Below are 56,933 nucleotides of genomic sequence, written 5' to 3'. Positions count from 1 at the left end.
CCCGGCACCGCGGGCTTCCCGGGCGAGTTCCTGGTCATCGTGGGCGCCTGGGCGGTGAACCCCTGGGTGGCACTCGGGGCCGCCACGGGCATGGTGCTGGGAGCCTGCTACATGCTGCGCCTCTATCGCGGCGTCGCTTTCGGGCGCATCACGCGCGAGGACCTGAAACGCCTGCTCGACCTCAGCCCGCGCGAATACGCGACCTTCGCGCCGCTGATCGCGCTGACGCTGTGGATGGGCGTCTATCCGCAATCCTTCCTCTCCTTCTTCTCCGCCACGGTGGCGCAGATGGTGGCCCAGCATCAGGCCGCCATTTCCGCCGCGTCGCGCTTCGCGGGGCTGTAAGCCATGAACTGGACCCTCGCCCTGCCGGAGATCGTGCTGGCGCTCTCAGGCCTCGCCATCCTGGTGGCAGGCGTGCTGCCGCGGCGCGACATGACCTTCCCCTGCACCATGATGGTGCTGGGCGCCTTCCTGCTCGCCGGCGCCTTCGTGCTGGCGCAGCCCGACGGCATGGCCTTCGCCGGGCAATACATCTCCGACGCCTTCGCCCGCTTCATGAAGGTGCTGGTGCTGGCGGGCGCCGCCCTGGCGCTGCTGCTGGCGCTGGACTGGAATCGTGCCGAAGGCCTGTCGCGCTTCGAATACCCTGTGCTCGTGCTCTTCGCGACGCTGGGCATGATGGTCATGATCTCGGCCAATGACCTGATGAGCCTTTATCTGGGGCTCGAGCTGCTGTCTCTGCCGCTCTACGTCATGGCCGCCTTCCACCGCGACAATGCGCGCAGCTCCGAGGCCGGCCTCAAGTATTTCGTCCTGGGCGCGCTGTCCTCGGGCCTCATGCTCTACGGCATGTCGCTGGTCTATGGCTTCGCGGGCACCACCAATTTCGCGCAGCTGGGCCAGACCTTGGGCGGTGGCGCGCCGATCTCGGCGGGCGTGGTGGTGGGCATCGTTTTCATCATCACGGGCCTCTGCTTCAAGGTCGCGGCCGTGCCTTTCCATATGTGGACGCCCGACGTCTACGAAGGCGCGCCCACCAGCGTCGTCGCCTATTTCGCGACGGCCACCAAGGTTGGCGCCATCGCGGCCATTGTGCGGGTGCTGTCCGGGCCCTTCGGCGGCGCGGTTGACCAGTGGCAGCAGGTGATCGTGCTGGCCTCCATCGCCTCCATGATCCTGGGCGCCTTCGCGGCCATCGGCCAGACCAACATCAAGCGGCTGATGGCCTATTCCTGGATCAGCCACACGGGCTTCGTGCTGATGGGCCTTGCCGTTGGCACCGAGGCCGGCCTGCGCGGCGTGCTGATCTACACGCCCATCTACCTGATGATGAGCCTGGGCGCTTTCAGCGTGCTGGTGGCCATGCGGCGCAATGGCCGCGCGGTCGAGAACATCCAGGACCTGGCGGGCCTTGGCCGCACCGACCCCGCCATGGCGCTCGGCATGGGCATCTTCATGTTCGCCATGGCGGGTATCCCGCCGCTCTCCGGCTTCTTCGCCAAGCTCTACGTGCTGCTGCCGGCGGTGGAGGCGGGCTTCTGGCTGATGGCGGTGGTGGCCGTGCTGTCCTCCGTGGTCTCGGCCTACTACTACCTCCGTGTGGTGAAGGTGATGTACTTCGACCAGCCCGCGGGCGCTCTCGATGCGCGCACCGCCGGCGTCTCCTTCGTGCTGGCCGGCACGGGCCTCTTCACCATGTTCTTCTTCCTGATGCCCGCGCCGCTGCTCGCCGCCGCGCGCCAGGCGGTGGCGGCGCTGATCGGGTGAGCGGGCTGGCCTGGCGGCTCTCCATCGAGGAGAGCCTGCCCAGCACCCAGACCCTGGTCGCCGAACGCGCCGAGGCGGGGGAACCCGCGGGCCTTGCCATCATGGCCCGCCTTCAGACGGCCGGGCGCGGCCGCGCCGGCCGTGGCTGGAGCAACCGCCCCGGCAACCTCGCCATCTCCATCCTGGTGCGGCCCGAGGCCGAGGCGCGCGCAGTCGGGCAATTCGCCCTGCTTGCCGCCGTCGCGCTGCACCAGGTGGCCGTGTCCCATGCCGCCGTGCGGCTGCGCTGGCCCAATGACCTCATGCTGGGCGAGGCGAAGGTGGCCGGCATCCTCACCGAGGCCTCGCTCCGGCCGGGCGGGGCGATCGCGCATGTCATCTTCGGCATTGGCGTGAACCTGGCCCACGCCCCGGCCGTCGAGGGCCGCGCCACCGCCTGCCTCGGCCCCATCCCGCCCGAGCGCTTCGCCTGGGCGCTGCTGGAGGCGTTGGGCCAGTGGCTGGACCGCCAGGCGCGGGAGGGCTTCGTGCCCATCCGCGCCGCCTGGATGGCCGCCGGCCCCGCGCCGGGCACGCCCCTTTCGGTGCGGCAGGGCGACAGTTTCATCCGGGGGCGCTACGAAGGTCTCACCGAGGCGGGCGCGCTGCGCCTGCTCACGGAAGAAGGCCCGCGCAGTTTCCATGCGGGCGAGTTGGGAGAGGTCTGAATGCTTCTGGCCGTGGATGCCGGCAACACCAACGTGGTCTTCGCCGTGCATGACGGGGCGGAATGGCGCGGGCGCTGGCGCATCGCCACCGACCCGCAGCGCACCAGCGACGAATACGCCGTGTGGCTGCTGACGCTGATGCAGCATGCGGGCCTGCGCCCCTCGGACATCACGCGCTGCGTCATCGGCACGGTGGTGCCGGCCGCGCTCTACAACCTCCGCCGCCTCAGCCGCGACTGGTTCGGGGCGGAGCCGCTGGTGGCGCGCTCCACCCTCGACTGGGGCTTCCACATTGATGTGGAGCGGCCGCAGGAGGTGGGCGCGGACCGTCTGCTCAACGCGCTGGCCGCACATCATCATTATGCCGGCCCGCTCATCGTCATTGATTTCGGTACGGCCACCACCTTCGACGTGGTGGCGGGCGATGGCGCCTATCTGGGCGGCGTCATCGCGCCTGGCATCAACCTTTCCATCGAGGCGCTGCACCGCGCGGCCGCCCGCCTGCCGCGCATCGGCATCGGCCGCCCGCAATCGGCCATCGGGCGCGACACGGTGGCCGCCATGCAGTCGGGCATCTTCTGGGGGTATGTGGGGCTGATCGAGGGGATCGTGACCCGCATTCGCGCCGAGGCCGAACTGCCGGGCATGAAGGTGATCGGCACCGGCGGCTTGGCACCCCTGCTGGCCGAGGGCACCACCATGATCACCCGCGTGGACCAGGACATCACCCTTGAGGGGCTTCGCCTGTTGGCAGGCCGCAATCCCGCCCCCATCTCACAAAAAGACATGATGTGACGAATTCCCAAGATATGAACGACCTTGCCTTCATCCCCCTCGGCGGCACCGGGGAAATCGGGATGAACCTCAACGTGTATCGCTGCGATGGTCAGTTGCTGGCCGTGGATTGCGGCATTGGTTTCGGCGGCCCGGACAACCCGGCCGTGGACATCATGGTGCCCGACCCGGCTTGGCTGGCCGAGCGGCGGGATGTGCTGCAAGCCCTGGTCATCACCCACGCGCATGAGGACCATGTGGGGGCGGTGGCGCATCTCTGGCCCTCGCTGCGCTGCCCGGTGGTGGCGGGGCCCTTCGTCTCGGCGGTGCTGCGGCGCAAGCTGGCCGAGGCCGGCCTGTCGCAGGAGGTGCAGATCATCACCATCCCCGCACCCGGCCGGCGCAGCTTCGGGGCCTTCGACCTCGAATTCCTGCGCGTCGCGCATTCGGTGCCGGAAGCCAGCGCCGTCGCCATCCGCACGCGCCATGGCATGGTGGTCCACACCGGCGACTGGAAGCTCGACCCCTATCCGCTGATCGGCCCGCCCACCGACGAGGCCGGCTTCGCCCGTCTGGGCGAGGAGGGCGTGCTGGCCATGGTGTGCGACAGCACCAACGCCATGGTGGAAGGCCATTCGGGCAGTGAGGCCGATGTGCGGCGCAACTTCGCCGCTCTCATCCGGGGGCTGAAGGGGCGCGTGGCGGTCAGTTGCTTCTCGACCAACCTGGCCCGAATCGAATCCATCGCCCTTGCCGGCATCGCGGCGGGGCGCGATGTGGCGCTGTTCGGGCGGTCCTTGCGCAACGCCGTCCAGGCGGCGCGGGAGTGTGGCTACCTGAGCGCCGTGCCCGACTTCCTCTCCGAGGAGGAGGCGGATTCGCTGCCTGACGACAACCTGCTCATCATCTGCACCGGCAGCCAGGGCGAGGAGCGCAGCGCGCTCGCCAAGATCGCGGCCGACACCCACCCCAACATCTCGCTGGGCAAGGGCGACACGGTCATCTTCTCCTCGCGCATGATCCCGGGGAATGAGCGCGCCATCCTGCGCGTCCAGGATGAACTGTCGCGCCGGGGCTGCCGGGTGATGACGGCCGATGACCATGCGGTGCATGTCTCCGGCCACCCCGCGCGGGACGAGCTGAAGCGCCTCTACGCCCTGGTGAAGCCGCGTTTCGCCATCCCGGTCCATGGCGAATGGCGGCACCTGTCGGAGCACGCCGCCCTGGCGCGCGATTGCGGCGCCGAGCCCATCCTGATCGAGGACGGCGATTTGGTGCGCCTCAGCGGCAACAAGCCCGAGGTCGCGGGCAGCGTGCCCGTGGGGCGGCTCGCGGTGGATGGCAACCGGCTGCTGCCCTTGCAGGGCGGGCTGATCGGCGCGCGCAAGCGCATGCTGTTCAATGGCATCGTGATGGCGAGCCTGGCGGTGGACGGGGAGGGGCGCGTCATGGGCCGCCCCCGTGTCTCCGCCCCTGGCCTCTTCGACGCCGAGGGGCCGGAGCCGCAGCAGCTGGCCGATGAGCTGGCCCGCGGCATCAACGACCTGCCCAAGGGGCTGCGGCGCGAGGATGATTCGCTGGCCGAGGCGGCCCGCGGCGTGCTGCGCCGCGCGCTGGGCCGGCGGCTGCGCAAGCGGCCCAATGTCGAAGTCCATCTGCTGCGGGTCTAGGCCATGACGTTTTCGATGGGTTGGTTCATCAGCTTCGTCATCTTCGCCCTGGTGTGGTGGACGGTGCTGTTCTGCGTGCTGCCGGTGGGGGTGAAGCCCGATGTGCAGGGCGACATCGAAGCTGGCGGATGGCGGGGCGCGCCCACCACGCCGATGATCTGGCGGAAGCTTCTCTGGACCACCCTCATCTCGGTGGTGCTGTGGCTCGCGATCGTCTGGCTGGTGGACAGCAACATCATCAGCTTCCGCGACGAGTGGCTGGCGATCCCTGATCGCTGAAATCCGCACAAGAAAAAGGCGGCTGCCGGATTTTTACCAGCTCGCCGCCTGCGTTTTGGGCAATCGCGTTGGGTTGCCCGTTTTTTCGCCGTCTGCTGGCCCGTTTTGCCGTTGAGCGACACCGGGCCTTTGCGGCATTTTCCACGTCAGAGAGAGGGCTTTCCTCTTTCTGCCGTGTGACTGGCGTTTCCTCCCTTAACTTGGGCCGCTCCCTGACGGGGGTGGCCCTTTCTTTTTTTTAACTGGTTGCGCCTCCGAACATCAAGACATTTTTGGGATTAATTTGATGTTGCGGCGCAGCATTCTTGCGCGTGGCGAGTCGGTGCCGCAACGATGCCGCCCTCTGGCCGTGGCGATTTGAGGCCGGCCCGATCTGCGCTACAGCAGGCGCGACCCGCCCGATGTGGCCTTTTCCCGGGAAACCAGACCTTGCGCCTCACCCGTGCCTTCCTGCCCACGCTCAAGGAAACGCCTGCCGAGGCGCAGATCGTCTCGCACCGCCTCATGCTGCGGGCGGGGCTGATCCGGCAGACCTCCGCCGGCATCTACACCTGGCTGCCCGCTGGCTTGCGCGTGCTGAACCGCGTGGCCGACATCGTGCGCGAGGAACAGGACCGCGCCGGCGCGCAGGAGGTGCTGATGCCCACCATCCAGCCCGCCGAACTCTGGCAGCGCTCCGGCCGCTACGAGGATTACGGCAAGGAGATGCTGCGCATCCGCGACCGGCACGACCGCGAGATGCTCTATGGCCCCACCAATGAGGAAATGATCACGGATGTGTTCCGCGGCTACGCGACGTCCTACCGCGACCTGCCGCGCAACCTCTACCACATCCAGTGGAAGTTCCGGGACGAGGTGCGCCCCCGCTTCGGCGTGATGCGCGGCCGCGAATTCCTGATGAAGGACGCCTATTCCTTCGACATGACGAAGGAAGGCGCGCAGCACAGCTATCGCCAGATGCTCTACGCCTATCTGCGCACCTTCCAGCGGATGGGCCTGCGCGCCCTGCCGATGCGGGCCGACACCGGCCCCATCGGCGGCAATCTCAGCCATGAATTCATCATCCTGGCCGAGACGGGCGAAAGCACCGTCTTCTACGACTCGGCGCTGGAGGAGATCGACTGGGCGGCCAAGGCCTTCGACTTCGACAGCCAGGCCGACATGGAAGCCTGCTTCAACCTCGCCACCTCCGCCTATGCCGCGACCGAGGAAATGCAGGACGAGGCCGAGTGGGCCAAGGTGCCCGCCGACCGCCAGCGCACCGGGCGCGGCATCGAGGTCGGCCACATTTTCTATTTCGGCACCAAGTATTCCCAGCCCATGGGCCTCTCCGTCGCCGGGCCGAATGGCGAGGCGGTGGTGCCCGAGATGGGCAGCTACGGCATCGGCGTCTCGCGCCTGGTCGCCGCGCTGATCGAGGCCAACCATGACGAGGCCGGCATCAAGTGGCCCGATGCGGTGGCCCCCTGGAAGCTCGCCATCCTGAACCTCAAGCCCGGCGACGCCGCCTGTGACGCGCTGTGCGAGAAGCTGCACGCCGCTTTCCCCAACGAGGCCGTCTATGACGACCGGCCGGAGCGCGCGGGCGTGAAGTTCAACGACGCCGACCTGATGGGCTTCCCCTGGCAGGCCATCATCGGGCCGCGCGGCGCCGCGGCCGGCCGCGTCGAACTCAAGCGCCGCATGACCGGTGAACGCGTCGAATGCAGCTTCGACGAGGCGCTGGCCAAGTTGGGTTCCTGATGTTCAACGCCTTCGAACGCAAGGTCGCCGCCCGCTACCTGCTCTCGCGGAAGAGTGATCGGTTCACCTCGGTGATCGCGACCTTCTCCTTCCTCGGCATCATGCTGGGGGTGGCGACGCTCATCATCGTCATGTCTGTCATGGGCGGATTCCGGCAGGAATTGCTGGGGCGCATCCTGGGCCTCAACGGCCATATGGGCGTCTATGCGGCCGAGCGCGGCAACCTGACCGAGTTCGACGCCGTGGCCGAGGCCATCCGCCGCGTGCCCGGCGTCACGGTGGCGACGCCCGTGGTCGAGGGCCAGCTTCTGGTCACCAGCGAGGCGGGGGGCGCCACGGGTGGCCTCGCGCGCGGCATCCGCCCGGAAGATCTGCGCGCGCGCCGCATCATCGCCGACAACATCCGCGCAGGCAGCCTCGCGCAGTTCGAGGGCGATGACGCCGTGGCCATCGGCACGCGGCTGGCACTCAGGCTTGGTGTGAATGTGGGCGACCGCGTGACATTGGTCAGCCCGCAAGGGCGCACCACCGTCATCGGCACCGTGCCGCGGCTGCGCGCCTATCGCGTGGTGGCACTCTTCGAAGTCGGCATGAACGAATACGACAGCAGCTACGTCTTCATGCCCATGCAGGCCGCCCAGCTCTACTTCCAGACGGGGGATGCCGCGACTCAGGTGGAGGTCTTCGTGGAGGACCCCACCCGTGTGCGGACGGTAAACCTCGCCATCCGCGCGGCGCTGGCCCGACCCGTTCGCATCCTGGACTGGCAGGACGCAAATTCCAGCTTCTTCGCGGCGGTGCAGGTGGAACGGAACGTGATGTTCCTGATCCTGACCCTCATCATCATCGTGGCGGCGTTCAACATCATCTCCTCCCTCATCATGCTGGTGAAGGACAAGGGGCGCGACATCGCGGTGCTCCGCACCATGGGCGCGACGCAGGGCGCCATCCTGCGCATCTTCCTCTTGTGCGGGGCGCTGATCGGGGTGGTGGGCACCACGCTCGGCTTCATCCTGGGCGTGGTGTTCTGCCTCAACATCGAAAGCATCCGGCAATTCATCCAGGCGCTGTCGGGCGCCGAGCTGTTCAGCGCCGAGATCTACTTCCTGACGCAGCTTCCCGCCGTGCTGAACTGGCGCGAGGTGGCGCAGGTCGTGGCGCTGGCCCTGTCGCTCTCGCTGCTCGCCACCCTCTATCCCTCCTGGCGCGCCGCGCGCACCGATCCGGTGGAGATGCTGCGCAATGAGTGACCCCCTTCGCCTGGCCTCCGTCGCCCGGCGCTACCGCACCGAGGCGGGCTCGCTGGAGGTGCTGCGCGAGGCGGACCTCACCATCGCGCGTGGCGAGGTGGTGGCGCTGGTGGCGCCCTCCGGCACCGGCAAGTCCACCCTGCTGCACCTGGCGGGGCTGCTGGAACGCCCCGATGCCGGCGAGGTCTATATCGCGGGTCAGGCCGCCGGCACGTTGGATGACGGCGCCCGCACGGCCATCCGTCGCAACACCATCGGCTTCGTGTATCAGTTCCACCACCTGCTGGCCGAGTTCACGGCGGTGGAGAACGTCATGCTGCCGCAGATGACGGCCGGCGTGGCCGCCGGTCAGGCGCGGACGCGGGCCGCGGAGCTGCTGAACACCTTCGGCCTCGCCTCGCGCCTCGACCACCGGCCGGGCAAGCTTTCGGGCGGCGAGCAGCAGCGGGTGGCCATCGCGCGCGCGCTCGCCAACAGCCCGGCCCTGCTGCTGGCGGATGAGCCCACGGGCAATCTCGACGCGACGACGGCGGGCCTCGTCTTCGAGCAATTGCTGGCCGAGGCACGGGGCAGGGGGCTTGCCGCCCTGATCGCCACCCACAACCCGGAGCTGGCGGCGCGGATGGACCGGGTGGTGACCCTTCGGGACGGGCGCATCATCCCCGGCTGAGGGGCGGTGGACAGCGGCGCCGCGCCGCCCCACCTTTGCGTCACAGCCAGGAAGGAAACACGACATGGCCGAATACCCCAATGTCCAGCTTCACATCGCCGGCCAGTGGCGCGGCGGCGAGGGCGGCAAGACCATCGACGTCCTGAACCCCGCGAGCGAGGAGGTGGTGGGCACCGTCGCCCATGCCAGCCAGCGCGACCTGGACGCGGCCCTGGAGGCCGCCGAGCGCGGTTTCGCCACCTGGCGCAAGGTCAGCCCCTATGAGCGCGCCAAGACCATGCGCAAGGCGGCCGACCTGCTCCGCAGCCGCGCCGACGCCATCGCCCGCCTGATGACGCTGGAGCAGGGCAAGCCCGTGGCCGAGGCCAAGATGGAGGTCATGGCCGCCGGCGACATCATCGAATGGTTCGCCGAGGAATCGCGCCGCACCTATGGCCAGGTGATCCCGGCGCGCGGCCAGGGCATCTACCAGCTCGCGATCAAGGAGCCCGTGGGCCCCGTCGCCGCCTTCACCCCCTGGAACTTCCCGATCAACCAGGTGGTCCGCAAGCTGTCCGCGGCGCTGGCGGCCGGCTGCTCCATCATCGTGAAGGCCCCGGAAGAGACGCCGGCCAGCCCCGCCGAGCTGATCAAGTGCTTCCTCGAAGCCGGCGTGCCGGGCGATGTGATTGGCCTCGTCTATGGCGTGCCCAGCGAGATCAGCAGCTACCTCATCGCGCACCCCACCATCCGCAAGGTGACGTTCACGGGCAGCACGCCGGTCGGCAAGATGCTCTCGGCGATGGCCGGCCAGCACATGAAGCGCGTGACGATGGAACTTGGCGGCCATGCGCCGGCCATGGTCTTCGACGACGCGGATGTGGAACACGCGGCCAAGACGCTCGCCATGGCCAAGTTCCGCAATGCGGGCCAGGTCTGCGTCAGCCCCACGCGCTTCCTGGTGCAGGAGAAGGTCTACGACCAGTTCGTGGCCAGCTTCATCAGCCACGCCAAGTCCGTGAAGGTCGGCGACGGCATGGCCGAGGGCACCACCATGGGCCCCATGGCCAATGAGCGCCGCGTGCCGCAGATGGAAACGCTGATCGCCGACGCGAAGGGCAAGGGTGCCGAGATCGCCACCGGCGGCAACCGCATCGGCAACAAGGGCTATTTCTTCGAGCCGACGGTCGTCACCGGCGTGACCACCGACATGCGCGCCATGAACGAGGAGCCCTTCGGCCCCGTTGCCCTCATGCGCCCCTTCAAGGACCTGGAGGAGGTGGTGGGCGAAGCCAACCGCCTGCCCTTCGGCCTGGCCAGCTACGCCTTCACCACCAGCGGCAAGACGGCGCAGGCCCTGGCGGCCGGGGTCGAGGTGGGCATGATGACCATCAACCACCTGGGCCTGGCGCTTCCGGAAGTGCCCTTCGGCGGCGTGCGCGACAGCGGCTACGGCACCGAGGGCGGTTCGGAGGCCATCGACGCCTATCTGAACACGAAGTTCGTCAGCCAGTTCGGGCTTTGACGCTTCGCTTCCCCACGAAATCGCTTCGCGGTTTCGTGGGGGCCCCGTCCTGGCGTTGATCCTGGGCGGGGGCACCGCGTTGCCGCGGCAAAGCCGCGGCGCCGCCCGAGGGGGCATCACGCCCTCCGGCGCGCTACACTGGGCGCAGTCTCGGAGTCGCGCATGGGCTTTGTCCACCTCCACACCCACTCCGCCTATTCGCTGAGCGAGGGCGCCATCAAGGCCGAGAAGCTGCCGGCGCTCGCGCTGGCCGCCAACATGCCGGCCGTGGCCCTGACCGACACGGCCAACCTCTTCGGCGCGCTGGAATTCGCGCAAGCCGCGGCCGGCAAGGGCATCCAGCCCATCATGGGCTGCCAGCTCTTTCTTTCGCGCGGGGAATCGCACAGCGACCCCAACCGCAACGGCGCGGATGTGGTGACGGCGCTGGCCATGGATGCGGAGGGCTGGGGCAATCTCCAGCGCCTGTCCTCGCTGGGCTGGATGGGCACCGATGTCTCGGGCAAGCCCGCCGTCACGCTCGACCAGTTGCTCACCCATGGCGCGGGCATCTTCCTGCTGACGGGGGGCGACCATGGCCCGCTGTCGCGCCTGCTGGCCGAAGGGCGGCGCCCCGTTGCCGAGCAGCTGCTCCACGCGCTGCGCGAGGGCTTCGACGGGCGCCTCGCGGTGGAGCTGATGCGCCACCACACCGACCGCCAGGCCGCACTCGAACCCGGGCTGCTGCGCCTGGCCGATGAGGCGGCGCTGCCCATCGTCGCCACCAACGACGTCTATTTCGCCGAGGCCAAGATGCACGAGGCGCATGACGCGCTGCTCTGCATCGCGGAGGGCCGCCTGATCACCGAGGCGCAGCGCCGGCGCGTCACCCCGCACCACTGGTTCAAGCCCGCGGACCAGATGCGCGCCCTGTTCCAGGACCTGCCCGAGGCCTGCGACAACACGCTGGCCATCGCGCGCATGTGCGCCGTGATGGCGGAGGTGAAGAAGCCCGAACTGCCCATCTGCCCCAAGGTCCAGCCCGGCCGCACCGAGGCCGAGACGGTGGCCGACATGGCCCGCACGGGCCTCGCGCGCCGCTTCCCCGAGGGTGTGCCGCCCGTCCACGCCGAACGGCTGGAATACGAGCTCACCGTCATCGAGCAGATGGGCTTCTCGGGCTACTTCCTGATCGTGGCCGACTTCATCCAGTGGGCGAAGGCGCAGGGCATTCCGGTGGGGCCGGGGCGCGGTTCGGGCGCGGGCTCGGTGGCCGCCTGGGCGCTGTCCATCACCGACCTCGACCCGCTGCGCTTTGGCCTGCTGTTCGAGCGCTTCCTGAACCCCGAGCGCGTCTCGATGCCGGATTTCGACATCGACTTCTGCCAGGACCGCCGCGACGAGGTCATTGACTATGTCCGCCGCGAATATGGCGAGGAGCGCGTCGCGCAGATCATCACCTTCGGCAAGCTCCAGGCCAAGGCGGCGGTGCGCGATGTGGGCCGCGTGCTGGGCATGCCCTATGGCCAGGTGGACCGCATCGCGAGCCTGATTCCGAACAATCCCGCCAACCCGGTCAGCCTGAAGGACGCCATCGCGGGCGAACCGCGCCTCAAGGACATGCAGGCGAGCGACGAGGCCGTGGCGCGGCTGCTCGACATCGCGCTGCAGGTGGAGGGGCTCTATCGCAACGCTTCCACCCACGCGGCGGGCGTGGTCATCGGGCGGCGGCCGCTGATCGAGATCACCTCCATCTACCGCGACCCGCGTTCGCCGCACCTCATCACCCAGTATTCGATGAAGCATGTCGAGAACGCCTCGCTGGTGAAGTTCGACTTCCTCGGCCTCAAGACGCTGACGGTGCTGCAACGCGCCGTGGCGCTGCTGAAGGCCCAGGGCGTGGAGGTGGACATCGACGCCCTGCCGCTCGATGACGCGGCCACCTACGCCATGCTGGCCCGCGGCGATGCCGCCGGCGTGTTCCAGTTCGAAGGCCAGGGGATGCGCGACTGCCTGCGCGCCATGCGCCCCGACCGCTTCGAGGATCTGATCGCCGCCGTCTCGCTCTACCGGCCGGGCCCGATGGAGAACATCCCGGCCTATTGCGCCCGCAAGCATGGCGAGAAGTGGGAGGCGCCGCACCCCTCCATCCAGGACATCCTGGGCGAGACCTACGGCATCATGGTCTACCAGGAACAGGTGATGCAGATCGCCCAGGTCATGGCGGGCTACAGCCTTGGCGGCGCGGATCTGCTGCGCCGTGCCATGGGCAAGAAGAACAAGGAGGAGATGGCGAAGCAGCGCGACATCTTCTGCGAGGGTGCCGCGAAGAACGGCGTCTCCGCCGCCAAGGCGGGCGAGGTCTTCGACCTCATGGAGAAATTCGCCAATTACGGCTTCAACAAATCGCACGCGGCGGCCTATGCGCTGGTGGCCTATCAGACCGCCTGGCTGAAGGCGAACCACCCCGTCGCCTTCCTCGCCGCCTCCATGACGCTGGACATGGACAAGACCGACAAGCTGGCCTCCCACATGCAGGAGGCGGCGCGGCTCGGCATCAAGGTGCTGCCGCCGGACATCAACCGCTCCGCCGCCGAATTCACCATCGAGGCGCATGACGGCAAGCCCGCCATCCGCTTCGCCCTGGCCGCCATCAAGCGGGTGGGGCTCGCCGCCATGCGGGACCTCGTCGCGGCGCGGGCGCAGGGCGGGGATTTCACCAGCCTGGCCGACTTCGCCGCCCGCGTGGACCCGCGGCTGCTGAACAAGATGCAGCTGGAAAACCTAGCCAAGGCCGGCGCCTTCGACAGCCTGGAGGGGAACCGCGCGCGCCTCGTGGCCGGCGCCGAGACGGTGCTGCGCCGCGCCCAGGCGAGCGCCGAGGACCGCGCCAGCAACCAGATCGGCCTCTTCGCGGAGGTGGAGCAGGGCCCGCCCATGCTGCGCCTGCCGGACATGCCGGACTGGCCCACCCTGGACAAGCTGGGCTTCGAGGCGGAGGCGGTGGGCTTCCACCTCTCCGCCCACCCGCTCGACACCTACAAGATGGCGCTGCGCCGGCTGGGCTGCACGCCCTCGGCCCTCATCGCGGAGAAGGCGCGGGCGGGGTCCACGCGGCTCAAGCTCGCCGGCACCGTCACCGCGCGCAAGGAGCGCAACACCAAGACCGGCAGCCGCATGGCCTGGGTCAGCCTCTCCGACCAGACGGGCGGCTATGAGGTGACCTTCTTCAGCGAGGTGCTGAACCGCGCGCGCGAGTTGCTGGAGGATGGGAAGGCCGTGCTCGTCACGGCCGAGGTGCGGCTGGAGGGGGAGGCGCTGCGCCTCACCGCCCAGGATATCGAGGCGCTGGACAAGGCGGCGGCTGGGGTGGGGCAGGGCATGCGCATCATCCTCGAAGCCGCCAGCGCCCTGCCCGATATCCGCGCCCTGCTGGAGCGCGACGGGCGTGGGCGCGGGCGCGTGAGCCTCGTGCCGCAACTGGGGCCGGGCCAGGATGTCGAGATCACGCTGCCCGGCGGCTGGAACGTCTCGCCGCGGATGATGCAGGCGCTGAAGGTGTTGCCCGGCGTGGCGAATGTGGAGGAGGTGTAGCTACTCCTTCGCCCGCGCATCCTTCGCCAGTAGCTTGGCCTGGGACTGCATGCGGTCCAGCAGCCCCAGCCCCAGCGCGCCGGCCACGAAGGTGACATGGATGCCGATGGCCCAGCCCAGCTCCCGGTCCGAGAGCGAGCTGATGTCCATGAATTTCTGCAGCAAATGGATGGAGCTGATGGCGACGATGGCGATGCCCACCTTCAGCTTGAGGTTGCCCGGGTCGAGGTTCGACACCCATTCGATCTTGGAGGCGCCCTTCGCATCCGTCAGCCGCGAGACCAGGCTGTCATAGGAGGAGATGGCGACCATCGCGACCAGTGAGGCGACCAGCGCGCTGTCCACCAGGTAGAGCAGCCCCAGCAGCATCTGCGAATCGGAAGTGGAGGTCAGCGTGTCCGCCGCGAACTTCCAAACCTTCACCAGGAAGCGCACGGCATAGGCCGCCAGCGCCACCGCGAGGCCGAGATAGAAGACCACCAGGATGTACCGGCTGGCCAGCACCGCCCGGTCGGATAGGTTCTGCATGGGACGCATCGCCGCGTTCAGGGATGAAGGAACCATAGAATGATTCAACGTCTGGCCGAAGAGGGGCGCCTGTCGGGTGCCGTGGTCCATGGCGGGCTGGTCTATCTCGCGGGGCAGGTGGCCGATGACGCCACCCTCGATGCCGAAGGCCAGACCGCCGACATCCTGAGGCAAATCGATGCGCTGCTGGCCGAGGCCGGCACCAGCAAGAAGAACCTGCTGAGCGTGCAGATCATCCTGGCCGACATCCGCGACGCGCCGGCGATGAACCGCGCCTGGGACGCCTGGCTGGACCCCGCCGCCAAGCCCGCCCGCATGACGATCCAGGCCCCGCTGGTGGACCCGGCGTGGCGGGTAGAGATCACGGGCATCGCGGCCATCGCGGCCTGAACACAGCCTTCGCCGGCAACGGAAAGGGCGTGGCGGCGTTTCGTGGAGCGTAGATTCCGCCACCCCTTCACCCGCATTTCGCCGCATTGCCGGTCATGATGTGACAGCATAAGCAAAGTGAAGAACGCAAGTGACACCCGGCACCCCTGATTTCTGGCACCGCAAGCGCGTCCTCGTGACCGGCGGCGCAGGCTTCCTCGGCTCTAACCTCTGCCATGCCCTGGCGGGGCTCGGCGCGCGTGTTACCGCGCTCGACGCCATGCTGCCCGATGGCGGCGCCAACCCCGCCAATCTGGAAGGGGCCGGCGTGATGCTGGTGCGCGGGGATCTGCGCGACACGGAACTCGCCACGCTCTGCCAGGGCACGGATGTGCTGTTCAACCTGGCGGCCCAGACCAGCCATATGGGCGGCCAGCGTGACCCGGTGGCCGACATCGCCATCAACGCCGTGGCCCAGGTGCGCCTGGTGCAGGCCATGCGTGAGGCGGCGCCGGAGGCCGCGGTGGTGCATGCCTCCACAAGGCAATTCTACGGGCGTCCCATCAGCCTGCCGGTGGATGAACTGCACCCGGTCAACCCGCCCGACGCCAATGGCGTGTCCAAATGGGCGGGCGAGCAATATTGGCTGCTGGAAAGCCGCGTGCTGGGTCGCCCCGTCGTCTCGCTGCGCCTGACCAACTGCTATGGCCCGCGGCTGCGCATCGCCGATGCGCGGCAGACCTTCCTCGGCATCTGGATGCGCCGGGTGCTGGAGGGAGAAGCCTTCGAAGTGTGGGGCGGCGCCCAGCTGCGCGACCTCGCCTATGTGGATGACGTGACCCGCGCCTTCCTCATGGCCGCCGAGCACGCCGGCAAGAGCGATGTGACCGGGCGTGCCTTCAACCTCGGCGGCGCGCCGCCCATCTCGCTGCTGGACCTCGCCGAGCTGCTCATCAAGGCCAATGGTGGCGAGGGCAGCTACGTCACCCGCGAATTCCCGGCCGACCGCGCCCCCATCGACATCGGCAGCTACCACGCCGACGACCGCGCCTTCCGCGCGGCCACCGGCTGGGCGCCGAGCGTTTCCCTGGATGATGGCCTCAAGCGCAGCCTCGAATGGTACCGTGCGCGCATGGCCGACTACGCCTTCTGAAGGACGACCCACCGATGAACGCCCCCACTGCCATGCTGCCCTTCGCCGACCCGGGTGCGGGCTACCGGGCCCTCCAGCCCGAGATTGATGCCGCCGTGGCCCGCGCCCTCGCCTCGGGCTGGTACATCCTGGGCGCCGAGGGCGAGGCCTTCGAGCGGGAATTCGCCGAGTGGCTGGGCCTGCCGCGCGCCGTGGGCTGCGCCAATGGCACGGATGCGCTGATGCTCATCCTGCGCGGCATGGGCATCGGCCCGGGCTGCACCGTCGCCACCGTCAGCCACACCGCCGTCGCCACCGTGGCCGCGATCGAGATGGCGGGCGCCACGCCCCTCCTGCTCGACATTGATCCCGAGACCTACACCATGGACGCCGACGAATTGGCGGCCGTGCTGGAGGAACCGCCGCCCGGCCTGCCGCCCATCCGCGCCGCCATTCCCGTGCACATCTATGGCCAGGCCTGTGACCTCGGGCCCATGCTGGAGGCCTGCCGCGCCGCCGATGTGCGCCTCATCGAGGATTGTGCCCAGGCCCATGGCGCGGCCTGGCAGGGCCAGCGCCTCGGCACGCTGGGTGATGCGGCGGCGTTCAGCCTCTACCCCACCAAGAACCTGGGCGCGCTGGGCGATGGCGGCATCCTCGCCACCGCCGATGCCGAGCTGGCCGACCGCATCGCGGCCATCCGGCAATATGGCTGGAAGCGCCGCTACATCAGCGACATGCAGGGTGTGAATTCGCGCCTGGACGAAATCCAGGCCGCCATCCTGCGCGTGAAGCTGCAGCACCTGGACGCGCAGAACGCCCGCCGCCAGCAGATCGCGGCCGCCTATGACGCCGCGATCGCGGGCACGGGCCTCACCGCGCCGGTGCGCCGTCCGGGCTGCGAGCATGTCTTCCACCTCTACGTGCTGCGCCACCCCGAGCGCGATGCCATCATGGCGGCGCTGAAGGCCCAGGGCATCGGCACCGGCATCCACTACCCCATGCCGGTGCACGAGCAGCCGGCCTATGAGGGCCGCGTGGCGCTCGGTCCCGCCGATTGCGACGAGACCTCCCGCGCGGCGCGCGAGGTGTTCAGCCTGCCCATGTATCCCGAACTGACGGATGAGCAGGTGGAACGCGTCTGCACGGCCCTGCGCGCGCTCTGACCGCGCGGGTCATCCCGGCCAGGGCAGGTCGAGCCAGGACAGGTGCCCGCCCTTGCCGGCCCCCGTGTCCAGGAACACGGCCTGCCCGCCGGAGCGCCCGCGCAGCGACAAAGGCCGGCCATCGCGGGAGCGCTGGTCATGCCCGCAATAGACGGTGATGCCGGGCGGGATGGAATCGAGCCAGTGCAGGACCCGCTCCGGGAAGCCATCCGCCGCCGTGCGCCCCGTCACCTGGCCATAGAGCGCGCGAGCCAAAGCGCCCTCGGGCTTGCTCTCTCCCGCCGCGGCGGGTGACGCGCCGAGCAGCATGGCCGGATGATAGGCCGCATGGACGAAGATCCAGGGGCCAAGGCGCAGCCAGGCTGGTGCATGGCTGATCTGGCGGATGGCGCAGCGTGCCAGGGTCTCGCCATCCTCGGCGGCGCTCAGTTGGTCCAGCGTGCGCGGCACGGCCTCGGCGGGGCTGCGGACGCGGGCGCCCATCAGGGCGCGCCGCAGCTTGTGGTCATGGTTGCCCAGCAGGAAGACGCCTTCGCCCGCTTCCTGCATGGCGAAGGCCATCCGCAGCGCGCCGGGCGCGTCCGGGCCGTAATCCGTCAGGTCGCCCAACTGGATGACGAAGCGCCCCGCGGCGCGCGCGCCCTCCAGCGCGGCGCGGAAGGCCGGCGCGTCGCCATGCACGTCGCCCACCACGCGCAGCCCGGTGAAGCCCTTCTCCCGCAGCCCGGCCAGGTCAGGTCTCACGCCGGCACGGCCTCCTTCCGCAAGGCCGCATAGGCCTCCAGCGCCCGCGCCCGCCCCGTGGCGTGTTCGACGATGGGGCGCGGATAATCCACGCCCAGCCGCACCCCCGCCCCGCGCAGCACCAGGTCCGGCGCCTCCCAGGGCTTGTGGAGATACTTGTCCGGCAGCTTCGCCAGTTCGGGCACCCAATGCCGGACATAGGCGCCATCCGCGTCGAACTTCTCGCCTTGCAGGGTCGGGTTGAACACGCGGAAATAGGGGGCCGCATCGGCGCCGCAGCCCGCCACCCACTGCCAGGACGCGCTGTTGGAGGCGAGGTCGCCATCCAGCAGCGTGTCCCAGAACCAGGCCGCCCCCGCCTGCCAGGGCTGGAGCAGGTGCTTCACCAGCAAGGAGCCCGCGATCATCCGCACACGATTGTGCATCCAGCCCATGCGCCAGAGCTGGCGCATGCCCGCATCCACGATGGGATAGCCGGTGCGGCCGCGCTGCCAGGCGCGCAGCAGCTTCGCGTCCGGCCGCCAGGGGAATTGGGCGAAACTGGCCTGGAGCGGCGCCTCGGGCAGTTCCGGCCGGTGCCAGAGCAGGTGGTAGGAGAATTCCCGCCAGAGAATCTCCTTCAGGAAGGTGGCCTCGCCCTTGGCGCCGGCCTCCCGCGCCGCGTGCCAGATTTGCCGGGGCGAGATCTCGCCGAAGCGCAGATGGGGCGAAAGCCCCGACGTCCCCTCCACGCCGGGGGTGTTGCGGGCGCCGTCATAACCTTCCAGCGCGCGCGCGGCGAAGCGCCGGAGGCGTGACCGCGCGCCCGCCTCGCCCGGGGTCCAGTGGCGGGGGAATTCCCGCCACCAGTCGCGTTCGGGCATCAGTCCCAGCGCATCCAGCTGCACGCCTTCTGGCGCATCGGCCAGGGCGTGCAGCTTGCCGGGCGCGGGCAGGGGAGGCGGCGGCTCGCCCAGCGCGAACAGCGCACGGGAGAAGGGGGTATAGACCGAATAGGGCTTGCCCTGCCCGGTGCGGACCCGGTGCGGCTCGTGCAGCAGGGTCGAGCTATGCAGGACCAGCCGCCGCCCCTCCGCCTGCAATGCCTTGGCCACCGCCTCGTCGCGCCGCCGCGCCCAGGGTTCGTAGAGCCGGCCCGCGTGGACTTCCGAGGCGCCGATGGCGGCGGCCAGTTGCGGCACCAGCGCCTCCGCCCTGCCCAACGCCAGGTGAAGCGTGGCGCCGCGCGACGCCAGCGCATCCCGCAGCGCGGCCAGGCTGTGATGCAGCCACCAACGCTGGGCGCCGCCATGGGCCCATCCGGCGGCCGCCTCGTCATCCAGGATGTAGCAGGCCAGCAGCGGCCGATCCTGGGCCGCATGAAGTGTCGGGTTGTCGTCGAGGCGGAGGTCCTGGCGGAACCAGATGAGGGCGGGTGTCATGTCATTGCAGATGTGGGGCCGATCCGCCGGGGCCGGAACCCCGCAACCGGCACAAAGCTTGGGCGTTCGTTTCCCACGGGTCCGAACAGGACCCACACATGTGCAGAAGGAAACCCCCAATGCTTCACCGACGCCTGATGCTCGCCGCCCTGCCGACCCTGGTCGCCGGCGGCGCCTTCGCCCAGACCGTGGGCACCACCACCGCACCCGCGCCCCTCTCCACCCCCTCCGTCCAGGGCGGCCAGGTGACGAATGTGGTGGACACGCTCGCTTCCGCGGGTGGGTTCAACCAGTTCCTGGGCCTCCTGCAGCGCGCGGGCGTGATCGAGCAGCTGCGCGGCGCGGGTCCCTTCATCCTGCTGGCGCCGAACGACATGGCCATGAACCGCGCCCCGCAGGGCTTCATTTCCCAGCTGGCGCCCGCCCAGCCGACGGGGCAGCAGTCCTCGGGCGATCCCGAGCGCCTGATCGCCTTCGCGAACAGCCACATCATCCAGAGCGAGCTGCGCCTGTCGGCCATCATGGGCCGCAACACCGAGCTGCGGACGCGCAATGGCAATGTGATCGTGATCGAGGCGCAGCCCGGCACGGCCGTGCGCGTGCTGGATACCATGCAGGGTGGCCAGGGCGCCGGCGGTCTGAGCATCGAGGGCCGTCAGCGCAACATCGAGGTCGCGGAAATCCGCGCCAGCAATGGCGTGGTCTGGCCGATCAGCCTGCCGATCCTGGTCTGATCATGCCAGGGCCTGACGCGGTCAGGCCGAGACGACACCGCGCTGGGGCATGACGGGCAGGCTGTGAAGCCGCTCCTGCCCCAGCAGGAAAGCCCGCGCACCGCGCGGGAAGAGGGGCGCGAAGGCCGCGTCCCTCGCCTCCAGCCCGCCCGTGTAGGCGCCCAGGGCTGGCAGGATGAGACGCCTCCCATCCCCCAGGAAACATGGCCGGGTTACATGCCCCGCCCGCGTCGGGACGCTGGCCTTGGGGTGGTAATGCCCGCTCAGCTCCCCCGCGCCATGGCGTGCCAGGGCCGGGCTTGCGATGTGGCGGAACACCAGCGGCCCCTCCAGCAACTCCTCGACGGCGACGCCAGGCAGCCCCGATGGCGGCGTCGGGTCATGGTTGCCCAGCACCCAGACCAGCTCCCGCCCCGCCATGAGCCGCCCCAGCAGCGCGGCATCCTCCGCGCAGAGGCGCGTGGCGCCATGTGCGTCATGGAAGCTGTCACCCAGCAGGATGACGCGCTTCGGGGCATGGCGCCGCAGCGCGCGCTGCAACGCCTCCAGCGTGGCCCGCGTGTCATAGGGCGGCAGCAAGCGCCCACGCCCGGCGAAGTGGCTGCCCTTCTCCAGATGCAGGTCCGCCGCGATCAGCGTGGACCGTGCCGGCCAGAGCGCCACGCCGAGTGGGCAGAGCATGATGCGCTCTCCCGCCATGTGCAGGGGCGCGAGGCTCATCGCACCACCTTGCCCCGTGGCGCGCTGCGGATGAAGCGGCTACGGCGCGGGGGCGGGGGGCGTTCTTCCGGCGCTTCCGGCAATTGACCTTCGAACATCTCGGCCCCATCGGTGGCTTCGGCCACCAGGGCGGCGGCCTCGGCCAGCAGCGCATCCTCGGCACCGCCCGCCACCCATTCGCGGCCGATCTCGATCAGCGCGGGCACCGCGAGCGGCGAGACGCGGTCCAGCCGCATGTGCTGCACCCGGCCCTTCGCGCGGGACAGCAGGGTGCCGAGGCGGTGCACGTCCGTCAGGCCGAAGGCCGCCTCGGCGCGGGTGGCGCGCAGCAGGATGTGGTCAGGCTCATGCCGCCGCAGCACGTCGTAGATCAGGTCGGAATTCATGCTCATCTGCCGCCGGCTCTTCTCGATGCCGGGCAGTTGCTTGTCCAGCAGCCCGGCGATGGTCGCGATGTTGCGGAAGGTGCGGCGCAGCATGCTGCTCTCCGCGATCCATTCCTCCAGCTCTTCCCCCAGCAGATCCTCGACGAAGAGGGCGGACGGGTCGGCCGGTTCGAAAGCCGACCATATGGCCATGACATAATCGGTCGCGACATAGCCGAGCGGCCCCCAGCCCAGCCGCTCCATCCGCTTCGTCGCCAGCATGCCCAAGGTCTGGTGCGCGAGCCGCCCCTCGAAGCAATAGGCCACCAGGAACCATTTGCCGCCGCGCGGGAAGGTCTCGACCAGCAGCCCGTCGGCGCGGGGCAGGGCGCTCTTGAACTGCTGCAGGCGCAGCCAGTCGCGCACGCTTTCAGGCAGCAGATCCCATGCGCCGGGCCGGGCCAGGATGGCGCGCACCCTTGTCGCGAGATGCGTCGAAAGCGGCATGCGGCTGCCCGCATAGGCGGGCACGCGCGGGTCGCCCTCGCCACCGCGCGTCACCTCCGCCGTGACACCCGCGATGCGCTCGAAGCGCAGCACCTGGCCCGCGAAAAGGAAGGCGTTGCCGGGCGAGAGGGTGGAGAGGAACCATTCCTCCACCTCCCCCAGAACGGGGCCGCCCCGCAGCTTCACCTTCATCAGCGGGGCTTCGACAATGGTGCCGAGGTTCAGCCGCAGCTGCCGCGCCACCAGCGGCCCGCGCACATGCACCATGCCCTCCGCGTCACGGAACAGGCGGCGGAAGCGGTCATAGTTTTGCAGCGCGTAGCCGCCATCCTCGACGAAGCGCAGCACATCGTCGAAATCCCGGCGGGACAGCTCCGCATAGGGCGCCGCGCGCGTCACCTCGGCATAGAGCGCATCCGGGTGGAAGGGCGCGTGGCAGGCCATGGCCAGCACATGCTGCGCCAGCACGTCCAGCCCGCCGGGGCGCGGGGGGTCGCCGTCCAGCTCCTCCGCGGCGACCGATTCGAGGGCGGCGGCGCATTCGATCACCTCGAAGCGGTTGGCGGGCACGAGCCAGGCCGAGGAGGCCTCATCCATCCGGTGGTTCGCGCGGCCCACGCGTTGCAACAGCCGCGCAACGCCTTTCGGCGCGCCCACCTGGATCACCTGGTCCACATCGCCCCAGTCAATGCCGAGGTCGAGCGAGGAGGTGGCGACGACGGCGCGTAGCCTCCCCTCGGCCATGGCGGCCTCCACGCGGCGGCGCTGTTCCACGGTCAGGCTGCCGTGGTGCAGCGCAATGGGCAGCGCCTCCTCGTTCAGCTTCCACAATGCCGCGAAGATCAGTTCCGCCTGGGCGCGGGTGTTGACGAAGACGATGGTGACGCGCGCGGCCGTAATGCGTTCCAGGATCTCGGGCGCGGAAGCGAGGCCCATATGCCCGCCCCAGGGCAGGCGGCCGGCCGGAAGCTGCACGCCCAACCGTGGCGCGGCGCCCGCTGCCGCACGGATCAGCGCCACATCCCCTGGCCGCGCGGTGGGGGAGAGCCAGGCGCGCAGCGCCTCCGGATGGTTCACCGTGGCGGACAGCCCCACCCGCCGCATCGCGGGCGCCAGCATGGAAAGCCGCGCGAGGCCGAGCGCCAATTGGTCGCCCCGCTTGGTTCCGGCCAGCGCGTGCGCCTCATCCACCACCACCGCCCGCAGCCCGCCGAACAGGGTTGCGGCCTCGGGCAGGGAGAGCAGCAGAACCAGGCTCTCCGGCGTGGTCAGCAGGATATGCGGCGGCGCCTCGCGTTGGCGGGCGCGGCGGTTGGCCGGTGTATCGCCCGTGCGGGTCTCAACGCGGATGGGAAGGCCCATCTCCTCGATGGGCGTCATCAGGTTGCGCGCGATGTCCACCGCCAGGGCCTTCAAGGGCGAGACGTAGAGGGTGTGCAGCCCCTCGCGCGGGGCGTCGTGCAGTTCGATCAAGGAGGGCAGGAATCCCGCCAGCGTCTTGCCGCCCCCGGTGGGCGCGATGAGCAGGGCCGAACGCCCCGCCTCGGCCGCCGCCACCATGTCCAGCTGATGGGCGCGCGGCAGCCAGCCCCGTGCGGCGAACCAGTGTTGGAATGCGTCGGGCAGGGCCACCATCCGGGGCTTCGCATGCCACCTGCGGCATGCGGCGGGAAGGGGTCAGGGAGGATTCAGCCCCGAAGCCTCAACCGGCCGATCGAGAGTTGGGTCAGCGGGCCGAACTCCCGATGGCCGTCATACCAGGCCAGCAGCCGCGCCAGGAATTGCGGGGCATGCCGGGCGCTGACCTTGAACTCGCCCCAGTTGGGGTCGAACAAATGCAGCAACGGCCGGTCCTGCGGGACGGCGCTGGCCGTGTAGGAGGCCATCGCATGCCCCTGTGCCGGCGCGCCGCCGTAGAGGCAGATGAAATGGTAGCTGTGACTGGAAGTGAGGCTGGCCAGTATGCCCGTGGCCTGCCGATCAAAGCTTCGGCCTCCGGTGCGGAACTCCCCCAGGGGCAGCGGCACCCAGGCCAGACCTGAGGCGTTCAGGACCCGCAGGCGATAATTCTCCCATGGCCTGGCGGGCGGAAGGGTGAAGCAGGCGCCCGTGGAGGCGTCATGATGGGTGGCAAGTGCCGCGCGCATGCTGCTGTCGCTCGCCAGGTAGGCGGCCCGGCCCGCAGGCCCCTCGCCACGATACCACATGTGCCGCGTCACCCAGAGGGCGGAAAGCGGGAAGCACACCCCGCCCGGCCTGGAAACGCAGCCAAAGAGCAGGGCCTCGGGCGAGACAGTCGGATCACGTTGGGCCAGATGCGCGCCCTGGCGAAATGAGGCGGCCAGATCATCCTCCAAGCGCGGCATAGAGTTCTCCTGAACGGATGCAGCATGGACACAGGTGAAAACCAGAGCAAATGATTCGGATAATGCCACCCCACCCCGAGACCTGGCTGCGCGTGACCGAGGCGGGACTCTATTGCGAGCCTGGCGGTTTCTTCGTGGATCCGACCCGCCCGGTGAACCGCGCCATCATCACCCATGGCCACAGTGACCATGCAAGGCCCGGCCATGCCCATGTGCTCGCCACGCCCGAGACGCTGGCCATCATGCGCGAACGCATGGGCGAGGACCGGGCGGGCACCACCCAGCAGCCTCTGGGCTATGGCGAGGCATTGACGGTCAATGGCGTGCGGCTCTGGCTGCGCCCGGCCGGGCATGTGCTGGGCAGCGCGCAGGTCTGCCTGGAATGGCAGGGCAGCCGCGCCGTGGTCAGCGGCGACTACAAGCGCCGCCACGACCCCACCTGCCCCCCCTTCGAGCCCGAGCGTTGCGATGTTTTCGTCACCGAGGCGACCTTCGCCCTGCCAGTCTTCCGCCACCCGCCGGCGGCGCAGGAGATCGGCCGGCTGCTGGCCAGCCTCGCCCTCTTTCCCGAGCGCACCCATGTCATCGGCTGCTACGCGCTGGGCAAGGCGCAGCGGCTGATCGCGCTGCTGCGGGAAGCGGGCTGGGACGCGCCCATCCCCATCCATGGTGCGCTGCAGCGGCTCTGCGCCCTTTACGAGACCCTGGGCGTGAAGCTCGGCCCACTCGTGCCGGCGACGGTGGCGGCAAAGGACAAGCTGGCCGGCACCATCGTGCTGGCACCCCCCTCGGCCATCGCCGACCGCTGGGCGCGGCGGTTGAACGAGCCAGTGCCCTGCCTCGCCAGCGGCTGGATGCGGGTGCGGCAGCGCGCGAAGCAGGGCGGCGTGGAACTTCCCATGGTGATTTCCGACCACGCCGACTGGCCGGAGTTGCTGGCCACCTGCACGGAGGTCGAGGCCAGTGAGGTCTGGATCACCCATGGGCGCGAGGAGGCGCTGATCCATGCCCTCGGCCAGCAGGGCATCCGCGGCCGCGCGCTGCATCTGGTCGGCCGCGGCGAGGAGGACGCGGAATGAGCATCCCCGCCTTCGCCGAATTGCTGGAGCGCCTGCTCTTCACCCCGGGGCGCAACGGGAAGGTGGCGCTGATCCGCCAATGGTTCGCCACCCAGCCCGACCCTGACCGCGGCATCGGGCTCGCCGCGCTGGCCGGCGAGTTGAATTTCCGCACGGCCAAGCCCGCGCTGCTGCGCGAACTCATCGCCACCCGCACCGACCCGGTGCTGTTCGCCATGAGCTACGACTATGTAGGCGACCTGGCGGAGACCATCGCCCTGCTCTGGCCCGAGGATATGCGGGCCAATGCCCCGCCGCCGGGCTTGGCTGAGGTGGTCCGCACCCTGGACGGGGCCGGGCGCGGCGAGGTGCCGGCCATCATCGCGGCCTGGCTCGACGCGCTGGATTCGGGTGCCCGGCTGGCGCTGATCAAGCTGGTCACGGGCGGGTTGCGGGTGGGGGCGTCCGCGCGGCTCGCCAAGGTGGCGCTGGCCGAGTGGGCGGGGCAGGAGGTGGGCGAGATCGAGGAGGTCTGGCACGGCGTCCGCCCGCCCTACCTGCCCCTCTTCGCCTGGCTGGAGGGAAGGGGGCCGCGCCCCGACCCCGCTGGCCAGCCCATCTTCCGCCCGCTGATGCTGGCCCATCCGCTGGAAGCCAAGGATTTCGAGAGCCTCCATGCGCCCGACTGGCGGGCGGAGTGGAAATGGGACGGCATTCGCGTGCAGCTCACGGCCGGCCCCGGCGGGCGGCGGCTGTGGTCGCGCTCGGGCGAGGACATCTCGGGCAGCTTTCCCGAGATCATCGCCGCCATGGATTTTCATGCGGTGGCGGATGGCGAACTTCTGGTGGTGCGCGATGGCGAGGTGGCGCCCTTCGCCGACCTGCAGCAGCGCCTGAACCGCAAGACCGTCACGGCGAAGATGCTGAAGGAGTTTCCCGCCGCGGTGCGCCTCTACGACCTGCTCTTCGAGGGCGAGGAGGATCTGCGCCCCTTGCCCTTCGACGCCCGCCGGGCCCGGCTGGAAGCGTGGCACGAGCGCGCGCGGCCGCCCCTCACCAGCCTCTCGCCGCTCATCGGCTTCGGCAGCATGGAGGAACTGGCCGCCATCCGCGACGGTGCGCGGGCGGCGGCCATCGAGGGGCTGATGCTCAAGCGCGGCGACAGCCCCTACACGCCCGGCCGCGTGAAGGGGCCGTGGTGGAAGTGGAAGCGCGACCCGCTGACGCTCGACTGCGTGCTGATGTACGCGCAGCGCGGGCACGGCAAGCGCTCCAGCTTCTATTCGGACTTCACCTTCGGCGTGTGGCGCGGGGACGAGCTGGTGCCCGTCGGCAAGGCCTATTCCGGCTACACGGATGAGGAGCTGGTCTGGCTCGACAAATGGATTCGCGACCACACCACCGCCCGCTTCGGCCCGGTGCGGGAGGTGGAGCGGCACCTGGTGCTGGAGGTGGCCTTCGACGCCGCGCAGCGCAGCACGCGGCACAAATCGGGCTATGCGCTGCGCTTCCCGCGCATCGCCCGTATCCGCCGCGACAAGCCCGCCGCCGAGGCGGACCGGGTGGAAGCGGTGGAGGCCATCGTGGCGGGCAGCCTGGCCGGTTGACCCGCCGCCCCCCCGATGCTGCGCTTCGCGTCATCGGAGGAAACACCATGCCCATCGTGACCAATCATTGCCGCCAGCGCCTCGCGTCCGGCGGCCTCGCCCTCGGCTTCGGGGTGCATCATTTGCGCGGCAGCGCCACGGGAATGATCGCCGCCGCCACCGGCTTCGACTGGCTTTTCATTGACATGGAACATGGCGCCATGAGCGTGGCGGACGCCGCGCAGATTTCCATGGCGGCGCTGAGCCAGGGCGTCACCCCGATTGTGCGCGTGTGCAAGGATGCGATCTTCGAGGGCACGCGCTCGCTCGACAATGGCGCCATGGGCGTGGTCGTGCCGCATGTGGACAATGCGGAGGAGGCGGCGGCCATCGTCCAGGCCTATCGCTTCCCGCCCACCGGTGCGCGCAGCTGGGGCGGCCCGCCCTTCGCCTATGGCCTGGGTGCGGTGAACCCCGCCACGGCCCAGCCCGAGCTGAATGAGAGCATCCTGATCGCCTGCATGATCGAGACGCCCGAGGCGGTGGCGAACGCCGAATCCATCGCGGCCGTGCCTGGCGTGGACGTGCTGATGTTCGGCACCAGCGACCTGACGGCCACCATGGGCATTCCGGGCCAGATCGCCCACCCTGACGTCCGCGCGGCCTATGCGAAGGTGGGCGAAGCCTGCAAGCGACACGGCAAGGTGATGGGCATGGGTGGCGTCTATGACGAGGCCACGGCGCGCGATTACATCAGCCTCGGCGCCCGCTTCATCCTGAGCGGCAATGACCATTCCTTCCTGATGGCCGCCGCCTCGGCACGGGCGAAGTTCCTGCGCGGCCTGGGCTGAGGCGGCGCGCGCGGGCCTTGCGCCGGATCAAGGCCCGCGCGGGGTGGTTTGGGCAGGATAGCGTTCGCAATTGCGAATGATTTGCGTTTCTCTTGCGACTGGCTCGCAGTTGCGATAGATGCAAGCCGAACGCCTTCACCCGAGGATGTCCATGCACCGCCGACTGCTCCTGACCGCCACCCCCGCGCTTCTCGCCGCCCCCGCCCTGGCGCGCGCGCAGGACCGGGTGCTGAGCCTCTATTCCTCGCGCCACTACGACACGGATCGCGAGCTGTATGACGGCTTCACCCGAGAGAGCGGCGTTCGCGTCCGCCTCATCGAGGCCAATGCCGACCAGCTGCTGGAGCGAATCCGCTCCGAAGGCGCGAATTCCCCGGCTGACGTGCTCATCACGGTGGATCTCGGCCGCCTGGGGCGCGCGCAGGAGCTGGGCGTGCTGGCCCCGGTGCAGTCCGATGTGCTGAATTCGCGCATCCCGGCCTCGCTGCGCGACCCCGAGGGACATTGGTTCGGCTTCTCCACCCGCGCGCGGGTGGTGATGTATGACCGCGCCCGCGGCCTGCCCGAGGGCCTGGCGCGCTACGAGGACCTGGCCAAGCCGGAGTTCCGGGGCATGGTCTCGGTTCGCAGCTCCAGTAACATCTACAACATCGGCTGGACGGCCAGTATGATCGCGGCCAATGGCGCGGAGGCGACCGAGGCCTGGGCGCGCGGGCTCGCCGCCAACCTCTCCCGCCCGCCCCAGGGCGGCGACACCGACCAGATCCGCGCCGTCGCGGCCGGGCAGGGGCGGCTCGCCATCTCCAACACCTACTACCTGGGCAACCTCTCGCGCTCGCAGCGCGCGGAGGACCGGGCGATCGTCGAGCGCATGGCCGTGCTCTTCCCCAACCAGGGCGACCGCGGCACCCATGTGAACGTGGCCGGGGCTGGCGTGGTGCGCACCTCACCCAACCCCGAGGCGGCCAAGGCCTTCCTGGAATATCTGAGCGGCCCCGCGGCGCAGTCCATCTTCGCGGATGGCAACAATGAATACCCGGTGGTGGCCGATGTTCAGCCCAACGCCTTCCTGCGGTCCTTGGGCGACTTCAAGCGCGACACGCTGAACGTGGCGCGCGCGGCTTCCCTCTCGCCCGAGGCGCTGCGCGTCATGCAGCGCGCCGGCTGGCGCTGAGGCGATGATCATCTGCCTCTGCAACGCCATGAGCGACGGTGACGTGCGCGCCGCCGTCGCCGCCGGCGCCGCCCGGCCCAAGGATGTCTATGCCTGCTGCGGCGGGCGAGCCCAATGCGGGTGCTGCACCGCGACGGTGCTGCAAATCCTGCGCGAGGCACCGACGGCCGCGAATGGTGCTTGATCCTGCTTGGCGCCGGGACATATACCCGGCGCCAACATCAGGAGCGGCAGGCGATGCCCAAGGGCGACCCGAAGGTCATTGAACACCTCAACATCCAGCTCACCAACGAGCTGACTGCCATCAATCAATACTTCCTGCATTCCCGCATGCTGGATGATTGGGGTGTGACGAAGCTCGCCAAGCACGAGTACGCGGAGAGCATCGAGGAGATGCGCCACGCGGATGACCTGATCAAGCGCATCCTCTACCTGAACGGCCTGCCCAATGTGCAGCGCCTGAACCCCATCCTGATCGGCCAGAATGTGCGCGAGGTGCTGGAATGCGACCTCAAGCTCGAGCAGAAGGCGCTGGCCGACCTCAAGGAAGGCATCGCTCATTGCGAGGATGTGCGGGACTACGTCAGCCGCGACCTGCTGAAGGCCATCCTCGCCAATGAGGAGGAGCACGAGGATTTCCTCGAGACCCAGTTCGACATGATCGAGCAGATGGGCCTGCAGAACTACATCCAGCTCAACAGCGCCGCCGCCCCCGAGCAGCACGAGGGCGACTGACCCTCACAACGGCGCGGTGAGACAGATCCCGCCGCGCCGAAACACGCATCCCATCACCGAAAGCTCCGCCACGGCGCGATAGGCGCTCAGCGGCGGAGCCAGGCGATGGAGAAGCGCCAGGGCCACGGCCCGGCGGCCCGTCTGCACCACGGCCAGCCCCATCAGCAACGTGGCCTCCTCACGCGACACGACGGGACAGAGCGGCCATTGCAGGCGCAGCCCCGGGAGGGCGCGCAAGGCCGCGTCGAAGGGCAGCGCTGCCCCCTCCATTCCCGCTGCCGCCAAAACCAGCGCGGCTTCGCCCATCGGGCCGGCCGGACCGTTTCCGGCCCAGGCGCGCGCGGCGTCCAGCACCATCCGCTCCGGTTCCGGCAGGGTGTCGGTCTCCTGGCCGATGAGGGGCCAGGCGGGCAATCCGCGTGTCGCCATGCTGTGCTCTCCGTTGGTTCGCCCTTTTAATGCAATTGCGAGTGAGTCGCAAATGAGATTGCTCCGTTCATGGAGGGCCCTGGCCTTGAACCCGGCGGAAACCGGCTTGCCGTAAGCCTTCCAGCCGGGAACACTCATTCCATAGCTTGGAGGAACGCTTCATGAATCGTCGTCACCTGCTGGCCGCCACCGCCGCGGGCCTCGCCACCCCCCTGGTGCTGCGCGCCCAGAGCCTGGGGGCCGGTTTCCCCGACCGTCCGATCCGCCTGATCGTGCCCTGGCCTCCGGGCGGGTCCACCGACACCATCGCCCGCCTTTACCAGTCGCGCCTGGCGGAATTGCTGGGCAAGCCTGTCATCATCGACAACAGGGGCGGGGCCTCGGGGGCGACGGGGGCCATCGAGGCCTCGCGTGCGCCGGGGGACGGGAGCACCTGGCTCTTCGTCTATGACACCCAGGCGACCAACGAGACCGTGATGCGCCTGCCCTTCCGCACGGCCGAGGCCTTCGTGCCTTGCTGCCATGTGGCGTCGGGGCCGCTTGCCATGGTGGCGCACAATAGCACGCCGTACCGCAGCTTTGAGGAGGTGGTGGCCGCCGCGCGGGCCCAGCCTGATACGCTGAACTACGCGACCTCCGGCGTGGGCGGACTCGCGCATGTCTCCACCACGCTGCTGCAGCAGCAGGGCAATTTCCGCATCGTTCATGTGCCCTACCGGGGCGGCGGGCCTGCCGTGCAGGATGCCGTGGCCGGGCACGTGCCGCTGTTCATGACCAATGTGGTCATCGTCAGCCAGCATATCCGGGCGGGAACCCTTCGGCCCCTGGGCGTGACCACGCGCGGCGAAACGCGCCACGTGCCGGGCACGCGCAGCTTCGCGCAGCAGGGCTTCGCGGACTTCGAGGCACCGACCTGGTGGGCGATGCTGGGCCGGGCCGGCACGCCGCCGGCGCTGGTGAACCAGATGAACGAGGCGCTGGTGCGGGCGCTGAACGAGCCCGCCATCAAGGAACGCATCGAAGCGCAGGGCTGCGACGTTGTGGCTTCGAACCCGGAGGAATGCGGCCGCTTCATCAACGCGGAGATCGCGAAATGGGGCCGCGTGATCACGGACAACAACATCCGCGCGGACAGCTGACCGCGCCACCGCCCCGGTGTCACGAATCCGCAACCCGGGTTCGTGCATGGGGGCCATGCGCGTCCGATCGCAGATGGGGATTTACAGGACCGTCTGTCCCCCATAGATAGGGGGGGCCGGAGCGATCCGGTCCCTCCGGTTCTTCGGACGGTTTGAGTTGACAAGCCCGCCGGTTTCGGTAAGCTTGATGGCTCACTCGGTCGGAGCCGGGTCCTAGCCAAACGGTTGGGAAAGGTGCTTTCAATCGCTTCGCGGTTGAAGACATCTTGTTGTTTCAAAATCACATCTGGTTATGCAGAAGTAAGTGCTGACGTGATCTGCTTTGGTTTTGCTTTCCGGAAGGGGAGCGAGGCGGGGCGGATATGAATGTTGGGATGCGTGGTTGGTGCTGCTGTGGCTTTGGTCATGGTTGGCATTGGCTATGTGTCTGGTTTGTTTTTGGTGTTTTGTGCTTGGGTTTGGATGGTGGGTTTGAGTTTTGCTGGGTTGGCTAAGGCTGGCCTGGTGAAACGGATGAACCTGAGAGTTTGATCCTGGCTCAGAGCGAACGCTGGCGGAATGCTTAACACATGCAAGTCGCACGGGCAGCAATGTCAGTGGCGGACGGGTGAGTAACGCGTAGGAACGTGTCCGAGGGTGGGGGATAACGCTGGGAAACTGGCGCTAATACCGCATATGAGCTGAGGCTCAAAGCCGTGAGGCGCCCATGGAGCGGCCTGCGTCCGATTAGCTAGTTGGTGGGGTAAAGGCTTACCAAGGCGACGATCGGTAGCTGGTCTGAGAGGATGATCAGCCACACTGGGACTGAGACACGGCCCAGACTCCTACGGGAGGCAGCAGTGGGGAATATTGGACAATGGGCGCAAGCCTGATCCAGCAATTCCGCGTGGGTGAAGAAGGTCTTCGGATTGTAAAGCCCTTTCGACAGGGACGATGATGACGGTACCTGTAGAAGAAGCCCCGGCTAACTTCGTGCCAGCAGCCGCGGTAATACGAAGGGGGCTAGCGTTGCTCGGAATGACTGGGCGTAAAGGGCGCGTAGGCGGCACACACAGTCAGGCGTGAAATTCCCGGGCTTAACCTGGGGACTGCGCTTGATACATGTGAGCTAGAGGATGGAAGAGGCTCGTGGAATTCCCAGTGTAGAGGTGAAATTCGTAGATATTGGGAAGAACACCGGTGGCGAAGGCGGCGAGCTGGTCCATTACTGACGCTGAGGCGCGAAAGCGTGGGGAGCAAACAGGATTAGATACCCTGGTAGTCCACGCTGTAAACGATGTGCGCTGGATGTTGGGTGACTTAGTCACTCAGTGTCGTAGCTAACGCGATAAGCGCACCGCCTGGGGAGTACGGCCGCAAGGTTGAAACTCAAAGGAATTGACGGGGGCCCGCACAAGCGGTGGAGCATGTGGTTTAATTCGACGCAACGCGCAGAACCTTACCAGCTCTTGACATCTGTCGGACTTCGCAGAGATGCGTTGGTGCCCGCAAGGGAACGACAAGACAGGTGCTGCATGGCTGTCGTCAGCTCGTGTCGTGAGATGTTGGGTTAAGTCCCGCAACGAGCGCAACCCTCGCCTCTAGTTGCCAGCATGTTTGGGTGGGCACTCTAGAGGAACTGCCGGTGACAAGCCGGAGGAAGGTGGGGATGACGTCAAGTCCTCATGGCCCTTATGAGCTGGGCTACACACGTGCTACAATGGCGGTGACAATGGGAAGCCAGGTCGCGAGGCCGAGCGGATCCCAAAAAGCCGTCTCAGTTCAGATTGCACTCTGCAACTCGGGTGCATGAAGGTGGAATCGCTAGTAATCGCGGATCAGCATGCCGCGGTGAATACGTTCCCGGGCCTTGTACACACCGCCCGTCACACCATGGGAGTTGGTTCTACCTTAAGCCGATGTGGCAACCGCAAGGAGCTAGTCGACCACGGTAGGGTCAGCGACTGGGGTGAAGTCGTAACAAGGTAGCCGTAGGGGAACCTGCGGCTGGATCACCTCCTTTCAAGGAATGCTGACGAGCCTGTCTCATGCGGGTTTGTTGGCGTCCGACGACAAAAATGCCTGCCTGGCTTGGTCTTGTGCCCGCGGATGCGGGGATGGGGTTTGGCCAACGGGCTCATGAACTGACACCAAGATGACCTGATGCGGGTTGATGCCGGGGGTTGGAGTGATCCTTCCTGGGCACCGACCGCGCATCCCGACATGGAATGGAGACTGGATTGGCTGGCTGGGTTGGTCCTGGCATGGGCTGCCTCAGGGTGGCCTGCTGTGGTGAGGGCCAGTAGCTCAGTTGGTTAGAGCACACGCTTGATAAGCGTGGGGTCGGAGGTTCAAGTCCTCCCTGGCCCATACGCCGCCTTTGGTGGTGTATGCAGTGAGGATGGGATGGCGACCGCGATGCTTAGGCGGTGCTTTGCCTGCGGCGCGCCCTGGGACGAGTTTTCGGGGGCGTAGCTCAGTGGGAGAGCACCTGCTTTGCAAGCAGGGGGTCGTCGGTTCAATCCCGACCGTCTCCATACGAGGTTGGTTGCTGTTGGGCTGAGGCCTGGCGGTGACCCGCGCAGCACGGCGCTGCATAACGAGATGGCTGTCCGGCCTGTGATCCTTGAGGGGATCTGGGTTGGGTGGCGTGCTGTTTGACAGGTGAATCGGATTGGTTGGTTGGATTAAGAGTGAGAATTGCTGGGCATTTTGGTTCAGCTGCTGATGCTTGAATGTGGGGCTTGGTCCTGCGTACGGGCGTTGGTGGTGTATTGAGCGCGATAAGAGCGTTCGGTGGATGCCTTGGCGCCAAGAGGCGATGAAGGACGTGGCACGCTGCGAAAAGCCGCGGGGAGATGCGAGCGATCGTTGATCCGCGGATGTCCGAATGGGGAAACCCACCCGCAAGGGTATCCTGTTCTGAATACATAGGGGCAGGAGGCGAACCCGGGGAACTGAAACATCTCAGTACCTGGAGGAAAAGACATCAACAGAGATTCCGTTAGTAGTGGCGAGCGAACGCGGATTAGGCCATTTGATGCGTCAGAATAAGCCGAACCATCTGGAAAGGTGGGCCATAGTGGGTGATAGCCCCGTAGGCGTGATGTCTGATGTGTTGATCGAGTAGGGCGGGGCACGTGAAACCTTGTCTGAACATGGGGGGACCACCCTCCAAGCCTAAATACTCCTTGGCGACCGATAGTGCACAAGTACCGTGAGGGAAAGGTGAAAAGCACCCCGACGAGGGGAGTGAAAGAGACCTGAAACCGGACGCTTACAAGCAGTCGGAGCCCTCATTGTGGGGTGACGGCGTACCTTTTGTATAATGGGTCCGCGAGTTCGTGTTGGCAGCAAGCTTAAGCCGTTAGGTGTAGGCGCAGCGAAAGCGAGTCTGAATAGGGCGCATAGTTGCCGGCATGAGACCCGAAACCGAGTGATCTAGCCATGGCCAGGCTGAAGGTGCGGTAACACGCACTGGAGGGCCGAACCCACGCCTGTTGAAAAAGTCGGGGATGAGCTGTGGCTAGGGGTGAAAGGCCAATCAAACTCGGAAATAGCTGGTTCTCCGCGAAATCTATTGAGGTAGATCGTTAGGTGGTCACCTTCGGAGGTAGAGCACCGGAAGGGCTAGGGGGGCCCAAAGCCTTACCAAACCCTACCGAACTCCGAATGCCGAAGAGTGCAGCCTGGCAGACAGACTGTGGGTGCTAAGGTCCATAGTCGAGAGGGAAACAGCCCAGACCACCAGCTAAGGTCCCCAAGTCATGGCTAAGTGGGAAAGCATGTGGGACGGCCAAAACAACCAGGAGGTTGGCTTAGAAGCAGCCATCCTTTAAAGAAAGCGTAATAGCTCACTGGTCTAATAGCTGTCCTGCGGCGAAAATGTAACGGGGCTCAAGCCATGCACCGAAGCTGTGGATGTGCGTAAGCACGTGGTAGCGGAGCGTTCCGTAGGCCTGTGAAGGTGTGTCGCGAGGCATGCTGGAGGTATCGGAAGTGCGAATGCGGACATGAGTAGCGACAAACAGGGTGAGAAACCCTGTCGCCGAAAGTCCAAGGGTTCCTGCGCAAGGTTAATCCGCGCAGGGTGAGCCGGCCCCTAAGGCGAGGGCGAAAGCCGTAGCTGATGGGAATCAGGTGAATATTCCTGAGCCCGCCAGAAGTGACGGTCCTGAAGTTCTGTGCATTCTTATTGGATTGAGTGTGCAGTTGGATGGATCCGGGAAACAGCTCTGGCATTGGACCGTACCCGAAACCGACACAGGTGGACTGGTAGAGAATACCGAGGCGCTTGAGAGAACCATGTCGAAGGAACTAGGCAAATTGCTCGCGTAACTTCGGGATAAGCGAGACCCGCTGGTGGGCAACCATTGGTGGGTGGCACAGAGCAGGGGGTGGCGACTGTTTAGTAAAAACACAGGGCTCTGCGAAATCGAGAGATGACGTATAGGGTCTGACGCCTGCCCGGTGCCGGAAGGTTAAAGGGAGGAGTGCAAGCTCCGAACTGAAGCCCCGGTAAACGGCGGCCGTAACTATAACGGTCCTAAGGTAGCGAAATTCCTTGTCGGGTAAGTTCCGACCTGCACGAATGGCGTAACGACCTCCCCACTGTCTCCGGCATGGGCTCAGCGAAATTGAATTCCCCGTGAAGATGCGGGGTACCCGCAGTTAGACGGAAAGACCCTATGAACCTTTACTGCAACTTCGCAGTGGCGCCAGAAAGGAACTGTGTAGGATAGGTGGGAGGCTTTGAAGCATGGGCGCTAGCTTGTGTGGAGCCAACCTTGAAATACCACCCTGTTTCTTTTTGGCGTCTAACCGAGCCTGGTTATCCCGGGCCGGGACCCTGCGTGGTGGGCAGTTTGACTGGGGCGGTCGCCTCCTAAAGTGTAACGGAGGCGCGCGATGGTGGGCTCAAGCCGGTCGGACATCGGCTGTTGAGTGCAAAGGCATAAGCCCGCCTGACTGTGAGCGTGACAGCGCGAACAGAGACGAAAGTCGGCCTTAGTGATCCGGTGGTCCCTCGTGGACGGGCCATCGCTCAACGGATAAAAGGTACTCTAGGGATAACAGGCTGATCTCCCCCAAGAGTCCACATCGACGGGGAGGTTTGGCACCTCGATGTCGGCTCATCGCATCCCGGGGCTGGAGCAGGTCCCAAGGGTTCGGCTGTTCGCCGATTAAAGCGGTACGTGAGCTGGGTTTAGAACGTCGTGAGACAGTTCGGTCCCTATCTGCTGTGGGTGTTGGAGACTTGAGAGGATCTGTCCCTAGTACGAGAGGACCGGGATGGACATACCTCTGGTGCACCAGTTGTCACGCCAGTGGCACCGCTGGGTAGCTAAGTGTGGAACGGATAACCGCTGAAAGCATCTAAGCGGGAAACCGACCTCAAAACCAGGTCTCCCTGAGGGCCGTGATAGACCATCACGTCAATAGGCCGCATGTGTACGTGCAGTAATGCACTCAGCTAAGCGGTCCTAATCGCCCGATAGGCTCAATACTACGCCGCCAGCGCGGTTCAGATCAGCAATGATCCGAACACCGTGCGCAGCACCAAACCCCACAATTCTCACACTGATCCAACCAACCTTCCGCCACCTGAACCCCCTCCGCCCCAAAAGGCGGCCAGGATGGTTCGGTGGCCTGGTGCCCATCGCGGAGTTGATACACCCGATCCCATCCCGAACTCGGCCGTGAAACACTCCAGCGCCTATGGTACTGCCGCTTAAGCGGCGGGAGAGTCGGTCAGCGCCAGGCCACCCAACCATCCTCACATCACACCCACGCGGGGTGGAGCAGCCCGGTAGCTCGTCAGGCTCATAACCTGAAGGTCACAGGTTCAAATCCTGTCCCCGCATCCAACGATCCCAGTACTTCCCCAAAACGCCCGCCATCCCACCGGATCGCGGGCGTTTTCGCGTTCAGACTCCCCGTGCCCTCTTCGGCCAGCGCGCCGTGAAGCAGCGCCGCCAAGTCCCCCCGCAAGCTCAGCGTCACCTCGCCGCGCATTGCTCCAGGGAAGACCAAAATGGCGTCCACCAAGGCCCGCAGCGCCTCCGCGGCCACCGCGGCCGTGACGGGATCAGCCAGCGCGTCCTCCAGCGCCTGAACCCGCCTCCGGTACAAGGCCGGCATGTCCGGATGTAGGTCGGGCATGGGCTCGGGGGTCTCCGCCGCGGCCATCTCGGCGCGCAGGGTCTCCTGACGGCGCTCCAGCTCCCGTAGCTCCGCCGCCATGGCCGGTCCCCCGTGGCCCTCCTTGAGCAGCTCCAACAGGTTCTGGATCTGGCGGTCGAGCTTGCCGGCCTCCCCTTGCAGCGAGGCCCTCCGCGCGCTCCGCTCCCGGTTCGCCGCACTCACTTCGGCCACATAGGCGCGAACGAACTCCTCCACGAGCTCGGGCGTCAGAAGCCGCCCCTGAGCCCCACCATCACCCTCTGCATCACCACGTCCCGCGCCACCGTGCGGCGGTTCTCGCAGGTGCCACGCTCCACATGGTTGGCGCAGCCCAGCCGGCCGCCGCTGCCCACCACCGTCATCGGGCCATTGCACACGCCACAGCGCACGAAGGGGGACGGCGCACCGACGCCAGGGCCGTGCCGCGGCTCCCCGCCTGAGGCGTGTCGCCCCCGGGGTCATTCGCCGCGGGCGCCGTCACCACCTGACGGCTGGCCCCCAGCCGCGCCTGCGCCCGGTCCCAGACCTCCCGCTCCACAATCGCCAGCTCGGGCACCGCGCTCACCACCCAGGCCTCCCTGGGATTGGGCCGCGCCACGCGGCGCCCCGTGCTCGGGTCCTTGACCCATTTCTGACGGTTCCACACCCGCTCGCCGACATAAAGCCGGTTCCGCAGCAGGCCCGTCTCGCGCCCGGCACCCCCCAGCAGGGCTCTCCGCCCCAGTTGACCCAGAAGGCCGCGGACTTCTAGCCTGCCAGCAGTTCCCGCCGCTCCACCTCCACATATCGGTCGATCCAGGGGCCGAGCAGACGGGGGAGGATCGCCAGGATGTAGCGGGAATTCTTGACGTCCTCCCCCTGGATGTCGAGCCGCCACGCCCCCTCCGGCTCGTCCCGGCGGACGCTGCCGTCCAGGGTCACGCTCACCACGCTGCCGAGTCGCAGCCCGCGAAAGGCGAGGATCGCGATGAGCAGCCCGTCGCGCATCTGCACTTGGCGCCGGCGCGGCGAGCGGGATAGCGCACCCTCCATGAGCTCAATGCCCCAGAGCAGTAGGTCGGCCGGGGGGTGGATCTCCTGGTCGCGCGAACGCAGGTCCAGCATCTCGCGCAGTGGCCGCCCGCCAGGGTGGGTCACATGCCGAAAGCAGGTGCCGGGCTCGAGCAGGGCCAGCGCCCGCGCCAGGTCCTGGAAGCGGCCCAGGATCGTATAGGGCCGGTTCTCCAGTTCCACGAGCAGGTCGAAGTACGCCGCGAGTCGCTCCGTGGTCACCCGTGCCCCGGGCGAGGCGTTGGTGTCCAGCAACCCCATGTACCGCAGGAAGCCCAGCCAGCGCGCATAGCCGCCCTGGACCTTTCCCAGAGAACGCGGGCTCAGCTTGGTGGCGGCCGAACGTTCGGTAAGGGTAGCGCGCGAAGTAGCCCCACAGGGTCTGGGTCAGCACATGCGGCTCGTTGCCCCAAAGTCCAAACTGCGCCATGGCCCCTTCCAGCCGCTGGCGACCATAGTTGGTAATGATCTTTATCTTCGGCGCTGAGCTTCTTCATCGCCCTCAGAGGTTGCGGATCAGCGCCGCTCAGCTTCAGCGGTGTCCAGGCCAAAGTCGGATCGGTCGGCACTGGCTGTTCGGGCGCCAGAAGCCACTGCCAGCAATCGGGCAACTGGGCATCAACCGTGCGCTCAGCCTCCTTCAATCGTCCGGCCGCCGTACGGCTCTGGAATGGATCGAGATTGAGGGCATCGCGTTCATCGCAAATGCTCGTCCAAGCCAAGAGAGCGCGAACGCGCGTCTTCAGGTCGGAGAGGCGCGCCGCCTCTGCAGCCAGGAACACGAGCGCATTTCGGTGTACGCTTTGCGCTGTTCCACCGGGTAACAGCTGGTCATCAGCTCGGCATAGGCACGCTCACCGCATCCGTTTGGAAAGTCCGCGACGTTCTTGGAATACATGTCCTGGAACGCCTTCACCGTGGCAGCGCGCGCGGCAATGGCGTCCTGTTCGGTAATCGGCTCGAAAAGGCGCCGACGGACGATCTCGTAGCCCTCGGTGGGGGTCGCCGGAGTCCAAGGGCTGTCCACGCGGCGGACCGCCCGTGCCACCAATCTCAATGTCGCTCTGCGGCAGAGAGGCGACCAGCAGCGCGCCGGGGGTGCCACTGACAACCTCGGTGAGCGCCTGTGCGAAGCTCATATTCGCGCCGAAGTCGCCAGCGGGCAGGTCGCTTCGGAAATACATCTGCCGTGCAAAGGCAACCCATTCGTCGACGAGGATCAGGCAAGGCGCTGCGGCGGCGATAAGTCGCTTCAGCACATCCTGTCCCGGGCTGACGCCGCGCGCGTCGCTCTCTGCCAGCAGCGCGAATGCTTCTGCACCGCTCGTAAGGGTGCCGCTCCTGGCATCACGGAGCCGCCATGCCAGTTCCCCCCACATGGTGCGGACCGTGGTGCCATCCGGCGCCGAGGCGCGCAGTTTCCTGCGCCGCCTCATGCGCAAGATCCGCCGCCACTGGCCACGCGTCGAGATCCTGATCCACGCCGACAGCCACAACTGCGCGCCGATGGTTTTGGATTTCTGCCGCGCGGAACGCGTCGATTTCCTGCTCGGCGTCGCCTCCACGTCCTGCTGCCGTGCCACCGCCAACCAGTTTCGCCTGATGCTGCACAGCGGCGCCTGCTGGCTGATGTGGTCGCTGCGCCTGGTGAAGCTGGCCACGCGTGTCGTCGCGCTGAAGAGCCGCGTCATGCTGCATCTGCCGCGTGCCTGTCCCGACAAGGCCATCCTGCATTTCGCACTGGCACGTCTGTCGCACCTCACTTGCTGAGCAACGGGGCGGACGCCCCGATCGAGCCCCGGGAACGCAACCCTCCAGCCCCGCGATCCGCACCAACAGGCTGCCCACCGCGGCGGCCGTGATGGCGCGCGACCGCGTCTCCACTCCAGGGACGACCGCCAGGCAGGCCGCTCGCTCAGGCCACCCTCAGGAATTTTCCAGGCCAGCTGATTGTGAGACAGCCTCCCCGAGCCTAGGATAAGGGGCATCTCAACATGTCTTCCGCCAGCGCCCGTGGCTACGGATGTTCTAAGGCTGCCCCTGCGTGCACTCGAACGGCTACGTCTTCATGATCGACACGGCCGCGACCTTCTTCTCCTCACTTCGGGTCGCGGGGTGGTTCCATCACCCGCAGGATCCTCTTGTTGCTGTTACCCTGAGTGGCGCCGGCCCGCTGGCCGGCCTGACGACGGCCTGCGGCATCCCCTACCAGGGGGTCCCCGAACTTGGGCCGGACAAGGGGTTCGAGCTGCAGGCCCTGCTCCGGCAGGCCGCACCGGATCCGCGGCAGGTGAGCCTGCGCTTCACGACCGCATCCGGACAGATCATCGAGGCGCCGCTCGCTGCTCTCCTTAAGGAGCGCGCGGCGGCGGAAAATGCCTCTCGTCTCTATCAAAAGTTCATCGAGCATGTCGCGGCGCAGGAGAGGGCATGCGTGCTCGACCTCGGCGGGCGGGCGCGCAGCGACCTCGACCGCGCCCCCGAAATGCCTGGCGAACGCGCACTCGTCTTCGACCTTCATCCGGGGCCGAATGTGGATGTGGTCGGGGACGCGCACCGGCTGTCCGATTTCTTCCCGGCAGGGATCTTCGACGCCATCCTCAGCGTCTCGGTGTTCGAGCATCTGGCCATGCCCTGGAAGGTCGCGGTCGAGATGAACCGCGTGCTGCGCCCCGGCGGGATCGCCTTTGTGCAGAGCCACCAGGCACTCGGCCTGCACGACGTTCCCTGGGATTTCTGGCGTTTTTCGGATGCCGCTTGGCAAGCCATCTTCAATCCGGCGACCGGGTTCAAGGTCCTCGAAACGAGCCTGACGCAGCCCATGTTCCTCGTGCCATGCCGTGGGCGCGCCAGCAGCACCGAGGCCTCCACCGGCTTCGAAAGTTCCGCCGTGCTGGTGCGCAAGACGGGCGAGGCGCGGCTGGACTGGGATCTTGATGCTGCGGCCCTGCTCTCCACCACCTATCCCACCGAGACCTGAATGCGCCCTCAATCCGTTGCGGCCGGAAGCCGGGGGCGCCGCCCCGGCGCGGCGGCATGAACCGCCTGCGCCGCATTGCCTGGGCGCTCGCCGCCGGCGCCTACGGCCCGCTGCACGATTTGCGGCATCTCATGGGGCATGCGCTGCGTGTGCGCCGACATCGCGGCCTGCCGCCCGAAGGGCGGGAGGCACTTATGCGGCTACGCGGCGCGTCCCGCCTGGCCTTCGTGGTGATCCATCCGCGCTTTGTGGAATTCTCGATCCGCAACCTCGTCGTCGCGCTTGCCGGCGCCGGCTTCTCGGTGGCTGCGCTGACCAGCGAGGAGCCGCCGCCAGCGCTCGTGCAGATGATCGAGGATTTTGGGGGAACGGTCGTGCGGCGGCATCGCATCGGGCGCGATGTCGGCGGTTATGCCGATGCCATGTGCTTCCTGCACGAGCAGGACGACGCCTTCCCGGCCCTCGAATGGGTGGTGCTGGCGAATGACAGCATGTATTGGCCTGCCGCGACGCGGACGCATCTGCACGCCCTGCTCGATGAGGCCGCGCCCTGGGCCTGCCTGACCGAAAGCTTCGTTGGGCGTTACCACGCGCAATCCTATTTCCTCTGCCTCTCCGGTACCGTCGCGCTCAGCGAGGCCTGCCGCACCTTCTGGCGCGGCTACCTGCCCCATGAACATCGTCGGCATGTGATCCGGCGCGGCGAAATCGGGCTGTCGCAGTGCCTCATGCAGGCCTTCGGGAAGCCCTTCTGCCTCTTCGCAGGTGGCCGGCTGGCGGAAGCGATCGTCGGCAGGCTGGATCCTGAGGCGGCGGCCACCGTCGTCGCAGAGGTCATCATACCGAGCGTGCCACTCTGGCAGGATGGCGGGGAGATGGCTGACCGCTTGATCAGTCACGTCCAGGCGGAGGTGATGCCCCGCGGCCACGCACAGCGGAACTCCCCTGGCAACATCGTGAGGCTGGAGATGGCACGGCGCGCGGCGGATATCGCGCTGCACCAGAATCCCACCCATAGCCTTGTCCGCAGCCTGCATGACCTGTTCGGCGCACCGGTCAAGCGCGACATCGCATTCCGGCGCACCCAGCCGATCGGCGCGACTTCGGCGCTGCTGCGCGGATTCTCCCCAGCCGAGCGGCGCGAGATCGAGCGCGACCTGCGCGAGCGGGGCCTCCCTGGTGACTTGCCGCTGACCGAGCGCCTCCTGATCCATACGGGCCGGCGATGAGGCCATGACGGGCGCATCCCTCCAGCCTGTCCTCGCCGCGCCGCAGCCGCGCCTCGTGCTGGTGCTCGGCATGCATCGCAGCGGGACCTCCCTGCTGGCGGGCATGCTCGCCCGGCTCGGTCTTCCCCTCGGCGGGCCGCTGTTGGAGGAGGCGCGCGAGGATGCCCCCACCGGATATGCTGAGCACGCCCAGGTCGTCGCGATCCAGGAGGAGCTGCTGGGCTCACTCGGCCGAGGCTGGGCCGGACCGGACGGAATGCAGCCTCTCCCTTCCTCCTGGCGGGATTGGCCAGAGAGCCGCCAAGCCCAGGCGGCGCTGACGGAGATCGCGCGGCGGGAACTGGCGGCGGGCGGCGGCGTCTGGGGCCTGAAGGATCCGCGCAGTTGCCGCTTCCTGCCGCTTTGGCGTGACATCGCACGCGCCTGCGGGGCGGAGGTTGTGCCGCTCCTCGCCCTCCGCCATCCGGATGCCGTCGCGCGCTCCCTGGCGGCGCGGAACGATATGGAGGTGGGGCACGCGAGTGCGCTCTGGCTGCGGCACCTGCACGACGTGGCGGCAGCCTTGCCCGACCGCCGCCCGGTAGTCTTCGATTATGACGATGTGCTGGCCGATCCAACCGCCGCCGCCGTGCGGCTGGCTGATGCCACCGGCCTCCGGGCCGAGCCTGAGGCGATCGGCCGTGCCGCCGCCCTCGCCGACCGGCTGCATCGCCACCACGCGCCCGCGGCCGCTGGGGTGGAGGAGGCGACGGCCCTGTATGCCGACCTGCTCGCGGGGGCCTGGCCACCTCCGCCCGAGCCCGTCCGCGCGCCGCGCGACGAGGTAACAATCGTTATGCGGGCCACGCGGCCCACAATGCTGCCCCGTGCGGTCCGGAGCGTGCTGAGCCAGACGGTGGCCGGGTGGCAACTGGTCATCGTGAACAATGGGGTGTCACCTTCTTCCATCGAGGGCGCGCTCGCTCCCTATCGGGACGCCCTGGGCGCACGCCTCTCCGTCCTGCACCTCGCCGACAGGCGCGGAATGGAGGCGGCGAGCAATGCCGGGATCCGCGCAGGTACTGCTCCATGGATCCTTGTGCACGACGACGACGACAGCCTGCGCCCCACCTTCCTCGAGCGTTGCCTCGACACGCTGGCGATGAACGGGCTGGAGGCCGTGGTGACACGCGCCCTGGTGGTGCATGAGCGCCATCTGAATGGACGCCTGCAGATCGAACGGGAGGAACCCTTCCGGCCTGAGGTGACGACCATCAACGCTGCCCAGCTTGAGCGGGAGAACCTGTTTCCGCCGATCTCCCTGCTATTTTCCCGCCGTGGCTGGGAGGCCACGGGTCCGTTCCGGGAGGATCTGGAGGTCCTCGGGGATTGGGAGTTCAACCGGCGCTTCGCCACGCATTTCCGTATCGGCTTCCTGGACGAGCCCCTGGCGCGCTGGCATCGGCGCCCGCCCGACGATGTCTTGCCCAACACCGATGACGCGGCCCATGCCAGGGTACGCGCGCGGCTTCGGGCGGAACATCGGCCTGCACTGCGCGGCGGGCCGTCCGGGCGGCTGCCGGATGTCCTCGTCATCGGGGCGCAGCGGGCGGGGACCACCTGGCTGCATCGCAACTTGGCGCGCCACCCTGGCATCTGGCTACCGCCGGTGAAGGAGTTGCACTTCTTCGACTCCCTCTATGGGCCGGACGAAGCGCGCTGGGCAGAGGATCGCCGGCACTTCTTCCTGCACTGCCGCGATGCGGTGCTGCGAGCCGGTGCCGACCTGACGGCGCTGGAGGCGGCTCGCAGCGTGCTGCAGTGGGCCGGCCGCTTCGCCGCCCCGCTCCATCCGACGCCAGAGTGGTATGCATCCCTCTTCGCCATGGCGCCGGCCGGGACGATCACGGGCGACATCACGCCCGGCTACGCCGTCCTGCCGGAGGAGGGCGTGTCCTATGTGGCCCGGACACTGCCCGGCGCGAAGGTCCTGATGCTGCTGCGCGATCCCCTGGAGCGCTCGCTCTCCGGCGCGCTGCACGAGGTGACGCGCGGCCTGCCCGACGGCACCGCCCCCTCCGCGGAGGCGCTCCATCGCGCGCTCGATGCGCCGGGCTGCGTGGCGCGGTCCGCCTACCGCACCACGATCGAGCGCTGGGAACGGCACTTCGGGCCAGGACGCCTGCACCTTCTGTTCTTCGACGAGGTGCGGGCCGATCCACAGGCGGTGCTACGGCAAGTGTGTGGCCTGATTGGCGCACCCTTCTCACCCGAGCACTTCCCTGATGCGAAGCAGCGGGAGAACGCCTCCAGCCATGATGCCGCGGCGTTGGCGGGGCCCGAGGTGCTCCGCCGCCTTGCCGCGCGCCATGCCGACGACCTCGGCTGGCTCGCGGAGCGCATCGGCGGATCGGCGGAGCGCTGGGCCAGCCGCGCCCGCGCGCTGCTAAGCGAGACGTAACCGGTCTGGGTGATGGCGCGGATCTCCGGACCAGCCTGCCAAAGACCGGCTCCATGCAACACAGCCCCGGTGCACCGATGCGCCTCGTCTTGGTTTGACAGTGGGTCCAGCACCTGTCTAGCGTCTGGTTGTCCAGGATCTCAGCCGGCGCACAAGACGCCGGTGGAAAAATACCGGCCAGCCAAGGGCCGCGAACCCAGGGGAGGGTCTCGTCATGTCCACCAGCAAGCCCGCGGGCTTACATCGGCGCCGCCTCATAGGCGCCGGCACCGCCGCCGCCATCACCGGCTTTCCGAACATCGGCTTCACGCAGGCCCGCCAGCCCATCAAGATCGGCGTGCCGACCATCCTGTCGGGTCGCGTCGCGCAGCTGGGCATCTCCTCGCGCAACGCCATGCAGATCGAGGTGGATGCCTTCAACGCTTCCGGTGGCCTCGATGGCCGCCCCATCGAACTCATCGTGCGCGACAGCCGCGGTGTGCCTGCCGAAGCCGCGCGCCTCGCGCGCGAGATGATCAGCAGCGACGCCGTGGAGTTCCTGTTCGATGCCGAACCCTCATCCGGCGGCTTCGCCATTCATGAGGTGGTGCGCGAGACGGGCACCGTCACGCTGCACATCAACTCCGAGACCTCCTCGCTGACGGCCGATCCACGCCAGCGCTTCTGGAATGCCTTCCGGGTCGCGCGACAGGGCATCCATGATTCCATCGCCGGCGGCTACTACGCCGCCAGCGTGGCCCGAAGCCGCAATCTGCGCCGCTGGATGACCATCTCGCCCGACTACGCCTATGGCCGCGACACCACCGCTGAATTCGTGGAATTCGCCCGCGGCTTCAACGCCGACATCCAGATCACCGGCGAGACCTGGCCCCGCCTGTTCCAGGCCGACTACACCGAGAACATCACCCGCCTCAACCAGGGGCGCCCGCAGGCGGTCTATTCCTGCCTCTGGGCCGGTGATCTGGTCACCTTCGTCGAACAGGCCTCGATCTTCGGCCTCTTCGCGCAGTCGCAGCTCTTCGCCGTGAACATGGCCGACTACACGACGCTGCAGCAGGTGCGGAACCTGCCGCGCGGGGTGCATTCGGGCAATCGCTACCTGCGCAACTTCCCACCGGTGCCGGGCAACCTCGCCTTCGCCACGGAATACAACCGCCGCTTCAACACCTTCCCCACCAACTGGTCCTGGCAATCGGCCACCGCCGTGCGGCTGCTGACCACGGCGCTGCGCCAGGTGGGCGGCACCAACCCGCGCGAGGTCGCGGCCAAGCTGAAGGGGATGACCATAGAAAGCCCCTTCGGCGCCGAAGGCACGGTCACCATGCGCGCGGAAGACCAGACCCTTGTGGACTATGCCATCGGCTGGGGCACGACGATCAGCGCCGACCCCTTCGTGGAGAACATGCAGAAGGCCGACTGGGCGACGATCCGGCGCCTCGAGGCCGAGTGGAAGCGCGGCAAGGGCTGGGGCTGAGCGTACCACCGCCTGACCGGGTGCGGCCGCGTGGCCGCACCCCTGCATCCCTCCGCGCGAAAGCCCCCGATGGAACTCACCGAACTCGCCGAATGCGTCTCCTCCATGTCCTGTGTCGTCACGCAGCTGGCGGCGGGGCTCACGATCGGGATGCTGCTGTTCCTGGTCGCGTCGGGGCTGACGCTGATCTTCGGCGTGCTGGGCCTGGTCAACTTCGCCCACGGCTCGCTCTACATGATGGGCGCCTATTTCGCGCTGGCCGCCTATGGCCCGACGGGGAGCTTCGCCATCGCCGTGCTGGCGGGCACGCTGGGTGCCGCCCTGCTCGGCCTGTTCTTCGAGCGCTTCCTGCTCAGCCGCATCTATGGCCAGGACGTGCTGATGCAGCTGCTGGTCTGCTACGCCATCATCCTCATCCTGGATGACGTGGTAAAGATCATCTGGGGGGCGGACTTCCGGAACATGGGCGTGCCGCCGGCCTTCCTGCATCCGCCCTTCATCATCGGCGGCGGGGTGGTGCCCTATTTCTACGCGATCCTCTTCGGCATCACCGCGCTGATCGCCGTGGCGCTGTCCTATGGCATGAGCCGCACGCGGTTTGGCCGCATCGTGCGTGCGGCGGCGGTCAATCCTGGCATGGTGGGGGCGCTCGGCATCAACACCACCGTGGTCTACGCGGCGGTCTTCGCGATCGGCGCGGGGTTGGCGGGGGCGGCGGGGGCACTCTCCGCGCCCATCCGCTCGGTCGTGCCGGGGGCGGGCGTCTCCATCCTGATCGAGAGCTTCATCGTCACCGTCATCGGCGGCATGGGCTCGATCGGCGGCGCGCTGGCGGCCTCGCTCATCCTCGGCCTCACGCGCTCCTTCGGCTCCATTGGCTTCCCGCTCTTCGTGGAGGGAGCGATGTTCGTCATCATGGCCCTCGTGCTGATCCTCCGGCCCAGCGGCCTGGGCGGGAGGCGCGGCTGATGGGCTTTGGCCGAGACAGCGCGATCGCACTCGCCGTCCTGCTCGTGTTCATCCTGCTGGAATTCACCGGGCTGCGTTCCGCGGGGCTGGTGGACTTCGCCATCCGCTTCGCCACCTTCGGCCTGCTGGCACTCTCGCTCAACCTGCTGATCGGCAGCGCCGGCCTCGTCTCCTTCGGGCATGCGGCCTATTTCGGCATGGGAGCGTACAGCTTCGGCCTGCTGATGCAGACCGGCGCCTGGTCCGTGCCCGCCGCCATCATGGCCGCCGTGGCGATGACGGCGCTGCTGGCACTGATCATCGGCGCGCTCTGCGTAAGGCTCTCCGAGATCTACTTCGCCTTCCTCACCCTTGCCTTCCAGATGCTGCTGCATTCGCTCATCCTCTCCTGGATCGGACTGACGGGGGGCGACCAGGGGCTGATGGGCGGCATTCCCAAGCCGCCCTTCCTGGGCGTCGATCTTGCGCGGCAGGACCATCTGGCCGCGTTCAGCCTGTTCTGCCTGGTGGCCTCGGCGGTCGCGCTGCGCCAGATCCTGCGCTCGCCCTTCGGCGCCGCGCTGCGCATGCTGCGCGACAATCCGGACCGCGCGGCCTTCCTCGGGCTGTCCGTCTTCCGCTACCGCCTGGCGGCCTTTGTCATCGCGGGCAGCTTCGCCGGCCTCGCGGGCGTGCTGATGAGCCTCTATGTCTCCGGCGCCTTCCCCTCCTTCGCCTTCTGGACCACGTCGGGCGAGGCGATCTTCATGATCATGCTGGGGGGCGTGTCGGTCTTCCTGGGCCCGCTCGTCGGCGCCGCGATCTTCCTGATGCTGAATGACTGGATCACGGCGGTGACCGAGCACCACGGCCTGTTCCTCGGCATCATCCTGCTCATCATCGTGCTGGGGCTGCGCAAGGGGCTGCTGGATTTCGCGTTCGAGCACTGGCGTGCGCGCAAGGGGAGCCAGCCATGAGTTTCGCCGGGCGCATCGCCGTCATCACCGGGGGGGCGAGCGGCATCGGCGCCGCCTGCGCCCGCATGCTGGCCGGACGTGGCGCACAGGTGGTGGTGACCGACCGTGACATCGCCCGCGCCGCGACGCTCGCCGCGGAGGTCGGGGGGACGGCCGTGGCGCTGGATGTTGGCCGCCGCGCCGACAACGAGGACGCGGCCGCCGAGATCGAGGCGCGCATGGGCCCGGTGGACATCCTCGTCACCTCGGCCGGCGTGCTGCAACGCCCGCTGCGGGCCGAGGCCCTGACCGAGGCCGAGGTGGAGGAGGTGGTGCGGATCGACCAGATCGGCACCTGGAACTCCGCCGTGGCCTTCGGTGCGCGCATGGCCCGGCGCGGGGGAGGTGCGATCATCACCATCGCCTCCATCGCGGGCGAGCGCTCCATGCCGCTGCACGCCTATTCGCCGGCCAAGGCCGCGGTGATCGAGATGACGCGCTGCCTGGCCGCCGAATGGGGCCGGTCGGGCGTGCGCGTGAACGCCGTCTCGCCCGGCTTCACGCTGACCCCGGCCCTGGCCCAGGCCATCGCGGCGGGTGAGCGCGACCCGGCCCTGCTGGAGGGCAGCAGCGCACTGGGCCGCATGGTGACGCCGGAGGACATCGCGGAGGCCGTCTGCTTCCTGGCTTCGGACGCGGCACGCTGCATCACCGGCATCAACCTGCCGGTGGATGCGGGCTGGCTGGTCGCGGGCTCCTGGGCCACCTATGGCGGGCTGCCGCCGGCGCGGGGCAACCTTCCATGAGCGGGCGCCTGGAACTGCAGGGCTTGCGCAAGAGCTTCGGCGGCGTGGTCGCCACCGATGACGTGACGCTGGCCTTCGAGCCCGGCACGCTCTCCGCCATCATCGGCCCCAATGGTGCGGGCAAGACCACGCTGTTCCACCTCATCACCGGCAAGCTGCCGGTGACCGCGGGGCGCGTGCTGCTGGACGGCGCCGAGATCACCGGGCTGGACCGGCGCGACATCGTCCGGCGCGGCATCGGCCGCGCCTTCCAGGTGGCGAACCTCTTTCCGAGCTTTCCGGTCCGGGACAGCCTGGCGGCTGCGATGATGGCCCATGCCGGGCGCACCGCCGGGCTGTTCAGCACCTTTCCGCCGCCCGACGTGCAGCGCCAGGCCGAGGAGGTGATGGAGCTTTGCGGCCTGACGCATCTGTCCCGCACCGAGGCGCGGCATCTCAGCCATGGCGACCAGAAGCTGCTCGACATCGCGCTGGCGCTGGCGCTGAACCCCAAGGTGCTGCTGCTGGACGAACCCACCGCCGGCATGGGGCCGGATGAACGCTGGCGGATGATCGAGCGCGTCTATCGGCTCTGGGAGGCGCGCAAGCTCACGCTCATCTTCATCGAGCATGACATGGATATCGTCTTCAAGATCGCGCAATCGGTCCGCGTGCTGCGTTATGGCGCCGTCCTGGCGGAAGGAACGCCGGAGGAGGTGCGCCGCAACCCGGCCGTGGTGGAAGCCTATCTCGGCGCGGAGCACGCGCTATGAACGACAGGGGAGCGAGTGAACTTCTCGTGGACGGGCTGGATGCCGCCTATGGCGCAAGCCAGGTGCTCTTCGGCGTGAAGCTGGAGGTGGAGCGCGGCGAAACCCTCGCGCTGATGGGCCGCAACGGCGCGGGCAAGAGCACCACCTTCAAGGCGATCGCCGGCCTGCTGCCGCCGCGCGCCGGGCGTGTCATGGTCCGCGGGCAGGATGTGGCGGGCCAGAAGCCCTACCGCATCGCCCGCGCCGGCATCGCCTATGTTCCCGAGGACCGGCAGGTGTTCCCCGAGCACAGCGTCGAGGAAAACCTCGAGATTGCCGAACGCGAGGGCGTGGGCGGCCGCGAATGGAACCGCGCCCGCGCCTTCGAGATGTTCCCGATGCTGCAGCCGCTGCGCACCCGCATGGCGGGCCGGCTTTCGGGCGGGGAGCAGCAGATGCTCACCATCGCCCGCAGCCTGATGGGCAACCCGGCCGTGCTCCTGCTGGATGAGCCGTCGGAGGGTCTGGCGCCGCTGATCGTGCAGCAGATCGGCGCCCTGATACGTCGCCTGCGCGAGCTTGGCACCACCATCATCCTGGCCGAGCAGAACAGCCGCTTCTGCCTGGCCGTCGCCACGCGCGTCGCGGTGATCGACAAGGGGGCTGTCGTCTGGAGCGGCGATGTGGCGCAGTTCCGCGCCGACCCCGATGTGCAGGCGCGCTACCTCCAGGTCTGACCTGCCATCGTGCCCTTGACGCATGGCGCCCCCGGCAAAACCATGCGGTTCCACCGCGTTTCGAGGAGATGCCCGCCATGCCCGACACGATGACCTCGCCCGTGGCCCTCGATGCCGTCATCATCGGCGCGGGCTTCTCCGGCATGTACCAGCTGCACCTCCTGCGTGACCGGCTGGGGATGAACGTCATCGTGCTGGAAGCGGGCGAGGGCGTGGGCGGCACCTGGTACTGGAACCGCTATCCCGGGGCGCGCTGCGATTCCGAGAGCCATTCCTACTGCTACATGTTCTCGCGCGAGTTGCAGCAGGAGTGGGAATGGTCCGAGCGCTATCCGGAGCAGCCCGAGATCATGCGCTACATGAACTTCGTGGCGGATCGGCTGGACCTGCGGCGCAGCATCCGCTTCGGCACCCGCGTCACCGGCGCGCGCTATGATGCGGCCGCCAATCGCTGGCATGTCGGCACCCAGGGTGGGGAAAGCTTCCAGGCCACCTACCTGATCACGGCGGTGGGCTGCCTCTCGACCGCAAACGTGCCGCAGATGCCCGGCCTCGAAACCTTCGCGGGCGACTGGTACCACACCGGCGAATGGCCGCAATCGGGGGTGGATTTCGCGGGCAAGCGCGTCGGGCTGATCGGCACTGGCTCCACCGGCATCCAGGCGGCCCCCGTCATCGCGGCGCAGGCGAAGCACCTGACGGTGTTCCAGCGCACGGCCAACTACAGCGTGCCCGCGCACAACGCGCCGCTGACGCCCGAATTCAAGCAGTGGGTGAAGGCGAATTACGAGCAATTGCGCGCCCTCATGCGCAGCACCACCAACGGGCACCCCTTCACCATCGCCGAGCGATCGGCGCTCGATGTCGATGACGCTGAACGCGAGGCGCTGTTCGAACAGGCCTGGGCCAAGGGCGGCCTGCAGTTCCGCGCGACCTTCAAGGACCTGCTCTCCAGCCTCGACGCCAATGCGACCGCCGCGGAATTCATCAAGCGCAAGATCCGCAGCATCGTGCGGGATCCGGCCACCGCGGAACTGCTGGCCGACATTGACCACCCCTATGCCGCCAAGCGCCCTCCGATCGACAGCCACTACTTCGAGACCTTCAACCGGGAGAACGTGACGCTGGTGGATGTGCGTTCCGCCCCCATCGCGCGCATCACGCCGACGGGCCTCGCGACCACCACGGCGGAATACGAGCTCGACATCATCGTCTTCGCCACCGGTTTCGACGCCATGACCGGCCCCCTGCTGCGCCTGAACATCGAAGGGCGCGACGGCCTGACGCTGCGCGAGGCCTGGGCCGCAGGGCCGCGCAGCTATCTGGGGCTGCAGGTTCCGGGCTTTCCGAACATGTTTACCATTACCGGACCGGGCAGCCCCTCCGTCCTGTGCAACATGCCCGTGGCGATCGAGCAGCATGTCGAATGGATCGCCGATTGTATCTCCCATCACCGCGGCCAGCGCATCGCGCGCATGGAGGCGACGGAGGAAGCGGCCGATGCGTGGGTCGCGGAGGTGAACCGCGCCGCCGAGGCCACGCTGCTGCCACAGGCGTCCAGCTCCTGGTATCTGGGCGCCAACGTGCCAGGCAAACCCCGTGTCTTCATGCCCTATGCCGGCGGCATGGCGCATTACGCCAAGATCTGCGCCGACGTGGCAGCGAAGGGGTATGAGGGCTTCACGCTGACGGGCTAAGCCCCTGCAGGGCAGGCAGGACGCTCATGCCTGCCTGCGCCGCTGCGGTGAAACCGGAGTTGAGGTGGCCCCTTTCCGTGGACGGAGATCGGGTGCGGATCTTCGTCCCTGGCCTTGGTTCCGGCTTCGCATTCGATGGGTGAAAGACAGCCCAGGGCCGCGTGTGGCCTAGTTGGATGGTGAAAGCCTCCCATGAAGGCGAACACCGCCAGCCGAGCCTCCACCGGGCGCCTCAGTCCGGCAAGGGGATGTGCTCCTGCCGGTCCTCCGCAGGCAGGTCGAAGCGTCCCTGGCCCCAGTTGGCCGCGCGCCATTCCTCCTTGGCGCGCTCGATGCGCTCGCGCGAGGAGGCGACGAAGTTCCACCAGATGTAGCGCGGCCCGCTGAAGGTCGCGCCGCCCAGGATCATCAGTCGCGCGCCCTGTTCCCCGGCCGCGACCGTGATGCGGTCGCCGGGGCGGAAGACCATCATCCGCCCCGCCTCGAAATCCTGCCCGGCCACCGAGATCGCGCCTTCGACGATGTAGATGCCGCGGTCCTCGTGGTTGTCGGGCAGGGGCAGCCGGCTGCCCGGGTCGAGCTTCACATCCGCGTAGAAGGTCTCGGAGAGCATCGTCGCGGGTGCCGCCTGGCCATAGGCCTGGCCGAGAATGAGCCGAACCGAGACGCCGCGATCCTCGATGACGGGCAGCGTCTCCTGGCCGTGATGCTCGAAGCTGGGTGCCACATCCTCGTGGCTTTCCGGCAGGGCGAGCCAGGTCTGGATGCCGAAGAGGCTGTTCGGGCCGCGCCGCGCGGCGGCGGAGGTGCGTTCCGAATGCGTGACGCCACGCCCGGCTATCATCCAGTTGAGCGCCCCGGGGCGGATGACCTGGTCGGCGCCCGTGCTGTCGCGGTGGTGGAAGTCGCCCTTGAACAGGTAGGTCACGGTGCCGAGGCCGATATGCGGATGCGGCCGCACGTCCACGCCTTGCCCGGTCAGCAGCTCGGCCGGCCCCGCCTGGTCGAAGAAGATGAAGGGCCCGACCATCTGCCGCTTCGGCGCGGGCAGGGCGCGCCGGACCTCGAACCCGCCAAGGTCCCGGGCCCGGGGGATGATGAGGGTCTCGATCGCGTCGGTCCCGACCTCATCGGGGCAGCCCGGTTCGAGGGCTGGGTTCCAACTCATGCGCGTCTTCCTGTTGGCTTAGGATCTGATGCGGCCGGCCAGGTTCGAAGCTGGCCTCCAAATCCGCTGAAGCAAGTCGCGAAATGAAATCTTCAGGCATTATCGGCAATAGTCTAGCCCATTCAAGCCTTCGCATCGGGGTTGGCAGAAGACAGGGCAAGATCGGTGCGGGCGTAGCAGGCCCGTGCCAAAGCAAAGAATATCGTATGGGTCTTTCTGGCCGACGAATTACCCCCAAAAGAGCCCGTAGATTTCAATTCATTTCGAGGCGGGTTGAATTTTCTGCTTCGCCCAGAAGCTCGGTCCTGTTCATGATCGAATACCCCACCCTACCAGCTCGCGAAGCTGGGCCGCCATGACAAACATAGGGGGCAGGAGATGGTCCTCGAGCGGATGACCGCCGACGGAAAACAACATGATGAGCTGGGTCCTGCTCGCCGCGGAATGGCGGCGCGACCGGGCGTGAGCGGACACCGCCTCGCAGGGGCGCAATGAGCATCGAGCGCGACCGCGCCGCAGGATACCCCCCAGGCCAAAGCCCCGCGAAGGAAAAGATCGTGGCGCGCGGGCCGAGGGAGGCGCGCCCTGGCCTCCTCCTTCGCGCGAAACCCAACAGCCTCCCTGCCCAGGACGAACGCGGCCGGGATGCACATCGGCAAGGTGATCCGCCCTTATCTCCCGATCCCGCCCATCAGGTAGGCCACGACCGCCGCGACATCCGCCGTACCGCGCAGGCTGGTCCCGCCCATCCAGAGGCCGGGATACATGGCCTCCGGATCGTCCAGGAAGCGCCGCAGCCGCGCCGCGTCCCAGGCCTCGCCCGCGGCCCGCGCCGCTTGCAAGGCCGGGGAGTAGTCGAAGGCCGGATCGCCTGCCACGGCGCGACCGCTGAGCCCCGCGAGGTTCGGCCCCGCGCCGGCCGGCGCGCCGGGGGCGGCGGCGTGGCAGGAGGCGCAATGCGCCTCGAAGACCTCCGCCCCGCCCGTGGCCAGGGCGGGTGCCGCGACCAGCCACAGGCCGGCCGCGAGGCGGATCACAGCCCGTACTCGATCCGCACCATCCGGTCGGTGCCGCTCTCGCCGCCCCAGGCGGCGCCTTCCACCCCGTCCATCTGGCGGACATTCGCCCCCGCCCGGTCGGAGGGGAAGGCCAGGAAGCTCTCGGTCTCAGGGTCGAAGCGGACAATGCTGTTGGCCGGGAAGTCCGTCAGCCAGACCTTGTCGGTCGGGTCCACATAGACGGAATAGGCGCGCGGGCGTTCACCGGGCAGGCGCCAGGCGCGCCAGCTGCCGTCGCGCGGGTCGTGCAGGGAGACGTTGCCGCTGTTCCATTCGCTGATCCACAGCCGGCCCTGGCTGTCGGACCAGACGCGGCGCGCGCCCTGGTTGGGCGTGGGCGGCTGCAGGACGCGGATATTGGCGAGATCGAGATCCCGGATCTCCGCCAAGTGGCTGCCGGCGAGCGAGACATACCAGATGCCGCCCTGCGGCGTCAGCGTGATGCCATAGGCGCCGCGGCCGCCGGGGGCCTCGCGCACCTCCATCCGTTCGCTGGCCGGGTCGAAGCGGCCCACCACGCCATTCTGCCCCGTAAACCAGTAGGTGCCGCGAGCGTCGAACACGCCGGTGTTGAGGTTGGCATTCGCGAAGCGCTCGGGAAGGCGCCAGAGCTGGACGCGATGGTCGCGTGGATCCACGCGGGCGATGGCGTTCTGGCCTCCTTCGGTCACCCAGGCGGCGCCGTCCGGCCCGCGCACCACCCCGTGCGGCCGGGCCCCCGGTCCGAGGTTCACCGGATGGACCGCGCCGGTCGCGGGGTCCAGCAGGTTCAGCGTGCCGTTGCGCTGTCCACAGAACCAGAAGCGCCCGTCGCCAGCCGCCGTGATGTCGCGGGAGCCGACGCGGCCCTGGGGCGAGGACACGTCGAAATAGGTCACGCGAAAGCCCGGCGGCGTGGCCGGGTTGGCCCGCGCCGCGGGGGCGCGGAGCAGGAGGGGTGCGGCGAGCAGCCCGCTGCCGCTCGAGAGGAAGGTTCGACGCTGCATCATGGAGGCCTCCTTGCGTGCTGGCTGTGAGGCTACACCACCCGCGGGCCATGCCGTCATGGTTCGACTTCCAACGATGCAATCTCCGCCGGCTGGAGATCTAACGCAGGCGCCAAGCCTGGGTCCAACGCTCCACCCGCCCCGCCATGGCCAGGTGCAGCGCCTTCAGCGCGACATTCACCATCAGGATGGCCACGGCCATGGCGGCGGCGGCGCTGATCTGGCCGGCTTCCTCCATATGCACCACGGCGACGGAGGCTGGCTTGGTGTCCGGCCCATAGAGGAAGATCACGGCCGAGACCGTCGCCATGCCGTTCACGAAGAGATAGACGAAGATTTCCAGGATGGCCGGCAGACAGATGGGCAGGGTGACGCGCCAGAAGGTGACCCAGAGCGGCACTTTCAGGCTGGCGCTGACCGCCTCGAATTCCGGGTCGAGCTGACGGATCGCGGTCACGGCCGCCAGATGGCAGACCGTGTAGAAGTGCACCAGCGAGTTCAGCACCAGGATGGCCAGCGTCCCGTAGAGGAAACCCAGCGGGTTCCAGGGGTCGTTGAAGAAGAGGATATAGGCGAGGCCCAGTACCAGCCCCGGCACCGCCAGCGGAATGGCGGTGGCGAAGCCCACCAGCCGCGGCAGGGGGCCGGCCACGCGCCCGCGCTCGACCATCCAGGCCACCACGAAGATCAGCGCGGTGCCGATCAGCGCCGCCATCGCGGCCATCCGCACCGAGGTCCAGACGCTGCCCCAGCCCGCGCTGTCGAAGCGGTTGAAGTCGTAGTTGTCGAGTGTCAGCGACAGGTTCCAGGGCCAGAAGCGGATGAAGCTGCCCCAGACGGCCAGCCCCACCACCAGCAGCAACAATGCCGCGACGAGCGTGCAGAAGCCCAGCAACGGCAGGTCCCGCGCCGGGCGCGGCTTCGGCTCCAGCGGCACCGCGCGGCCCGAGAGGAAGCCGCCCTGTCGCCGCCGCGCCCATTGGTCGAGCAGGAAGGCGCCCACCGCCGGCAGCAGCAGCACGAGGCCCACCACCGCGCCCATGTTGAAATTCTGCTGGCCGACCACCTGCTTGTAGACCTCGGTCGCCAGCACGGGGAATTGCCCGCCGATCACCTTGGGGATGCCGAAATCCGTCACCACCAGGGTGAAGACCACCACGGCGGCCGAGATGAGCCCGCCGCGCGCGCCCGGCAGCGTCACCGTCAGGAAGATGCGCCCCCGCCCGGCCTTGAGCGCCGCCGCCGCCTCATAGAGCCGCCCATCCGCGCCCGACAGCGCCACGCAGAGGATCAGCGCCGCATGCGGGAAGCAGTAGAAGACCTGCGCCATGATGATGCCGATGGGGCCATAGAGGCTCTCGCCCATCAGCAGCCCGCGCAGCATGCCCTGGTTGCCGAAGAGATAGACCAGCGCCAGCGCCGGCAGCAGCGAGGGCGCCAGCACCGGCAGCAGCATCACCGCGGGGAACACGGGCTTCCCCGGCATACGGGAGCGCGTCAGCGCATAGGCGTAGGTGAAGGCCGCCGGCACCACCAGCAGCGTGGTC

Annotated in this window: 48 protein-coding genes, 3 tRNA genes and 3 rRNA genes (2 of these 54 running past the window's edge); 39 read left to right on the top strand and 15 right to left on the bottom strand. The window is 68.0% G+C overall.

Annotated features, from left to right (window positions below; genetic code table 11):
- The 11 genes from ICW72_RS06640 to dnaE all read left to right on the top strand — a co-directional run.
- Positions 1-345: the final stretch of an NADH-quinone oxidoreductase subunit M gene (locus ICW72_RS06640; RefSeq protein WP_191085483.1), read on the top strand. Its footprint begins 1,170 nt before the window's first position; 345 of the gene's 1,515 nt are visible here — the last part of the coding sequence; its start codon lies beyond the left edge, outside the window; its stop codon occupies positions 343-345.
- 3 nt (positions 346-348) lie between these two features.
- The gene (gene nuoN / locus ICW72_RS06635) at positions 349-1,770 is read left to right on the top strand and encodes an NADH-quinone oxidoreductase subunit NuoN (RefSeq protein ID WP_191085482.1); all 1,422 of its coding nucleotides are present in this window, start codon (positions 349-351) and stop codon (positions 1,768-1,770) included.
- Complete coding sequence (locus tag ICW72_RS06630; protein WP_223880879.1) at positions 1,767-2,477, top strand: biotin--[acetyl-CoA-carboxylase] ligase; 711 nt, start codon at positions 1,767-1,769, stop codon at positions 2,475-2,477. Before nuoN ends, ICW72_RS06630 begins: the two co-directional genes overlap by 4 nt.
- Positions 2,478-3,272, top strand: a complete 795-nt coding sequence (locus tag ICW72_RS06625; RefSeq protein ID WP_191085481.1) for a type III pantothenate kinase — start codon at positions 2,478-2,480, stop codon at positions 3,270-3,272.
- A gap of 14 nt (positions 3,273-3,286) precedes the next feature.
- Entirely contained in the window at positions 3,287-4,921 is a 1,635-nt protein-coding gene (locus ICW72_RS06620) for a ribonuclease J (protein WP_191085480.1), read from the top strand.
- A gap of 3 nt (positions 4,922-4,924) precedes the next feature.
- Positions 4,925-5,200 carry a DUF1467 family protein gene (locus tag ICW72_RS06615; protein WP_223880878.1) on the top strand — a complete coding sequence of 92 codons (276 nt, stop codon included), beginning with the start codon at positions 4,925-4,927 and terminating at the stop codon, positions 5,198-5,200.
- 429 nt (positions 5,201-5,629) lie between these two features.
- Positions 5,630-6,943, top strand: a complete 1,314-nt coding sequence (gene proS / locus ICW72_RS06610) for a proline--tRNA ligase (RefSeq protein ID WP_191085479.1) — start codon at positions 5,630-5,632, stop codon at positions 6,941-6,943.
- On the top strand, positions 6,943-8,193 hold the full coding sequence (locus tag ICW72_RS06605; RefSeq protein WP_191085478.1) for a lipoprotein-releasing ABC transporter permease subunit: 1,251 nt from the start codon (positions 6,943-6,945) through the stop codon (positions 8,191-8,193). The genes proS and ICW72_RS06605 overlap by 1 nt, the downstream gene beginning before the upstream one ends.
- Positions 8,186-8,863 (top strand): ABC transporter ATP-binding protein, encoded by a 678-nt coding sequence (locus ICW72_RS06600; RefSeq protein WP_191085477.1) that lies wholly within the window; start codon positions 8,186-8,188, stop codon positions 8,861-8,863. The genes ICW72_RS06605 and ICW72_RS06600 overlap by 8 nt, the downstream gene beginning before the upstream one ends.
- Positions 8,864-8,927: 64 nt before the next feature.
- Entirely contained in the window at positions 8,928-10,367 is a 1,440-nt protein-coding gene (locus ICW72_RS06595) for an NAD-dependent succinate-semialdehyde dehydrogenase (protein WP_191085476.1), read from the top strand.
- Positions 10,368-10,529: 162 nt separating this feature from the next.
- Entirely contained in the window at positions 10,530-13,940 is a 3,411-nt protein-coding gene (dnaE, locus tag ICW72_RS06590) for a DNA polymerase III subunit alpha (RefSeq protein ID WP_191085475.1), read from the top strand.
- Here the strand turns inward: dnaE and ICW72_RS06585 are convergent, their stop codons facing one another.
- Positions 13,941-14,468, bottom strand: coding sequence for a YqhA family protein (locus ICW72_RS06585; protein WP_191085474.1), 528 nt, complete (start codon positions 14,466-14,468; stop codon positions 13,941-13,943). It lies immediately after the preceding gene.
- Between the two features lie 39 nt (positions 14,469-14,507).
- On the opposite strand from ICW72_RS06585, the gene ICW72_RS06580 reads away from it, so the two are divergent.
- The 3 genes from ICW72_RS06580 to ICW72_RS06570 all read left to right on the top strand — a co-directional run bounded on the left by ICW72_RS06580 (position 14,508) and on the right by ICW72_RS06570 (position 17,135).
- Positions 14,508-14,858, top strand: coding sequence for a RidA family protein (locus ICW72_RS06580; RefSeq protein WP_191085473.1), 351 nt, complete (start codon positions 14,508-14,510; stop codon positions 14,856-14,858).
- Positions 14,859-14,988: 130 nt separating this feature from the next.
- Entirely contained in the window at positions 14,989-15,990 is a 1,002-nt protein-coding gene (locus ICW72_RS06575; protein ID WP_191085472.1) for an NAD-dependent epimerase/dehydratase family protein, read from the top strand.
- Between the two features lie 14 nt (positions 15,991-16,004).
- Complete coding sequence (locus tag ICW72_RS06570; RefSeq protein ID WP_191085471.1) at positions 16,005-17,135, top strand: DegT/DnrJ/EryC1/StrS family aminotransferase; 1,131 nt, start codon at positions 16,005-16,007, stop codon at positions 17,133-17,135.
- Between the two features lie 9 nt (positions 17,136-17,144).
- Here the strand turns inward: ICW72_RS06570 and ICW72_RS06565 are convergent, their stop codons facing one another.
- Together ICW72_RS06565 and ICW72_RS06560 are read right to left on the bottom strand one after the other, a co-directional pair.
- A complete protein-coding gene (locus ICW72_RS06565) occupies positions 17,145-17,879 on the bottom strand; it encodes a metallophosphoesterase (RefSeq protein WP_191085470.1) in 735 nt (244 codons plus the stop codon).
- Complete coding sequence (locus ICW72_RS06560; protein WP_191085469.1) at positions 17,876-19,300, bottom strand: cryptochrome/photolyase family protein; 1,425 nt, start codon at positions 19,298-19,300, stop codon at positions 17,876-17,878. The genes ICW72_RS06565 and ICW72_RS06560 overlap by 4 nt, the downstream gene beginning before the upstream one ends.
- A 119-nt stretch (positions 19,301-19,419) precedes the next feature.
- Here ICW72_RS06560 and ICW72_RS06555 point away from each other — a divergent pair, with 119 nt between their 5' ends.
- Positions 19,420-20,034 carry a fasciclin domain-containing protein gene (locus ICW72_RS06555; protein ID WP_191085468.1) on the top strand — a complete coding sequence of 205 codons (615 nt, stop codon included), beginning with the start codon at positions 19,420-19,422 and terminating at the stop codon, positions 20,032-20,034.
- A 21-nt stretch (positions 20,035-20,055) separates the two neighbouring features.
- Here the strand turns inward: ICW72_RS06555 and pdeM are convergent, their stop codons facing one another.
- The 3 genes from pdeM to ICW72_RS06540 are packed head-to-tail and all read right to left on the bottom strand — an operon-like array spanning position 20,056 to position 23,992.
- A complete protein-coding gene (pdeM, locus tag ICW72_RS06550) occupies positions 20,056-20,754 on the bottom strand; it encodes a ligase-associated DNA damage response endonuclease PdeM (RefSeq protein ID WP_191085467.1) in 699 nt (232 codons plus the stop codon).
- Entirely contained in the window at positions 20,751-23,261 is a 2,511-nt protein-coding gene (locus ICW72_RS06545) for a ligase-associated DNA damage response DEXH box helicase (protein ID WP_191085466.1), read from the bottom strand. Before ICW72_RS06545 ends, pdeM begins: the two co-directional genes overlap by 4 nt.
- Positions 23,262-23,314: 53 nt before the next feature.
- A complete protein-coding gene (locus ICW72_RS06540; protein ID WP_191085465.1) occupies positions 23,315-23,992 on the bottom strand; it encodes a YopT-type cysteine protease domain-containing protein in 678 nt (225 codons plus the stop codon).
- 62 nt (positions 23,993-24,054) lie between these two features.
- On the opposite strand from ICW72_RS06540, the gene ICW72_RS06535 reads away from it, so the two are divergent.
- From ICW72_RS06535 to bfr, 6 genes are all read left to right on the top strand, one after another.
- Entirely contained in the window at positions 24,055-25,071 is a 1,017-nt protein-coding gene (locus ICW72_RS06535) for a ligase-associated DNA damage response exonuclease (RefSeq protein ID WP_191085464.1), read from the top strand.
- Positions 25,068-26,657, top strand: coding sequence for a cisplatin damage response ATP-dependent DNA ligase (locus tag ICW72_RS06530; protein ID WP_223880877.1), 1,590 nt, complete (start codon positions 25,068-25,070; stop codon positions 26,655-26,657). The genes ICW72_RS06535 and ICW72_RS06530 overlap by 4 nt, the downstream gene beginning before the upstream one ends.
- Before the next feature lie 47 nt (positions 26,658-26,704).
- A complete protein-coding gene (locus ICW72_RS06525; protein WP_191085463.1) occupies positions 26,705-27,487 on the top strand; it encodes an HpcH/HpaI aldolase family protein in 783 nt (260 codons plus the stop codon).
- Positions 27,488-27,638: 151 nt separating this feature from the next.
- Complete coding sequence (locus ICW72_RS06520; protein ID WP_223880876.1) at positions 27,639-28,661, top strand: Fe(3+) ABC transporter substrate-binding protein; 1,023 nt, start codon at positions 27,639-27,641, stop codon at positions 28,659-28,661.
- A 4-nt stretch (positions 28,662-28,665) separates the two neighbouring features.
- A complete protein-coding gene (locus ICW72_RS06515) occupies positions 28,666-28,845 on the top strand; it encodes a (2Fe-2S)-binding protein (RefSeq protein ID WP_184386023.1) in 180 nt (59 codons plus the stop codon).
- A gap of 53 nt (positions 28,846-28,898) precedes the next feature.
- Positions 28,899-29,396 (top strand): bacterioferritin, encoded by a 498-nt coding sequence (bfr, locus tag ICW72_RS06510; RefSeq protein ID WP_191085461.1) that lies wholly within the window; start codon positions 28,899-28,901, stop codon positions 29,394-29,396.
- 3 nt (positions 29,397-29,399) lie between these two features.
- Here bfr and ICW72_RS06505 read toward each other — a convergent pair whose 3' ends face one another.
- A complete protein-coding gene (locus ICW72_RS06505) occupies positions 29,400-29,825 on the bottom strand; it encodes a hypothetical protein (RefSeq protein WP_191085460.1) in 426 nt (141 codons plus the stop codon).
- Between the two features lie 161 nt (positions 29,826-29,986).
- On the opposite strand from ICW72_RS06505, the gene ICW72_RS06500 reads away from it, so the two are divergent.
- From ICW72_RS06500 to ICW72_RS06470, 7 genes are all read left to right on the top strand, one after another.
- The gene (locus ICW72_RS06500; RefSeq protein WP_223880875.1) at positions 29,987-30,964 is read left to right on the top strand and encodes a tripartite tricarboxylate transporter substrate binding protein; all 978 of its coding nucleotides are present in this window, start codon (positions 29,987-29,989) and stop codon (positions 30,962-30,964) included.
- Positions 30,965-31,479: 515 nt separating this feature from the next.
- Positions 31,480-32,966: ribosomal RNA gene (locus ICW72_RS06495) — 16S ribosomal RNA — on the top strand.
- Positions 32,967-33,239: 273 nt separating this feature from the next.
- Positions 33,240-33,313, top strand: a tRNA-Ile gene (locus tag ICW72_RS06490).
- Positions 33,314-33,408: 95 nt separating this feature from the next.
- Positions 33,409-33,480 (top strand) — tRNA-Ala (locus ICW72_RS06485).
- Positions 33,481-33,715: 235 nt separating this feature from the next.
- Positions 33,716-36,451: ribosomal RNA gene (locus ICW72_RS06480) — 23S ribosomal RNA — on the top strand.
- Positions 36,452-36,591: 140 nt separating this feature from the next.
- Positions 36,592-36,706 (top strand): 5S ribosomal RNA (gene rrf, locus ICW72_RS06475).
- Together the 16S, 23S and 5S rRNA genes with 3 tRNA genes alongside form the textbook arrangement of a ribosomal RNA operon.
- Positions 36,707-36,733: 27 nt before the next feature.
- A tRNA-Met gene (locus tag ICW72_RS06470) sits at positions 36,734-36,810 on the top strand.
- A 543-nt stretch (positions 36,811-37,353) separates the two neighbouring features.
- Here the strand turns inward: ICW72_RS06470 and ICW72_RS06465 are convergent.
- The 4 genes from ICW72_RS06465 to ICW72_RS06450 all read right to left on the bottom strand — a co-directional run bounded on the left by ICW72_RS06465 (position 37,354) and on the right by ICW72_RS06450 (position 39,555).
- Entirely contained in the window at positions 37,354-37,515 is a 162-nt protein-coding gene (locus ICW72_RS06465) for a recombinase zinc beta ribbon domain-containing protein (RefSeq protein ID WP_269749843.1), read from the bottom strand.
- Positions 37,485-37,802 (bottom strand): recombinase family protein, encoded by a 318-nt coding sequence (locus ICW72_RS21285; RefSeq protein ID WP_223880957.1) that lies wholly within the window; start codon positions 37,800-37,802, stop codon positions 37,485-37,487. The genes ICW72_RS06465 and ICW72_RS21285 overlap by 31 nt, the downstream gene beginning before the upstream one ends.
- Before the next feature lie 71 nt (positions 37,803-37,873).
- The gene (locus ICW72_RS06455) at positions 37,874-38,437 is read right to left on the bottom strand and encodes a hypothetical protein (protein WP_191085457.1); all 564 of its coding nucleotides are present in this window, start codon (positions 38,435-38,437) and stop codon (positions 37,874-37,876) included.
- 593 nt (positions 38,438-39,030) lie between these two features.
- The gene (locus tag ICW72_RS06450; protein WP_191085456.1) at positions 39,031-39,555 is read right to left on the bottom strand and encodes a hypothetical protein; all 525 of its coding nucleotides are present in this window, start codon (positions 39,553-39,555) and stop codon (positions 39,031-39,033) included.
- Between ICW72_RS06450 and ICW72_RS06445 the strand changes: the two genes are divergently transcribed.
- The 11 genes from ICW72_RS06445 (at position 39,554) to ICW72_RS06395 (ending at position 52,174) form a co-directional block, all read left to right on the top strand.
- Positions 39,554-39,946, top strand: a complete 393-nt coding sequence (locus ICW72_RS06445) for a transposase (protein ID WP_191085455.1) — start codon at positions 39,554-39,556, stop codon at positions 39,944-39,946. The two genes, ICW72_RS06450 and ICW72_RS06445, sit on opposite strands and share 2 nt — an antisense overlap.
- Before the next feature lie 298 nt (positions 39,947-40,244).
- On the top strand, positions 40,245-41,156 hold the full coding sequence (locus ICW72_RS20585; protein WP_223880873.1) for a class I SAM-dependent methyltransferase: 912 nt from the start codon (positions 40,245-40,247) through the stop codon (positions 41,154-41,156).
- 56 nt (positions 41,157-41,212) lie between these two features.
- Positions 41,213-42,385 carry a hypothetical protein gene (locus ICW72_RS06435; RefSeq protein WP_191085454.1) on the top strand — a complete coding sequence of 391 codons (1,173 nt, stop codon included), beginning with the start codon at positions 41,213-41,215 and terminating at the stop codon, positions 42,383-42,385.
- A 4-nt stretch (positions 42,386-42,389) separates the two neighbouring features.
- Entirely contained in the window at positions 42,390-44,825 is a 2,436-nt protein-coding gene (locus tag ICW72_RS06430; RefSeq protein WP_191085453.1) for a sulfotransferase, read from the top strand.
- 214 nt (positions 44,826-45,039) lie between these two features.
- Entirely contained in the window at positions 45,040-46,299 is a 1,260-nt protein-coding gene (locus tag ICW72_RS06425) for an ABC transporter substrate-binding protein (RefSeq protein WP_191085452.1), read from the top strand.
- Between the two features lie 69 nt (positions 46,300-46,368).
- Positions 46,369-47,268, top strand: a complete 900-nt coding sequence (locus ICW72_RS06420) for a branched-chain amino acid ABC transporter permease (protein ID WP_191085451.1) — start codon at positions 46,369-46,371, stop codon at positions 47,266-47,268.
- A complete protein-coding gene (locus ICW72_RS06415; protein WP_191085450.1) occupies positions 47,268-48,224 on the top strand; it encodes a branched-chain amino acid ABC transporter permease in 957 nt (318 codons plus the stop codon). Before ICW72_RS06420 ends, ICW72_RS06415 begins: the two co-directional genes overlap by 1 nt.
- The gene (locus ICW72_RS06410; protein ID WP_191085449.1) at positions 48,221-49,009 is read left to right on the top strand and encodes an SDR family NAD(P)-dependent oxidoreductase; all 789 of its coding nucleotides are present in this window, start codon (positions 48,221-48,223) and stop codon (positions 49,007-49,009) included. Before ICW72_RS06415 ends, ICW72_RS06410 begins: the two co-directional genes overlap by 4 nt.
- The gene (locus ICW72_RS06405) at positions 49,006-49,761 is read left to right on the top strand and encodes an ABC transporter ATP-binding protein (protein WP_191085448.1); all 756 of its coding nucleotides are present in this window, start codon (positions 49,006-49,008) and stop codon (positions 49,759-49,761) included. The genes ICW72_RS06410 and ICW72_RS06405 overlap by 4 nt, the downstream gene beginning before the upstream one ends.
- Entirely contained in the window at positions 49,758-50,477 is a 720-nt protein-coding gene (locus tag ICW72_RS06400) for an ABC transporter ATP-binding protein (protein WP_191085447.1), read from the top strand. Before ICW72_RS06405 ends, ICW72_RS06400 begins: the two co-directional genes overlap by 4 nt.
- 77 nt (positions 50,478-50,554) lie before the next feature.
- Positions 50,555-52,174 (top strand): flavin-containing monooxygenase, encoded by a 1,620-nt coding sequence (locus ICW72_RS06395; protein ID WP_191085446.1) that lies wholly within the window; start codon positions 50,555-50,557, stop codon positions 52,172-52,174.
- A 232-nt stretch (positions 52,175-52,406) separates the two neighbouring features.
- Here the strand turns inward: ICW72_RS06395 and ICW72_RS06390 are convergent, their stop codons facing one another.
- From ICW72_RS06390 to ICW72_RS06375, 4 genes are all read right to left on the bottom strand, one after another.
- The gene (locus ICW72_RS06390; RefSeq protein ID WP_191085445.1) at positions 52,407-53,342 is read right to left on the bottom strand and encodes a pirin family protein; all 936 of its coding nucleotides are present in this window, start codon (positions 53,340-53,342) and stop codon (positions 52,407-52,409) included.
- 671 nt (positions 53,343-54,013) lie between these two features.
- Complete coding sequence (locus ICW72_RS06385; protein ID WP_191085444.1) at positions 54,014-54,379, bottom strand: c-type cytochrome; 366 nt, start codon at positions 54,377-54,379, stop codon at positions 54,014-54,016.
- Positions 54,376-55,389, bottom strand: a complete 1,014-nt coding sequence (locus ICW72_RS06380; RefSeq protein ID WP_223880872.1) for a Vgb family protein — start codon at positions 55,387-55,389, stop codon at positions 54,376-54,378. The genes ICW72_RS06385 and ICW72_RS06380 overlap by 4 nt, the downstream gene beginning before the upstream one ends.
- Before the next feature lie 97 nt (positions 55,390-55,486).
- Positions 55,487-56,933 carry the 3' portion of a putative 2-aminoethylphosphonate ABC transporter permease subunit gene (locus tag ICW72_RS06375; protein ID WP_191085443.1) on the bottom strand. Its footprint extends 239 nt past the window's final position, so the window shows 1,447 of its 1,686 coding nt (coding positions 240-1,686); the start codon falls outside the window, past its right edge; the stop codon is at positions 55,487-55,489.

The sequence above is a fragment of the Roseococcus microcysteis genome, assembly GCF_014764365.1.
GTDB classification, from domain to species: Bacteria; Pseudomonadota; Alphaproteobacteria; order Acetobacterales; family Acetobacteraceae; genus Roseococcus; species Roseococcus microcysteis.
The sequence above is the reverse complement of the archived record's forward strand: the minus strand, read 5'-3'. Positions and strand labels throughout refer to the sequence as shown.

Bases quoted from the DNA above. Each gene is read 5' to 3' on its own strand.
- ICW72_RS06400 (WP_191085447.1), top strand. From the start codon at position 49,758: ATGAACGACAGGGGAGCGAGTGAACTTCTCGTGGACGGGCTGGATGCC.
- ICW72_RS06500 (WP_223880875.1), top strand. From the start codon at position 29,987: ATGAATCGTCGTCACCTGCTGGCCGCCACCGCCGCGGGCCTCGCCACC.
- ICW72_RS06595 (WP_191085476.1), top strand. From the start codon at position 8,928: ATGGCCGAATACCCCAATGTCCAGCTTCACATCGCCGGCCAGTGGCGC.
- ICW72_RS06560 (WP_191085469.1), bottom strand. From the start codon at position 19,300: ATGACACCCGCCCTCATCTGGTTCCGCCAGGACCTCCGCCTCGACGAC.
- ICW72_RS06535 (WP_191085464.1), top strand. From the start codon at position 24,055: ATGCCACCCCACCCCGAGACCTGGCTGCGCGTGACCGAGGCGGGACTC.
- nuoN (WP_191085482.1), top strand. From the start codon at position 349: ATGAACTGGACCCTCGCCCTGCCGGAGATCGTGCTGGCGCTCTCAGGC.
- ICW72_RS06540 (WP_191085465.1), bottom strand. From the start codon at position 23,992: ATGCCGCGCTTGGAGGATGATCTGGCCGCCTCATTTCGCCAGGGCGCG.
- ICW72_RS06525 (WP_191085463.1), top strand. From the start codon at position 26,705: ATGCCCATCGTGACCAATCATTGCCGCCAGCGCCTCGCGTCCGGCGGC.
- ICW72_RS06570 (WP_191085471.1), top strand. From the start codon at position 16,005: ATGAACGCCCCCACTGCCATGCTGCCCTTCGCCGACCCGGGTGCGGGC.
- ICW72_RS06585 (WP_191085474.1), bottom strand. From the start codon at position 14,468: ATGCAGAACCTATCCGACCGGGCGGTGCTGGCCAGCCGGTACATCCTG.
- ICW72_RS06455 (WP_191085457.1), bottom strand. From the start codon at position 38,437: ATGGGGTTGCTGGACACCAACGCCTCGCCCGGGGCACGGGTGACCACG.
- ICW72_RS06395 (WP_191085446.1), top strand. From the start codon at position 50,555: ATGCCCGACACGATGACCTCGCCCGTGGCCCTCGATGCCGTCATCATC.
- ICW72_RS06580 (WP_191085473.1), top strand. From the start codon at position 14,508: ATGATTCAACGTCTGGCCGAAGAGGGGCGCCTGTCGGGTGCCGTGGTC.
- ICW72_RS06515 (WP_184386023.1), top strand. From the start codon at position 28,666: ATGATCATCTGCCTCTGCAACGCCATGAGCGACGGTGACGTGCGCGCC.
- ICW72_RS06410 (WP_191085449.1), top strand. From the start codon at position 48,221: ATGAGTTTCGCCGGGCGCATCGCCGTCATCACCGGGGGGGCGAGCGGC.
- bfr (WP_191085461.1), top strand. From the start codon at position 28,899: ATGCCCAAGGGCGACCCGAAGGTCATTGAACACCTCAACATCCAGCTC.
- ICW72_RS06545 (WP_191085466.1), bottom strand. From the start codon at position 23,261: ATGGTGGCCCTGCCCGACGCATTCCAACACTGGTTCGCCGCACGGGGC.
- ICW72_RS06435 (WP_191085454.1), top strand. From the start codon at position 41,213: ATGAACCGCCTGCGCCGCATTGCCTGGGCGCTCGCCGCCGGCGCCTAC.
- ICW72_RS06615 (WP_223880878.1), top strand. From the start codon at position 4,925: ATGACGTTTTCGATGGGTTGGTTCATCAGCTTCGTCATCTTCGCCCTG.
- pdeM (WP_191085467.1), bottom strand. From the start codon at position 20,754: ATGAGCCTCGCGCCCCTGCACATGGCGGGAGAGCGCATCATGCTCTGC.
- ICW72_RS06530 (WP_223880877.1), top strand. From the start codon at position 25,068: ATGAGCATCCCCGCCTTCGCCGAATTGCTGGAGCGCCTGCTCTTCACC.
- ICW72_RS06600 (WP_191085477.1), top strand. From the start codon at position 8,186: ATGAGTGACCCCCTTCGCCTGGCCTCCGTCGCCCGGCGCTACCGCACC.
- ICW72_RS06420 (WP_191085451.1), top strand. From the start codon at position 46,369: ATGGAACTCACCGAACTCGCCGAATGCGTCTCCTCCATGTCCTGTGTC.
- ICW72_RS06445 (WP_191085455.1), top strand. From the start codon at position 39,554: ATGGTGCGGACCGTGGTGCCATCCGGCGCCGAGGCGCGCAGTTTCCTG.
- ICW72_RS06605 (WP_191085478.1), top strand. From the start codon at position 6,943: ATGTTCAACGCCTTCGAACGCAAGGTCGCCGCCCGCTACCTGCTCTCG.
- ICW72_RS06625 (WP_191085481.1), top strand. From the start codon at position 2,478: ATGCTTCTGGCCGTGGATGCCGGCAACACCAACGTGGTCTTCGCCGTG.
- ICW72_RS20585 (WP_223880873.1), top strand. From the start codon at position 40,245: ATGATCGACACGGCCGCGACCTTCTTCTCCTCACTTCGGGTCGCGGGG.
- dnaE (WP_191085475.1), top strand. From the start codon at position 10,530: ATGGGCTTTGTCCACCTCCACACCCACTCCGCCTATTCGCTGAGCGAG.
- ICW72_RS06520 (WP_223880876.1), top strand. From the start codon at position 27,639: ATGCACCGCCGACTGCTCCTGACCGCCACCCCCGCGCTTCTCGCCGCC.
- ICW72_RS06555 (WP_191085468.1), top strand. From the start codon at position 19,420: ATGCTTCACCGACGCCTGATGCTCGCCGCCCTGCCGACCCTGGTCGCC.
- ICW72_RS06450 (WP_191085456.1), bottom strand. From the start codon at position 39,555: ATGTGGGGGGAACTGGCATGGCGGCTCCGTGATGCCAGGAGCGGCACC.
- ICW72_RS06415 (WP_191085450.1), top strand. From the start codon at position 47,268: ATGGGCTTTGGCCGAGACAGCGCGATCGCACTCGCCGTCCTGCTCGTG.
- ICW72_RS06430 (WP_191085453.1), top strand. From the start codon at position 42,390: ATGACGGGCGCATCCCTCCAGCCTGTCCTCGCCGCGCCGCAGCCGCGC.
- ICW72_RS06380 (WP_223880872.1), bottom strand. From the start codon at position 55,389: ATGATGCAGCGTCGAACCTTCCTCTCGAGCGGCAGCGGGCTGCTCGCC.
- ICW72_RS06425 (WP_191085452.1), top strand. From the start codon at position 45,040: ATGTCCACCAGCAAGCCCGCGGGCTTACATCGGCGCCGCCTCATAGGC.
- ICW72_RS06390 (WP_191085445.1), bottom strand. From the start codon at position 53,342: ATGAGTTGGAACCCAGCCCTCGAACCGGGCTGCCCCGATGAGGTCGGG.
- ICW72_RS06405 (WP_191085448.1), top strand. From the start codon at position 49,006: ATGAGCGGGCGCCTGGAACTGCAGGGCTTGCGCAAGAGCTTCGGCGGC.
- ICW72_RS06505 (WP_191085460.1), bottom strand. From the start codon at position 29,825: ATGGCGACACGCGGATTGCCCGCCTGGCCCCTCATCGGCCAGGAGACC.
- ICW72_RS06620 (WP_191085480.1), top strand. From the start codon at position 3,287: ATGAACGACCTTGCCTTCATCCCCCTCGGCGGCACCGGGGAAATCGGG.